Raw genomic sequence first — 57,671 nt, forward strand, 5'->3', positions numbered from 1 at the left:
AACTCTGCAACAATGCGGTCCGGTCCATGTCGGGCATGGACCGGTGCAGCTGCGCTCGCGGCTCCTCGATGTCTGCGGCGAAGGCGGCGTCCTGCTGCATCGCTGGCCCTGCGCGTCCGGTCATCGCGTCCCCCAGCTCAGCACCCAATAGGGCTGCTGCGGATTTTCCGTCAGGCGCACCGCGACCTCGCCTTCGACGACGCGCGACGCCTGGGAAAACTCGGTCCGGATCGTGAAGGCGCGCCCACGCAGCACCGTCATCGGGTTGCCTTCGGCGAGGCCAGACCTGGCACCGTCGCGCGCGGCCAGCGTCGCTTCGGCACTCTGCGCGGTCATGCCGGGCAGCGCGCGCAGCACCTCGCGCGGCGCCAATTGCGGATCGACGAACTGCCGTCCCGAATGGACCGTGAGCGCCGGCGCGATCCGCGCAAAGATCGCCGGAGTCATGTCCATCACCAGGAGCAGCTCATCGACGCTCTGGAACGGACCGTTGCGGGGATGATAGGCGGCGTTGCGCGACGCGTAGTCCCGGTCCTTGGCGCCGTTCAGATGCTTCAGGGACGTTGCGGTTCGCCAGTCCACGATCTTGTCGGTCAGGTCAGCGGCGGCCCGCGCGTCCAGCCCTGCTGATAGCAGCAGGCTGTTCAGCATTGCCTCATCGGTCTGGTTGAGGTCGACCCGTCCGAGCTCGTCCTGAATCCTGATGCCGATCCGCGTGCCGTTGAAATCGAGGGTGTAGAGACGGCCGTCGGCGCGCCAGCGGCGGTCCGCCCTGGCATCGAGCAGACCGTCGATGGCGGCGTTCACGCCGGCCTCGACGAGCGCACCGAGAGCAGCCTGATCGACGCCGTTACGGGCAAGGCCATAGGACACGCTGCTCGACCATGACAGCGACAGTGCAATCGCTGTCAGTAGCGCGAGCCCCCAGAGAACCGACAGCACCGGCATGTCGCCCCCTATCGCCCGCGACAGCGCATCGTGAGCGCATCGTAGACGCAGGCCACATCGGCCTGCACCCGCGGCGCGATCACGAGCTCCGGCCAGTGACGGGCATCGTCGGGACGCATCAGGACCCGCAGCCGGATCAGGCCGGGAGCCTCGCTCTGATCCTTCCAGCTTGTGCTCCAGGCCGCATTGGCGTCTCCCGTTGCTCTTGCCGCATAGCTGAGCTCGATCCGATCGATGTCGGACACCAGCAGCGTCCGCTCGGTGTCCTGCTTCACCGCCAGTTCGGGTCGGGACTGCAGAACGAGATCGACCCCGTCACGCCTGCGGTCGGCGAACAGCTTGAAGCGGAAGCGGCCGGCCCCACCGGACACGGCCGGCGCGTCGCTGAGGAACTCGAGGCTCTCGGCCTGGCCGTCGATATCGATGCGCCGCTGCGCCGCGCCTTCGCCCAGCATCATCGGATAGAGATTGCCGATCAGCCGCCGCAGCACGTCCTGCGCTACGAGCTCGCGCTGGAACGACTCCGCGCGGGCGCTGCCGCTGCGCCAGGCCTGCACGCCGAATTTGAGATTGTCGAACAGCAGAACGGCGAGCAGGCTGAACAGCGCCAGCGCAACGAGAACCTCGACCAGGGTGAAGCCTGCGTCGCGATCATCCATCCCGCTTGCTTTCGGCGACGTCATCGGCCTGGCTCACTGCGATCTGGAGGCTCTGGGCCCGAGGCGGAGCGTCGAGAGCGCATAGGAGCGCGGGTCCTGCCCTTCCTGCCAGCCGATCTCGACCGAGACCTGATACAGCTCGACCGGGCGTGCATCGCCGCCTTGCACCGGCCGATAGGGCTGCATCGCAAGGCGCCACCGATAGCCGTTCGCCGCGGCGCCATCGCGCGTCTCGGTGCGCAGCGGAATCGAATTGCCGACCTGGGCCATGAGCGACTGCGCCAGCGCAACGGCACCAGCCACGCGTTCGGCCATGCCCGTTCGTGACAGTCCGGTCGAGAACAGGCTCATCACCAAAGCGAGGCCGACCGACAGCATGGCCAGCGCAACGAGGACCTCCACCAGCGTGAAGCCGGCGTCGTCGCCGTCCGCGTGCTTCATCTCTGCCGTGGCGGGAGTCACGGCTGCCAGCTCGTCACATTGGCCGTGGCCGAGGTCTCGTCCTCGCGTCCGTCAGGCCCGAGCGAGACGATGTCGTAGGCGCCGTGCTGTCCCGGGAATCTGTAGACATAGGGCCGTCCCCACGGATCGTTCGGGACCAGGGTGCCGCTGAGATAGGGCCCGTTCCAGGTGGTCGCGGTGGCCGGCTTCTGCACCAGCGCACCGAGCCCTTCGGCTGCGGTCGGGTAGCGGCCGTTGTCGAGGTGATAGAGGTCGAGCGCCGAGGACAGGCTGCGGATCTGGATCCGCGCCGTCTTGAGTTTGGAGTCGGAGAGATAGCTCAGCACGCGCGGGCCGACGAGACCCATGATCAGGCCGATGATGGTGATGACGACAAGCATCTCGACCAAGGTGAAGCCGGCCTCGCCATCGCGGCCTCTGCGTAAACGAAGCCGGAATTGCCCGCGCCACGCGGCCACGCGCAGCTTCACGACATCACGACATTCCATCCATCCCAGCATGATCGTCCCCTCCCCTCAACACGTCGCGGCGGTCCGCACCGTCCCTGTCAGCCATTCGACACAGAGCCTGATATGATGCCCGTTCAACTCCAGGCTCAGATCGCCGCCGGTCGACGAGCCGTCCGGAAAGAACCGGAAGCCGCCCACGGCGGCGCCCACGCGCGTCGCGGCGGCATAGGTCAGCTTCGCCTGGATCTCCGGCGCAAAGGTGCGCAGCCGGACGACGTCCGAGCTGAAGGTCCGGCGGTCGACGTCAATGGTCAAGGTCATCACGCGGTTCTGCACGATCGCAGCCGAGCGCGTCGCGCGCAGCGCCGACGCAATCTCGCCTGTCGCCGCATCGAGGCTCACCGTGCCGGCGCCGCGTGATAGCAAAGGGACGGCGGCGGATACCGTCAGCGCCAGGATGACGAGCACGGCCAGCATCTCGACCAGCGTGAAGCCGGCGCTTGCCTCGTCCCGTCCCACTGCCGCCCGCGCGCTCATCGCCCCGCCAGATCATTGATGCTGAGGACGGCGTTCATCACCGGCATGATCAGCGCGCCGATGATCAATGCGATGCCGACCGTCATCGCCGGCGTCAACGCCGCCATGAAGCGATCGACGCTGGTCTGCAGCTGCTTCTCCAGCATCTGCGCCACGCGCAGCAGCATGCGGTCGAGCTTGCCCGCCTCCTCGCCGACCGCGATCATCTGCAGCGCCACGGCCGGCAAGGCGACCTCGTTGCGCAGCGCGCGGTGCAGCGCTGTGCCCTGCTGGATCCGCTCGATCGCCTGTTCCATGCCGGCGCGGAGATGACGGTTGTCGACGACGTCGCTCGCCGATTTCGTCGCCGCTATCAACGGCACGCCGGCCATCAGCATCGTGCCGAGCGTGCGGGCGAAGCGCGCGGTGTCCTGCTGCAGAAGGAAGCCGCCGAGCAGCGGCAGCTGCAGCGCGAGCCGGTCGAGACGCCGGCGGCGGCCGGGATCGGCCAGCACGAATGCGACGACCACCCCCCCAGCCACGATGGTGGCAACGCCGCCGACCACGATCTCGAGCCAATGCGCCTTCAAGGCCAGCATCAGCTGGATGGTCAATGGCAGCGGCTTGCCGCTCTGGGTGAAGATCGGGGCCATCGACGGGATCACGCCGCCAACGATGATCGCGAGCGTTGCGAGGCTCAGCACGATCAGCATCGCGGGATAGATCAGCGCCGACTGGATGCGCGCACGGATCTCCGCCCGCCGCTCCAGGAGCTCGGCGAGCTCGGTCAGCACCTGCGCCAGCCGCCCGCCGCTCTCGCCGGCTCTGATGACCGCGACATAGTCGGCCGGGAAGATGCGCGGCTGCGCCTGCATCGCCTCCGAGAGCGGCCGGCCATTGAGGATTTCGGCGAGCAGTGCCTCGACCAGGGTGCGCAACCGCACGGCCGAGGCCTGCGTCTGCACGATGCGCAAGGCGTCGTCCATTGGAATGTCGGCCGCGCAGAGCGTGGCGAACTCGCGCGTGAAGGCCAAGAGGTCCGCGCGCGCCGCGCCGTTGCCGAGCGTGATCTCGCGGTTCCACCATGCCGTGCCGGCGCTATCGGCGGCCTGCATCTGGAACGGCGACAACCCCTGCGCCCACAGCGTCGCGCTCGCCGCATCCGCGGACGCGGCCTCGATCGTCCCCTCCGCGAAGGAGCCGTCGGTGCCGTAGGCGCGGTAGCGGAAGCGCGGCATCAGTCGAGAATCCTGCGTCCGGTGTCCTCGACCCGCCGCCGCGCCGGCTGCCGGCGATGCGGACCCTCGATCGCCATGAAGTGGCGGTACTCCTCGGTCACGCTGCGCGCCTCGTCGAGGCTGCGCATCACGTGCGGCCGGATCAGGATGATCAGCTCGGTCTTGCCGATGACGTTGTCGCGGCTGCCGGCGAAATTGCCGATAAATGGGATGTCGCCAATGATCGGCAGCTGGCTGCGGCCGGTGGTGCGGCCCTCCTGGATCAGCCCGCCCAGCACCAGCGCGTCATTGTCGTTCACGACCACCGATGTCCTGATCTTGCGCTGCCGGATGGTCGGCGAATCGATGTTCGATGACGTGGTCGGCGCCACGCTCGACACCTCCTGCTCGATGTCGAGCAGCACCCGCCCGCTCTCATTGATGCGCGGGATGATCGACAGGATCACGCCCGTATCCTTGTAGCTCACCGAATTGACGATCGGCGCGCCGGGCGTCAGGGTGCCGGTCGCCGATTGCGTCGTGATCGGCACCTGGTCGCCGATCTGCAGCACCGCCGGCTTGTTGTCCATGACCGCCAGCGACGGCGAGGAGACGATGTTGACGTTGGTGATCTGGTTCAGGGTGTCGATCGTGGCAGCGATGTTGGCCGCTGTCAGCGCGTAGGAGAAGCCGGGAAACACCGAGCTGACGGCGCCGGAGACCGCCTCCGTCAAGGTGAATTTCGAGCTGTGCTTCTGCATGTACCATTGCACGCCGAACCGCAGCTCGTCGTTCAGGGTGACCTCGGCGATGGTCGCCTCGATCAACACCTGGTTCGGCATCTGGTCGAGCCGCTCGATCACCTGCAGCACGCGCTTGTAGTCGGCCTGCGCTGCCTCGATCAGGATCGCGTTCTTGGCCTCGTCGGCGACGATGCGCAGCCGCGGCCCGTCGGCATCGCCCTCGCGGCCGGTGGGTGCAGCCGGAGCCGCCGCCGGCATCACGCTGGGCGCCGCAGCCGCCGGCGCCGCATTGCGCATGCCGCCGAAGCCGCCACTGGATGCGCCGAGCCCGCCGGTGAAGGACGGCGACGACGATCCGGACAGTCCGCCGCCGGACGACGACGGCTGCGACTGCACGCTCGCCTCCTGGTAGTTCGGCGCCACCGTGCGCCGCGCCGTCGTCGCGGCCTGCGTATCGGTGGGGAACATCGACTGCAGCACGTCGACCAGCTCCTGGGCGCGGCGGTTCTGCACGGCATAGGTGAAGAGCTGCTTCTCGGACCCTTGCGCCTGCGCGTCGAGCTTGCGGATCCAGCTCTCGGCGCGGCGCAGATAGGCCAGCTGCGGCGAGATCACCAGGATCGAGCGCAGCCGCTTGTTGGGCACGAACTGCACCATGCCGGCCATCGGCCCGTCGCCGCGATCGGAGCCGAACACGCTTTTCAGCTCGGTTGCGATCGCGTCGGGCGCCGAGGTCTTGACCGGGATCAGCGCGAACGACATGCCCTTCATGGTGTCGACGTCGAACAGCGCGATCGCCTCCATCATCGCCGCGATCTCCTGGCGATTGCCGGACAGTGTGATCAGGTTGCGCGCATCGTCGACCCGCACCACCCCGCCGCGCGGCGCGATCGGCTCGACAACGCGCCGGATCTCTGAGGCCGAGACATATTTCAGCTGCACCACCTGCAGCCCATTGCCGACCATCTCGCCGCCCTCGGCCGGATCATCGGTGCGATACGCCGCCGACACCGCCGTCTGGTCCGCCGCCACGATACGATAGATGCCTCTGACGTTGACCACGGCCGCATTGTTGGCCCGCAGCGCCGCCTGGAACAGATCGATCACCGCCGCCCGCGCCACCGGCCGCGGCGTCTGGATCGTGACCCGCCCCTCGATCCCCGGATCGACCGTGTATTTGACTCCGAGAATATCCCCGAGCACCGTCTTCGCCGCCTGCGGCACGGGCACGCCAGCGAGATTGATGGTGACGCCATCAGCGACATCCTCCGCACCGCGCGGCACGGCCCCGGTCGGCGGCTCCCCGACGAAGCGGCCGGTGCCTTCGACCATGGTCGCAGGGCCGCCCTTGTTATCATCGAGCAGCGGCGAGCCCGAGATCCTGCCGGCCCGGCCATTCCCAGTTGGCGACCGCATCGCCGCCTGCGCCTGCGCCGTCAACCCGGCGTCTGCAGCACTCGTGCTCCAGGCGAACGACGACGTGCCCTCGTCCATGGTCTGACACGCCGACAGCGCCAGCACCATCGGAAGCGCCATCCACCCGCGCCTGTACCCCTCGCCCCGCACTGCCGTTTACCCCACCCCGAAGCAACCAAGGCTGCTCAACAACTAACAGGTGGAGTCTAGAGGGTTTTGGAAGCGAGAGATATTGCTCGCAGGCCACGCAAGCGAGTCATACACATGCTTTGATACACGAATTTGCGCCAAACATCGCAGACAACACTCACTGGTTGCATCGCCTCAAGGCGAGATAAATCACCTTCGGGAATTACGGCGACAGTGCACTAAACTCCATTGAGCCGCTTGTTTTGTGCACTGTCACCGTAATTCCACGCAACCTCATTTTTGCACTGCACTTAAGCCGAACGACAGTCCTTCGCAAAATATTCGAATACACGACTGGTCTACAACAAACGACTCCTCAACAGCGATTGAGCGCCATTTATAAGAGAATGTAAATGCTGGCTGCATGGCAGACGAAATTAGCCGGTCATTCACACCAATCGAAATCTCGATGCTTGCATCCACAGAGGTGATCTTCGAAAGATTGACCGAAATCGCCCGATAGTCGGCAAACCATTCTTGCAGTTGATCGCGGAGACAATCGATCCGATCTCTGCGAATTATCACTTTCGGAAACGACAAGCAGAACTGCGGCTCAGTTTCCCAGTCAGCTCGTCCGGCTTCTTTGTCAAACGGCGGCTGAGGCCAGAATTCTCCCAACAACGCAATGCGCGTTAAGAGAACATCTGGACCATCTGAGCTTCTTCCGCTTCGAATGAAAGAGCCGCAGAACCGTTCGCGACCACTCGAAGAAGGCAGAACCCACTGATACTCATCCATAATCGTTCCATCAATCATCTGCAATCATGCCTTAGAACCTAAAGCCACCCTTTGGCCGTCTCGAGTGCTCTTCGCCGGAATTCACATTTCGCTCTCCAGTTAGATGGGGAGTACGGCCGCGGGCTTCGTGCCCCCCCATATCCTCTCCGGGACCTTGATCCGGAATCGGCACATTGGGGTCGTTTGATGGAGCCCCGAGTTGCCGCCTCCATTCGCTTCTACGACCATCGGTCTTTTCCGGACTATACGGATCATCCGGAACGGACGGTGCTGGAGTATATCCTTCTTTCGGGCGAGCGCCATCGCTCGCAGGTTCTGAAGGCGAGTTATCCTTCGAGGTGAGGATATCCCAGGTTCTATGTATTCCCCAGGCAGCCGCTCCGGCAGAGCCGAAAAAGAAGACCCAACCCGCATAGCCTGCTGCGGGCAACACCATGAGAAAGCCGTTGGCCTCACGGAAGTTCTCTTCTGCAGTCCGTTGTCCGGCCGCTAGACTCCTAGTCGCCAAGTATTGAAACGCAGCGGTCACGGCGCCATTCCCGAATTTCCCGCCGCCGGCAACGGATGCCAGTCCGCCCACCGTGGCGCGCGCGATGGTACCACCGACAAGATCGTTCGGCAGTGCTGGCGACAGTGCCGCGCTCACGGCTGCGGATGCAGCACCTGACCCGCACGATCCACCGGAAGCAACGGACGAGACGCAACCGACGGCAGCATTGGCACCTATTCTTCCAATAAGGCCGATGTCTAGGCCAGGAATCTGGCTGTACGCAAAGGTTGTTAGCCCTGCGATGACTCCCGCTTTTAATACCTGCCCTAGATTTCCACCGAACATGCCGGTGGTCACAGCTGCGCCAACGAACGCAGCAAGTGGTGCAAATACTCCGGTAGAAACCAAAGCGGCCGTGATGGCGATCTGCACGAGCGACTGCAGGTTGTTGGTAATGAAGTTGCCGACGGCCCTCACGATGCCGCTGAAGAAGTTCCCGACGCTGCTGAAGAAGTTCGAGAACCAGTTGAAGCCGTTCGGATCCGTGAACGTCAGCGGGTCGTTGCCGACATACGAGTACCGGTTCCAGCCCTGCGGATTGAGCGGCTCGGTCACCGTTGGATCGGCGCTCGTGAACCGCGCCAGCAGCGGATCGTAGACTCGGCCGTTCAAATGCACGAGGCCGGCAACCGAGAGCTCCTCCTGGCCGGTGAAGCCACGCGTGGTCTGGCTGGTGGTGCTGCCGGCGACGTCGTCGGTGCCGTCGACGTTGCGGCGCTTGCCCCAGGCGTCGTAGGACAGGCGCTGCTGCAGCAGGCCGTTCTCGTCAGTGAGCGCCACGATCGAGCCGAGATGGTCGGTGTGGAAGTAGCGCATCGTCAGCGTGGTGCCGCTGGCCGCCGTCTGAGCCACGCGCATGCCGACCTTGGCATTGCCGACCGAGAGATAGTCGGTCCATTTCTGCGTGGTCGTGCCGGGATTCTGCACCTCGGCCATCACGCCGAAGCCGGCGATGTACAAGGTCGTGCCTTCCGGCGTCACCTGCTTGAAGCGCTGGTGCTCGGTGTCGTCGACGAAGGAGATCGTCCGCGACCCTTGCGTGATGCTCGCCGGCTTGTTGTACGAGGTGTAGACGATGCTGCGGCCGAGACCCGAGGTCTGGTTGCCGTTGGCGTCATAGGTAAACGTGGCATTGATGCTGCCGCCGGCGACGCTCATCACGGCGTGCGGCAGCGGCGCCCCGGCCGCCGGATAGACGTAGGTGCCGACGTCCGACTTCGACAGGATGTTGCCGATCGCGCTGTAGGAATATGTCTTCACCAGCGGCGTCGGGTTGAGGCTGGTCGTCGACGTCGTCAGCCGGTTCAGGCCGTCATAGCTGAAGCTTTCGCTGACACTCGTGTTGGCGTCGCCGCGCGAGGTCAGGTTGCCGAGCCGGTCGTAGCCGAAGCTCAGATTTTGCACGGCGCTGCCGGTCCCGGTGGCGACGCTGGTCAGCCGCCCCGTCAGCGGATCGAACCCGCGGGTGGTGACCAGGCCATTGCCGGCGGTCTGCTGCGTCAGATGCCCGTCGGCATCCATCGCATTCGCCGTCCAGAAGGCCTGGCTGGTGGCGTCGTCCTGCAGCTGGTTGGCGAAGCCGAGGCTGTTGTAGCCGTAGCGCGCGGTGAAACCGGAGGGGTAGCTGACCTTGATTAGCCGGCTGTTGGCGTCATAGGTCGCGCCCATGGTGTAGGTGGCGCCATCGATCGTGGTCGCGACCTGCAGCGGACGGCCGAGGCCGTCATAGCTGAAGCTGCGGGCGAAGCCGTTGCCCGAGCCGGAGGTGATGCTGCTCGAGGCCAGCTTGCCGATGCCGTTGGCCGCGGTGTCATAGACCCAGACCGATGTCATGTCCGGCTCGACCCGCTGCACCATCCGGCCCAGCCGGTCGTAGCTCAGGCTGACCGCCTGCCCCTTGGCGTCGGTCTGCGTGACCAGCTGTCCCAGGGTGTTGTAGCTGTAGGTCCAGTTGCCAAGATCGGGATCGCTGCTCGCGATCTTGCGGCCCCTGAGGTCATAGGTCGCGCTGACGACGTTGCCGAGCGCATCGGTGGTCTGCACCAGGTTGCCGACCGCGTCATAGGCATAGGTCATGGTCTTGCCGAGCGTATCGGTGACCGAGACCACTTGGCCCTGGCTGTTCTTGGTGACCGTGCGCGTCTGGTTCAGCGCGTTGGTCTCGACGACGGTCAGGCCGTGATAGGCAGTCTGCGCCACGCTGCCGTCCGGCTGGGTCGAAGAGACAACCCGTCCCAGGACGTCGTAGCTCAACGTCGTGTATTGCGGCGTGCCGCCGTTCAGAAAGTATGGCCGGCTGGTCTGCGCGACGCGCCCGAGCGCATCATAGCTCTTGGTCGCCTGCACCGTGCTGCCGTCGAAGCCCTGGGTGCGGCGGCCGAGCTCGCGCTCCAGCGTGTCGAAGAACACGGTCGTGACGGGGCCGTTCACGGTGGCGCCGTCGGCGGCGTAAGGCGTTTCCTGCACGAGATAGCTCGCGCCAGACAGACAGCTGGCGCTGCCGCCGTTCACGCCGCTGCAGAACTGGTAACTCCAGCGGGTCTGGGTGCCGTCCGAGCGCGTCTCCTGCGTCTTGCGGCCAAACTCGTCATAGCTCCAGACCGTCGTCAGGCTGTTCGGGCCGGTGTGGCTGGTCGGCTGGCCGAAGCGCGCGTCATATTGCAGCGTCTCGCTCTGCCCCAGCGCGTTGCTGTTGGACGTTGGGAACTGCCCGCGCGCGTCATAGCTGGTCGTGCTCGAACGCGAGACGACGTCGGCGCCGCTGACGGTGACCGACTGCTTCTGCCCGAACGCATTGTAGACATAGTCGGTCTGAAGGCGCAGCGCCGGAGTATCCGGCTCGACGACCTCCTGGGTCAGCAGGCCCGAGGCGGAATCGTAGGCAAACGAGGACGACCGTGTGATGCTGGTGGCCGAGTTGATAGGGGGCGTCGAGACCGACACCGGCGTGTAAGTGATGACGACAATGCCAGGCGCACCGGCGCCGCCGACATTTCCTGCAAATGTCGATGAACCTGCGCCACCGCCACCACCGCCATATGAACCGCCGGCACCGCCCGCGCCAGACACCGTCGTGTAGGCCGCACCGCCGCCGCCACCGCCACCGCCGGCGCCCACGCCGCTCCACTCGACGCCGGCGCCGCCCGCCCCGCCGGAACCGGTCACCGAATTTGAGAGACCGCCACCGCCGCCGCCACCACCACCGCTCGATCCGGCTGCGCCTCCGCCATTCACGCCCGTCGCGCTAAGAACGCCGACCGTGCCGCCGGCGCCGCCGCCCGTTCCGGACGAGTTGTTACCGCCGGTCGCACCCGTGCCGCTCGACGGTACGTTACCGCCCGGAGCGCCCCCATTGGCCGCGCCGCCGCCGGCCGCACCAGGGCCTGCGCCCGCGCTGCTGCCACCCGCTGCACCCGCGCCGTTGCGACCGCCAGCGCCGCCGCCCCCAGCACCGGCACCAGCCGTCAGGCTCGAACGCGCGCCGCCAGCGCCGCCGTTGAAACTGGTCGTGCCGCCGATCCCACCTGTTCCGCCCGCTGCGGCCCCTGCCGTCGCAGTACCGGACGCCGCTCCGCCCTGCCCGGGATTCGCCACCAGGGTCGAGCCGTTGAATCGCGTCGCGGTGCCTGCCGTGCCGACCGATGGCGCCGTTGTGCCGCCAGCGCCGCCCGCTCCGATCACAACCGGAATCGACGCGCCGGGCGTCAGCGTCAGGTTTAGGAGCTTGCGGTACTCGCCCCCGCCTCCTCCACCTGCACCCTGCTGCCCAGCTACCGAACCGCCTCCACCGCCACCACCTCCGATCGCCTCGATCGAGTTGTCAGCGTTGTTCCAATCGTTTGGAACCACCCATGTCGCGCTGCTCGTAATCACGATCTGCGCGGCATCGGCAGCCGCGGGAAGACCGCAGCCAATCAGGAGAGACAACGCCGCGATCTTGAATCGGGCCAACCCATTCGGACGCAAGGCATGCGAAGTCACGGCATTGAACATGGTCAATTCCTCAACCAACCAAAGCAGCAAAGTGTGTGAGATTTGATGAAAGCGGCCGGCTACTGCGGCCGCTGGCTCGTCACGGTCGCGCGCGTCAAACGACCGAGGTACCAATACGAGGTGTCGTTGGCGTAGACGTTGGACGTGATCTTGCTGAAGCCGTCAGAGGTCGACACCACGACCTGGGTGGCGTTGCCAAACAAGTCATACTGATTCGACGTTGTCACGGTCGGCGCCGGGGACCCATCAAGATCTATGCTGCTCGACACGCTTTGCGCCAGCGACACGCGATAGGGAGCACTGGACGGCGAGATCGTCGTCGAACCACTCGCATTGATGAACTGATAAACGTTCGTCAATTGTCCAAGAGTCTGCGTACCGAGGGTACGCGTCGTCGACGCCACCATGCCTATATAGGGAAAATCCTGCCGGAAGGTTGTGGTCTCGGCGATACCAGTTTGAATGTCCCTGACGGTCACTTGGCGGAACCCGAGCATTCCTCTGCCCGTCAAATCAATCTTTGCGCCAGCATAGGTACGGCTCGAGCTGTAGGTTCCGCCGACGCCATTTGAGGAGTCAACCTGGGAGGCCACAAGAAATGGAGTCTGCAGATCCTGAATCGGGTAGCTACTGCTGGAGTCGCGGGTGTAGACGGATGAGTTCGTCAAAGGAGCGTAGCTGACAGTGATAGTCGCTCCGAGGCCAGAAACGATCGTTCCGATAACGTCTCCGACTGCCGCATCGGCTAGGCACGTGTAGATGTACGTGCCAGACAGCATCGCAAACTCGACTTTTCCGTCGCCGTTGAAGTCCCCCAACTGCATCCAGTAGTCCTTCGTCGGCGGCGCCCCGAAATTCCATCCGTTCGGCATGCCAAGCGTACGATACGTGAACGAACCATCTCCACTGCTAACGAATTGATACATGTAAGGACTGTTGCCGCCGATAATGGTAAAGTCGGTTCTTCCATCGGCATTGATGTCACTTGAGAACGAAGTGAAGCTCGCCCCGGGCTGGGCTCCGAAATTCCAACCGTTTGAAATTTGAATTGGAAGATAATCAAAGCTGCCATCGCCCCGGCTCTGCATCTCATAGAGTTGCGGCCCCTGAAGCATGATCAGATCCGTCTTTCCATCGCCGTTGAAATCGCCCGTGATGGGAAGAAAGCTCGTCGTGCTTGTTGAAGCAAAATTCCAGCCGCTCGGCAACTGCCACGAGTTAAACGCGAATGTGCCGTCGCCATTACCGAGGAACGAGTAAGCGACCTTGCCGACGGTACTAGATCCTGAGCCGGGACCGGTCACGGCCGAACCTCCGACGATCAAGAAGTCTGTCTTTCCGTCTCCGTTGAAATCACCTGAAACTGGGGTGTAGCCAGCAGTTGTCGGAACGCCAAAATCCCAGCCAGGGGTCTGGATCGCGCGTCCACTAAAAGTGCCGTCGCCATTGCTCAAGAACACGTAGAGGTATTGGCCGCTGATCAGCAGAAAATCCGCCCGGCCATCAGAATTGAAATCACCGGCGATCGGGATAAAATAATCGCCCGGCGTTGTCCCGAAATTCCAACCATTCGGGAATGGGAACGTCACTCCGGTGAATTGACCACTTCCGTTACTCAGAAACACATACAGATTGGTCCCATTCAACATGGCAAAATCGCTCTTGCCGTCCCCGTTGAAATCGCCAGGAATGTTCAGATAGCCCGAAGACGCACCGAAGCTCCAGCCATTTGGCGCTGCGGAATTAATCGCCTGGAACGTCCCATCCGACTTGCCGAAGAACCCATACACCGTGGAGCCGACCAGCATTATGAAATCATTCCGGCCATCGCCGTTGAAATCACTTGAGACCGGCGTAGTCAGCCTGCTCAGAGCAGATCCCGGGCCCGCACTGCTCGGCGTATTGAAATTCTCGCCGTTCGGGAGCACGCTGACGGACCCAGAAAACGCCCCACCTCCGCCGTTCTGCCACTGGAACGTCGTGGGAGGCAGACAAGCACCAGACCCACCACAAACCTTGACCGATGAGATTTCGGACACATTGCTCGTGGGACTCTGCTGATATGAGAGCTGATAATCGGAAACCAACGTATTTCCCGAAAAGGTCCTGATGTTTGTCAGCCGCACGGCTGTCCGCACCAAAGAGCCCGCCTGGTAATGCTGAATGACATCGGGACGCGAGGCGTAGACAAATCCAACTGAATTGTATGGAGCAACGTTTTCCGCCGTGTTGCCCGTATAAGTGATCCAGCTTGGAACTGACTGCCCCGCGGTCGCATCGGTTGCATAAGCGACCGAGAAGTAATTGCCTTTCGTGTCGCTCACCTTGTTCACACCCCAAGCACGCACGCTCGGCTTGCCTTGCGCGAGCACCTGAGAATCCGCGGTACGACCGAACTCCATGATCTGACCGGCCTTCGTACGCACCTCGAACCACGCCGGCCCACTGCCCGCCACGCCGTGTGAAACGATCTTGGAATAGGCATCGATTTCGGTACGATATTCGGCATTGTCAGCACCATAGGACCCACTCACCAGGATCAGACGCTGCCCTTCGAGGCAGAACCGATCATTGCCGTCAAAATTAACGGCACCGAGCACACCATCCTGCGCCACAGTTCGCTGGCAACGGCCGATCGAAGGCAAGCCCCCCAAGGACCACCCCATACCCACCACGCCATTGCCGCCCTGACTGCTGTATTCGAGCGTCAGCGCCGGGACGACGCCGGCGGTCCCCGGAGGAACCGCGACCGGAATCGAGTAGGTCGCAGCGCCCATCTGACCAACGGAGAACTGACCAGGAAGCGACATTGTGCCAGCGCTACTTAAAGTAGAAATCGAGATACAAAAAAAAGCGGCACTCAGTCCGACGCGCGCTGCTCGCCCCATCAACGCACGCGCGCAATTTTCTCGACTGGCCCGAGTCGAATTCCCAAACATCCCTGCCCCCGCAGCATCTGCACAACTCGAAACATATCAGATGCCATTTCGCGTCTGACGATCAACCGGCATTGGAACTTATTCACAACATAAGGTGATGATATTCGACAAATACAACCAACTCCAGCGGCTCCACCAAACTTCGCCTGCCGCGTGCATTGAGCGGTTACCTCGGGTGCGAAGAGGAATTTCGGCTGCTTTTCGTCGTTCGTTGGTTTCTGTAGAGAGGCTGTGTGACAGTTTGGCTTGAGATTCTGCGGAGGTCATTTCACACATCCCAGGTCAAAGATGGGAATGCCGCTGCGCGCGCAGCAATTGATGCAATTGATCGTAACCGCCGATCATCTTGCCCAGATGATCGGCGTCGCCAACCCGCCATTGATGTTGATGGAGGTCGCAGGACTGACCAGAGCCATTTATGGCGAGAAGAGCGCCGTGCGGCTGGCACACCAGAACGGCTGTCGCGACCGGACTTGGGAGACGCGAGCCAGTGCGGTCGAACTGCATATCTCCAAGTTCGCACGCGCGAAGCCCCAAGTCGTGGTCCTGGCGGCCGCCAAGGTCGGCGGCATTGTCGCCAACAACACGCTGCGCGCGGTGTTCATCTACGACAACATCGCCATCGCCACCAATGTCATTCACGCTGCCCACGTGAACGGCGCCGAGAAGCTGATCTTTCTGGGCTCATCCTGCATCTATCCGAAGCTTGCTCCTCAGCCGCTGCACGAGAACGCGATGCTGACAGGGCCACTGGAGCCGACCAACGAGCCTTATGCGATCGCCACGATCGCCGGCATCAAGATGGTCGAGGCCTATCGCAGCCAATATGGCGCCGACTTCATCAACGTCATGCCGACCAATCTCTATGGTCCGGGCGACAACTATCATCCCGAATACAGCCACGTCGTCGCGGCGCTGATCCGCCGCTTCCATGAGGCCAAGCTCGCGGATGCGCCGGAGGTCGTCGTCTGGGGCACCGGCACGCCGCGGCGCGAGTTCCTCTATGTCGACGACATGGCGGATGCCTGCGTGCACCTGATGAAGACCTATTCAGACACCGCGCTGGTCAACATCGGCACTGGCAAGGATATCACCATTGCCGACTTCGCCCGCGTGGTTGCCGCCGTAGTAGGCTTCAAGGGCAGCATCAGCTTTGACCGGTCACGGCCGGATGGCACACCACGCAAGCTTCTCGACGTCTCCCGCCTGACGGAGCTTGACTGGCGCGCGACGACTTCCCTGGAAGTGGGAGTCGGGCTCGCCTATCAGGCATTTCTGCGCGAAGCGGCGACGCAGTCGTTAGTCATCATTGGCAAGGGCGAGTCCACCAAAGGCCATTCGGCGCTGGATCTCGTCGAAGCTGCCGGAAGCCTCGATCTCAGCGACGATATCAAGATCCCAATAGTGCCGCGAATAATCCGGCTTCTCGGCCTCGATGAAGTGCTCGGCTGCCATGAGAGCCTCACACTCCGCCGCCCGGCGGTTGTTGTTGATAACGGCGAGCACCCCGTTCTGCGACAAGACGCGGCGCGCTTTACGAGAAAGCGCGGCCTATCAGTGAAATGCCTGCGCCACCGTGGCTAGGCCTACGGAGTTTGGCTCGATCGGCAGAGCCTCAGCGGGCGCGATTGTGACTTCGAGCCCCGCCGCCCCCGCACGTGCAGCTATGTGGGGGTTGGCCTCGGCGGTCTGCACGGTCCAGTCAGACAGGGCATCAATGAGTGCACGGATCGAAATTCTGCTACCTGCGCCGACATCGAAGCAGCGATGGCGGACCATCACCTGCGGCGACAGCATAGGCGACGGCAACGAGAACGTCAGGCGGATAAGTCGGCCAGCTAGCGTCGCAAAGGTCGGCGAGACCGTCAAAACTTTCGCATATGGTTCTGCATTGTGGACAAAGCTCCTCGAATTTGCCTGTGGCAGGATCAATAGACGGCGCTTTCAACAACCTTGTTTCAGGCAGACTCCAGGCTTCCCCTCCGTTGGCGGTCCGCGAACACGATCTTGCAATTCAATCTATGGTTGATCGTCGAGCGGCGGCCGCAAGGCTCGTGGTCGTGAATGCACCGCGGAGACCCGGCCGCTATCGACACGCCCGGCACAGAAGGCGGTAGCCTTCCAGAACTGCCCCGTCGACTGTCGCAGCGACCGCGCTGTCTGATGACACTTCCTCCGCGCTCTGCGCATCTGCGCGACATGCATATCTGATACGTGTGCTTTGCAAGTCGCGAGCGCCGCCAGCTCATTCTCAGCGGGTCGAACTGATTCAGCGCAATCGCGCGGCCGACTCGCCGGCCATAATTGATGATGATCAACTACTTTCGACAATTTTCGGTCGCAGTTTATGATGACTATCGCCTCACGTGCATTTAACTCGTGCAACCTCGGCGAGCTTTTGCCTTGCTCGTGCGGATGATCGTTCGTATGATTCGAATGTGATCGGATCGTGAGAAAAGTTCACTGCCGGCACACATTCCTTCAACGCTCGTGAGACCCGGCCAGTGTTACAGCGACGTAGTTTTCTCGGGCTTCCGTTGTTGGCGTTGTGTGGCTCGGCGAGGTCGGCCTGGGCGGGCAATTCCGTCGAGACGTCCAAAGTCAGAGTGACGATCGGCGGGAAGGCATTCCTACAATACGCACCGGTCACACTTGCCGAGCGCCTTGGCTTTTTCAGGGACGCGGGTCTCGACCCAGAGCTTCTTGACGTGAGCGGCGGATCCAAAGCGCTCCAGGCTCTGGTGGCAGGAAGTGCCGAACTCACCGCTGGCGCTTTCGACCACACGATTCAGATGCATGCCAAGGGACAAAAGATCGCCGGGGTTGTGTTGTTTGGCAGGCATCCGACATTCGCATTGGCCCTGCGAAAGGAGAAGGCTGCGGACTATCGCGACCCAAGCAGCCTGAGAGGCATGAAGATCGGGGTCACTGCATTGGGATCCCAAACGCAGTTCATGGTGGAGTACATCGCTTTACGAGCTGGCGTCTCTCCGGCCGACATTTCCTTCGTCAGTGTCGGAGGTGGCACAGGTGCCGTAGCGGCGATTCGCAACGGCGCTGTGGATGCGGTCGTCACGGGTGAGCCGGCGCTTACGACGCTGACCGCCGCAGGTGACGTCAAACTGGTCGCGGACACTCGCACCAACGAAGGCACAATCGGCGTTTATGGTGGTCTCTATCCCTCAGGGACCATCTACGCGCGGTCAGACTTCATCGAGCGTAATCCCGATACACTCCAGGCCTTTGTTCTCGCGATGGTGCGCGCGCTGCAGTGGATTGATCACGCATCCGTCGACGAGATCGCCGATGCGCTCCCAGAGGAATGGGCCAAGCCCGATCGAAACATCTTTCTCGCCTCCATCCGGGGCACACGAGACATGTTTTCGCCCGATGGCCGGTTCAGCGCCGAGGGCGCGGGGATCGCATTTCAGGTGTTGTCGACCGTCGACCCACAATTGCGTGGCGTGAAGGTCGATCTCGCGGAGACATTTACGAACAGATTCGTCGAAAAGGCGCTCCAGACGCTAGCGTCGAAATAGCATCGTGGAGAGTTCGAGCCGATGAACATGCCCGCGGCACTGTGGGATCGAGGCTAGGTGGTGGCGCCGCGAGCTCCGCAGCATTCGAACGCTTCTGCTTCGGCCGTCAAGAAAACGGCGCGGAAGACGCGTCCGACAGATAAGCCCAAGCGCCCAAAAGGACGGCCCGCGATCCTTGCAAGACGGCGGCGCGACATACCGCTTCATCATCAGGTGTTCTTGGTCCTGCAGGACGAAATTGCAGAACGCCGCTATGCACCAGGAGAAGTCTTGCCGGCGGAGGCGGATCTGGCTGTGCTCTTCGGCGTCTCGCGCGTGACGATCCGGGCAGCTTTGGACACTCTCGATGAGCTCGGACTGATCGAACGCCGCCAGGGTATCGGCACGTTCGTACGGGAGCTCTCGAAGCCGGAGCCTCTCACCGTGCCGATGATGGACCTCGCTGCGCGAAACAGGGAGATCGTGCGCACGACGCGAGCTCACGTGGTCGAATTCGAATTCAAGATGGCTCCTCGTCACGTTCGCGAGCACTTCCAAGCCCAGTCAGACGACCTTTTCCAACGAACAGTTCGCATCCGTTACATGAATGACTGGCCAATCATGCAGGTTACGACCTACATTCCGGAATCGATCGGACGGCAATTTGGTCCTGAAGACATGGAAGGAGGATCGCTCTATGCGATTCTGCAGCGCTTCGGCATCACATTCGCATCGGGCGAGCAGATCGTGACGGCAGCTGCGGCCGATCCCGTCGTCGCAGCACGCCTCAACGTCGCGATCGGCGCGCCGCTCTTGAAGGTGGTGCGCATTCATTTCGACAGTTCCGGACGTCCGATTCAGCACTTCGAGCTGCTGGCACCACCTGCAACCTACGAGCTTCGTATGCCATTGAAAGACTTCTAGCCCGCCTGCAGGTGCGCCAAGTTCCAAGCACGGCCCGTCCGAACTGGCAGTTCGGTGGGCGCGCGAAGGAGAAGCGCTCTCGATCTCATGGGGCCCCGCCGTGAGCGGACCGGCCCACACCGGAAGGCATCACAAGACATGAGCCTCTGCACGGCGGCCGAACGACACAGATGACGTCCGAACCAGCGTCTCCTTCATTCCCTCGCTTTCAATCGACGGTCCCTCACTACGTGGCCGGGCGACCGAACTACGCACCCGCGCTCATCCAACTCGTGGCGGATCACCTTCGTCTGACCAAGAACCACCGATTGATGGATCTCGGGTGTGGACCAGGGTGGCTCGGCATCGCATTTGCGCCCCTGGTCGGCAAGGTCATCGGAATAGATCCGGAGCCTGCCATGCTAGAGGCTGCTCAGGCGATCGCCAACGCGGCGGCCGTTGAGATCGAACTGATCGAAGGCAGCTCGTTCGACCTCAGCCCGCAGCTCGGCCGCTTTCGCGCCGTGGCGATTGGACGCGCCTTTCATTGGATGGATCGCGCCGATACGCTGCGAAAGCTAGACCCATTGATCGAGGAGGACGGCGCAGTCATGCTGTTCAATGACGTACGTCCCGATGTCCCACAGAACGCCTGGTACAAGCGTTACTCGGATGTCGTCGATCGTTTCACCAACAAGAGTGTCGGTTTCGCACCCGAGCGCTTACGTCACGAACCGATCCTGCTGGAGTCGCGCTTCGGTCAGCTCACCAGAATTGGTGTCATTGAGCAGCGTCTCGTGCCTGTCGCTCGTCTGATCGACCGCGCACTATCGATGTCGACCTCCTCGCCTGAACAGCTGGGCGTTCTCGAAGGTCAGCTCGCGCAGGAATTGACGATGGAGATGTCGCCATTCGCAACCGCCGGCGGCGTCGTAGAAGTCATTGAATCGCAGGTCCTCATTGCGCAGCGCCGCTGAGGCTCACAAGCTTCGCTGCTCAATCGACCTATTTGGCCGCCCCATATAGGGGCGAAAGCGCCGGCACACGCCAGTACGCCACGTGCCATCGCATCGCTCCATGACGAAGACGGCCCGCAGCAAAGACCTTAGCTCAGCTCTACACCGGCAACTGAACAAGCGGATTCGATCAGGTGCCGCACGGTCCGGGCATCCCAGTCGAGCCTCTCGGGGACGTCCGCCCAGTAATTTGAGAGCACATGCGCAGCATGTCGCGCCTTTACCCCCAGACCGACGACCGTTCTGGCCGGAATCGCCATGATGGCGCGCTCAATCGGGTCAAGCGAGCTCAAGACCGCTTCGATGCGCTCTACACCGGGCACCACCACGGCGGAGATCTGAGATTTTGCATCGAAGGTGGCGGCAGCTGATTGCGCATCCTGCTGCTGGAGAGTTGCGAGTTCCGCGGAGAGCGCTTCAAAACTGCGCCCGAGGGCAACCAGCACGGCGTCGGGATTGCTTTCGATGGCTTGCTCATCGAGCGTCAGACCACCTGGCTCGACGGTTGCCAAAATCCGCAGGGTTTCATCAAGAGACATCACCGAACTCCAGGCCGAAAACGGTCGGTGGAAGGTCGCCGACAGCCGATCGGTTGCAAGGGATCGACGTGCACCCAGCGGACGAAGTCCGCCTCTCCTTCTCGACGTGAGACGATATCGCCCAGTCGTATCAACATCAATACAATATCTGTTTCAGGCCGTCATCAATAGGTCCCAGACTGCCAGGGTCCCGTCACGACGCAATGCGGAGAGCTCGCATCGCGACGCAGGAAACGGCGTTGTCTTTGACGCCGGCTCATTTCACGCGAAGTGCCGAGACGAAAGAGGTTGCGCTCGGCCAGCTTGGCTACTCATGCCACGCAAGCCTGCGCTTGGCGAGCTACCGAAATTGGTGGTCCTGCACCAGCGGCGGAGTCACTGGCCAGAAAGCTCGTCCGGCGTCCGCAGTGCGGCCTATTGCTGCGTTGCCACTATCATCGCTACCCGTCTTACGCGAGTAGCCAACGCCTGTTCGCCTTACTTGGCACAGCGCTGAACGCCTCCGTCCTATCATGGGACGGCGCAATCAAAGGCTCCGGTTGAGCAGACGGCTGCGACATGTCGCGCCTGAATTGAGCCAAGCCATGCCGCGCCGCGTTGCTGCGGACCCAAGCACGAGCTGCCAGGTTTCAAGGCAATTGACGCATTGCAAGCGGGCCGCTCAACAGCCGGAAAGCTCGCAAGACGGCCCTCAGCCACTCGCCATCAGGGGTGCATCAATCATCCTCGTACTGCATCGCGCAGCTATCAAGGGGTTGATGCAACGTTCTCGACAAGCGACGCACCGACAAGCCGAGCTGGTCTGGAGCCAGTCGAACCGCAGGGAAGGATGAGGCGCCTGTAGTGCACCCGCAACCTGTCGTTTCGGTGCGGGCGCCGGATGACGGCATCAACGTCGTCGAAGAGCGGCTTGCCTGTATTGAGCACATGGTCGTAAACGCCACGGACCCATTGGCCGTAATGATAGTCCGGCTGCTCCTCGAGCGGCAATCCCGGCGCATGCTGTTGCCAGGTTCTGCCGAAGCTTTCAAACCCCGAGCCGATGTCAGCGAAAATAAGCCGGCCGTCGACAGGCTCGATGATGACGAAGCGCTGCAGCGAGTGCAGATCGAGGAGGCCCTTCAGTTCGGTATTGTCGCGGCCCTGATCACATTCGAGCCATCGCATGAACAGGACCGCAAGAGGCTCTGCCTCTTTGGCAAGCGCAGTGATGGGCAACTCACGGCTTCTGAACACCGGCGACAGATGCAGGCGGGCTCGCGCGACCTCATCCCCGATATAGGTCATCGCCTGGCTGACCCTCGGGAACATTCGCTCGACAACTTCATCGCCCGTTTTCACAACGACGATTCGCTCCACGGCCCTATCCGCGATGAAGTATAGCGCCGAAGCGATGCTGATCCCGCAGGCGGTCCTCGGCCGGAGCCGGATCCGGGCCGATCGGCTGTCGATCATGGTGACAGCGACGAATCCCAGATTGTCGACCACATAGGACGAGAAATCAAAATCTGACACCGGGCATTGCAGGAATCTCCGCAAAACAGGCGAATGAGCATCCCAAGCCCGCCCATGATCGTCCAGAAGGATGGTTGTCATTGGATCCACGCCATCTTGAATACGAACGCGGCAGCGCGCCAGCGTCTCTGGCGCCCATTGATGTATCGTCATCGGATCAGATCCGCCAAACGGCTGATCCGGATGCCGAACGAAGCAACCAGTTGAACGCATAACGGTCCGCGCGGCTACTACAAGCTTAGGTAGCGGCCGGCCATCGCCCTCCCTCCAGGCACGCGACTTCCCCCGCCGGCGCAAGCGGACGCGGGAGGGCCGCGGTCCCCCGTGCCAGGACGAACCGGGCCTGCTCGCCATCTCCCCGCCGGAACCTATGCGCTGGTGTGACTACCAGAGTTAGTAATTGATCCCAGCATCGCAAAACTGTCAACTGGTGGTTGATGAGAGACCCGCACGGGGAAGGGAGACCTTGCATGCTCACGCGACCGCAATCGATTCGTCATGCTGCAGATAATCGTCCGGAACTCGCCACTCGCGCCGCAGTGCTCCGCGAGCAGATCTGCTGCAATCGAGATCTGAGCTTTCTGATGGAGGCCCATGATGGGCTCTCAAGCGCCGTCGCCGAGCGCTCCGGCTTCAAGGGCCTATGGGCATCCGGCCTGTCGATCGCCTGCTCTCTCGGCTATCGCGATGCAAGTGAGGCGTCCTGGACCCAGCTCATCGACGTCGTCGAACGCATGGTCGATTCGACTGATCTCCCGGTTCTCGTGGACGGTGACAGCGGCTTCGGCAATTTCAACAACGCGCGCATTCTGGCCCACAAGCTCCGTCAGCGAGGCGCCGCCGGTGTGGCCTTGGAAGACAAGCAGTTTCCGAAGATGAACTCGTTCGTCGGCGATCGTCATCCGCTCGCCGATGCCGGCGAATTCTCCGGGCGTCTGCGTGCCGTGAAGGATGCGGTTGGAGACGAACTCGTCCTCGTCGCCCGCATCGAGGCCTTGATCGCCGGCCATGGCATGGACGAGGCCCTTCACCGCGCTCACGCCTATGCGGACGCCGGAGCGGACGCCATTCTCATTCATTCCCGGAAGAGCACGGCGGACGAGATCTTCGCCTTCGCCAATGGTTGGCAGAACCGCCTCCCTGTCGTGATCGTCCCAACGAAATACTATCGGACCCCCGCGTCCGCTTTTCGTGCTGCCGGCATCTCGACCGTGATCTGGGCCAATCATTCGATGCGCGCCGCGACAAGCGCGATGCGCAATGTCTGCGAGCGCATCATCACTGAGCAGAGCATCGCCGGGATCGAGGCTGAGGTCGCGACCCTCGATGATGTCTTCTCGCTGTTTCACTACGACGAGCTCGCGCGCGCCGAGGCCCGATACCTGCCCGTGAATGCCGCGCCAAGCCAGCCAGACTAACCGAACAACTCATGCCGTTCTCGTAAAGGATCAGACCCATGACCCCGACCGCACTCGCATCTCGCATCGACACGCTGACCGATGTCTCACAGGTCAACCGCCCCGACATTGCCCAGATCATCAAGTGGCGGGACAGCTCATACGCCGCCGACCTCTACATTGCAGCGGTGTCCTGGCTCGACCTGTTCACCTATCTGGACGGTCATCCCGTCTCTGAAGACGAACTGCGGGAGCATTTCTCGCTTCGTGACCGGCCGACACGTACAATGATCAGGCTCTTCGAATCCTGGGGCCTGATTGCCCGCCAGGGCGGAAAACTTCACGCCACCATCGAAGCCGTCCAATATCTCAGCAGCCGATCCGACGAGAATGTCGCCTCCTACATCGCCACAATGAAGTACAAGTCGTCGGTTCGCGAGCTGTACGACGTCCTGCGGAACGACGGCTCCGACACCTGGCATGTCGCGCGCGGCGACACGACCAGCTGGGACGATCTGATGCAGACGGATGAGTTCGCGGACCTCAACACGCGCGGCATGGAGGAGCGCGGCCGGATCTTTGCCCCGCATCTCGCTACCCTGCTCGATTGCAGCGGCGATACGTCCATGCTCGACATCGGCGGCGGCTCCGGCGTCTATTCCGCTCATCTGCTGATGCGCTATCCTCGGCTATCCGCGACCATCTTCGAGCGCCCCCCGGTCGACGAGCTCGCGCGATCCTGTCTGATCGCGCGGGGTCTCTATCCCGACCGCGTCCGTATCGTCGCTGGCGACATGTTTGTCGACCCGCTGCCACGCGATGCAAGCCTTCATCTCTATTCCCACGTTCTTCACAATTGGGGGCCCGAGAAGGTCCGCCTGCTGATGCGCAAGTCCCACGGCAGCCTCCAGTCCGGTGGCCGCATTGCTGTCTACAGCTGCCATCCCGACGATCGCGGCGGGCGTCCGGCCCCGACCGCCGAAGCTGAATATTCGGTGCTCCTGACCACGGGCTACGAAGGCTGCTGCTACAGCTTTGAAGATATGCGCGGGATGCTCGAACAGGCCGGCTTCGGGCAGGTCGAGTACCACAGATCGCTCTGCAACCGCAGCCTGATCGTGGCGAAGAAACTCAGTTGAGGTCACAGGACGTCGATTCATTGGGGGCGGCAGAGCCGCTCCCAATGCCCTTGTGCAGGAGCAGAGACATGTCCGTGCCGACGAGCGTTCTCCTATCGAGATTGAGTACAGCAGGCTACACGTTCTTCTCGGGCGTTCCGTGCTCGCACTTCGCTGACCTGTTTGAGAGGGCGGCCGAAAGCAGCGCGTTGACCGACGTACCCGCGGCCAACGAGGGCAGCGCGGTGGCGCTCGCCGCTGGCGCTGCGCTGTCCGGCCAGCGAGCCGTCGTCGCGCTGCAGAACTCCGGTCTTGGTCACGTCGTCAATCCACTCACCTCGTTGTTGATGGTCAACAGGATCCCGGTCCTGTTGCTGATCTCGGTGCGAGGGCATCCCGACGAGAGCGCAGATGAGCCGCAGCACATCTTCATGGGTGCCGCGACCAAGGCGATCCTCGATCAGCTCGCCATCGACTGGGACGAGTTCGACGGAACGACGGGCGGACTGGATCGGCTTCTCATCCGCGCCGCTGAAGCGCATCGGCAGGAGGCAGCTTTTGCTGTGCTGTTGCGAAAGGGCCAGCTCACGCCGAGCGCCGCGGGAGCGACGCCTGACGCACCGCTCGATTACCCGCTCAGCGCGGGAGAGGCGATCGAACTGATCTGCGAGCGGCTCGATCCGACCACGTCGATCGTCTCGACGACCGGATTTATCACGAGAGAGCTCTTCCGGGTCAACGATCGTCCCGAGAATTTCTACATGCAGGGCTCGCTCGGGCACTGCAGCGCATTGGCGGCAGGCCTCGCCATCGCTATGCCCAACCGTCCCGTGCTCGCACTGGATGGCGACGGCGGCGCGCTGATGCACATGGGCGTCATGTCCACGATTGGCCACACCAAACCCCAGAACCTCATCCATGTCGTGCTCGACAATGAAAGTTATGCGTCCACCGGTGGCCAGGCCTCGACGTCACGAAGCTCGTCCCTGGATCTTGTCGCATCCGCCTGCGGCTATCGCTCGTCGGTGCGTTGTGCCGAAGCCGGGCATATCCTGACAGCAATGGAGCACTGTGCGACGACGCGGGGCCCGCATTTCCTGCTTTGCAAGATCAATCGTTCCCATCCCGCAACGCTTCCGCGCGTGACCACCCGCCATACGCCTGTCGGGAACAAGCGCCGATTCCAGGACGCCATGGGGCGCTACGTTCTTGAACCCTCAGCTGCCGGCTAAAGGGGAAACGATGTGATGGTCCGCAAGACGTCTGCTTCGGCAGCCCTCTGCCTGATCTTCGTGATCCTGATCTGGGGTATGAACTGGCTCGTCATAAAGGACGCGCTGCAGATCGCGCCGCCCCTGTTCTTTACAGGACTGCGTCTTCTCGGCGGCGCGGTGGCGATCGCGGTGGCGCGCCTTGCCTTGGGGTATCAGCTCCGCATCGGCGATCGCGGACGGCTCAACCTGCTTGCCGTGGGCATGCTGCAGATGGCCTGCGGGCTGGGCCTGAGCCTCGTTGGGCTCCAATATCTGGACGTCGGCCGAAGTGCTCTCATTTTCTATACGATGCCGCTCTGGCTTGCGATCATTGAGTGGGTTTTGGAAGGAAGGCGGCAGACCGGCTTCGAGCTTGCAGCGATCGGGAGCGGGCTTGGTGGCATCATGTTGTTGAGCGCCAATGGTCTCGGGCCAACGGCTGCGCCAATGACTTTCGGCAACGCGGAAGGGATTGCCCTGCTGCTGATTGCGGCCATCTGCTGGGCCTTGGGAACGTGGCTCGCCAACCGAGCTCACAGCGATATCGACGTCTGGAGCCGGACCACATACCAGCTCGCAGCGGCAGGGATGGCGGTCATGATGGCCTCAGCCGTCCTCGAGCCGCATTTCGAGGTCAAGCGCCTTTCAGCTCTCGCCTTCCCGATCGCGTTCAACTGTATCGTCGCGACCGGCCTCGCATTCGTTGCCTGGTACTATGCGTTGGCTTCAATTCCGGCGCGGATCGCATCTCAGAGCCTCGTTCTCATTCCCGTCGTCGCGCTGATCTCAGCTCTCGTCCTGCGGGGGGAGGAGCTCGCGTTGCGCACGGTTCTTGCCTGCCTGCTGATCATCATGGGCGTCACGATCGTGATCTGGCAGCGCGAAGAGCAGCCTTCGCGCAACAAGCCGGCCAGAGCGCCTTTCAGCCAGATCGACGAGGCCGACAAGCCCCAAGCAAGCGTCAGCCGGCGCAGTCTTTGAGCTGAGGAGCCATACATGGACGCAGTTGAGCCGATCTACCAGCCGATGCTCCTGGCTGGAACACCAGCAGACGCGGATCGCGTCATTGAAGTCATGAATCCCTTCTCCGGCGCGCTTGTCGGGACGGTCCCGCAGGCAGAGCCACGTCAAATACGGGCTGCATTCGCGGCAGCCGCGCGCTTCCGCCCAAAGCTGAGCCGCCGCGAAAGGTCCGATATCCTGCTTGGCGCTGCGCGTGCGATCGCAAGAGATCAGGACCGGCTCGCACAGCTCATAACCGCCGAGACCGGTCTCTGTCTGAGGGACTCCCTGCATGAAACCAGGCGCGCCTGCGACGTCTGGTCGTTTGCCGCCCATGCGCTGATTCAAAATGATGGCGAGATCTACCCTGGAGACATCGGCGGAAACCCTCATCAGCGGCGCATTTCTTCAATGCGTACGCCGCTCGCGGGGGTCATCGCGGCCATCACCCCCTTCAATCATCCGCTGAACCTGGTCAGCCACAAGCTGGCGCCGGCAATTGCGACCAACAACCGCGTGGTGCTCAAGCCGTCGGAGCAGACGCCCCTGACGGCACTTGCGCTGGGCAGGATCCTCCGCGAACAAGGCTTGCCAGAGGGCATGCTCTCGATCGTGACCGGAACGCCGCGCGATCTTGGAGATTGCGTGTTCACCGATGAGGACGCCGAGCTCGTGACATTCACGGGGTCGGTTCGCGTCGGGCACCAGATCGCGGAACGGGCAGGTTACCGGCGGCTTGTCCTCGAACTGGGTGGGAACGATCCGTTCATCGTCCTTTCGGATGCGGACGTCGATCGGGCCGCGCATCTGGCCGTGCAGGGCGCAGTCAGACATTCCGGTCAACGCTGTACGGCCGTGAAGCGGGCGCTCGTCGTGGAGGAGCTTGCCGATCACTTCGCCGAGCGGGCCCTGCACCACATGCAGCAGCTCTCAACAGGCGACCCCAGCGACCCTTGCGTTGATCTCGGCACCGTCATCAGCGAAGACGCAGCCCAGCTGATTGCCAGACGCGTGGCCGGTGCGGTCGCGGCAGGTGCCAGGCTTCTGCTCGGCGGCGAACCTCGCGGCGCCTTTTATCCTCCCACGCTGCTCGATCATGTCTCGCCCGCTTGCGAGCTCGTTGCCGAGGAGACGTTCGGCCCGGTTCTGCCGATCATCCGATGCAACAATGATATCGACGAGATCATCAGGATTGCGAACGCCACCAAGTTCGGACTTTCCGCCGCCGTCTGCTCCAACCGCCTCGATCACGTCACGAGGCTCATCGAGGGCCTCGCGGTCGGCTCCGTCAATGTGTGGGAAGTTCCCGGCTATCGCACCGAACTCACTCCGTTCGGCGGCATCAAGCAGTCCGGCCTCGGTCACAAGGAGGGCATCCTGGAAGCGATGCGCAGCTTCACGCAGGTGAAAACCTACTCTCTGCCCTGGCCGGTCTAGGGCCCTCGACCTGCTCGCCGGTTGCCACCGAGCGAGTCATCAAAGCGGTCGAGCCGCCGCGCCAGGAACGAAGCGGCTGCGCACGCAATGCGCACCTAGTCGATCAGCAGCTTCTCTGCCGCATTTTCGTCAGTCACGAGAACATGACAGAGCCCGGCCAGCAGCGCGGCGCGAATGATCGCGACCTTCTGCAGTCCTCCCGCTGCCAGAACCCGGTGCTTGATCCGATGAATATGGTCCCAAGGCGGATTGATGGTCCGCCGCGACAGCGGATGATCCACTCGCTTGCCACTGCGATCGAGGTAGTGGCCGCAAATGTCTCCGACTGCGCCGGCCGCTCGCAGCGATGTCCAGGTCTTGCGCGAGATGACGTTGTATTCGAGCACCTTTGACTGCTCGGAAAGATCGATCGCGCTCAAGAGGGCCATGTCGAGACTTGGCACCATGGCCAGCACGGAGCGAACCGGCTCGCTGTCCACGATGAGGTCTCGGAAGGCCGCGTCGTCGACGAACATGGGCGCTGTGAGATAATAACAGCGGGCTCCGAGCGCGCGAGCGATCATCGCAGCGTTGTCGTACGGATTGATCGGCGCGCTTTCCGCCAATCCGCCGCAGAGCAGGACGACCTTGGTGTTCTGCCCCTGACGCGGCCTCAGGTTCTGGGCGGCTGCGTTGATCGTCCCTCCCCAGGTAATTCCAAGCGAGCCGTCCGCGGGGAGCCGTTCAGCGACGTAGTTGGCAGCTGCCGCTCCCAGAAACGACCTGACGTCCGGGTCGGTCATAGGGGTTGGGACCACGATGGCTTGCGTCAAGCCGTATCGTGCAGCGAGCTCCGCCTCGAGTTTCGTTCTCTGCCCGGCGGGATCGGTGATCGTGATCTGTACGAAGCCGCTTTCCCGCGCGAGCCCGAGGATCCGATTGACGCGCTTCCGCGTCATGTTCAGCCGCTGCGATATCGCTTCCTGGGTCTGCCCTTCCTTGAAATAGTACCAGCATATTCTGGCAACCAGGACCCGGTCTTCCAGGATCGTATCGGCGTTGTCGGTCTCGCCGTCGCGCAGTTTCAGGTTTGAGGTGGTCACGTCACAGCCTGAGTCGGGTTTGGGTCAGGACCCATGTGTGCCCCGTCGCGGTCGCTACGACAACTGCCATCCCGAATAGCCCAATTGTACCGCATCCGTCACAAATGTGTCAGCGAACCCGGCTAAGCACCCCCTGCCAATAATGATAGGGGGCTGACCATGCGAAGCATTCTGCTGTCGGTTGCATTTTTCTCCGTCTCGATGAGTGCCGCATTGGCGGAATTCTCGGACGGCAAGGTCGTGATCGGCGTCATGGGAGATCAGAGCGGCGTGGTCGCTGACGTTGGTGGTCCTGGCTCGATCGTCGCGGCCCGGATGGCCGTTGCCGATTTCGGGGGAACCGTCGACGGCACCCCGATCGAGATCATCACGGCAGATCATCAGAACAAGCCGGACATCGCCTCCAGCATCGCCCGCGAATGGTTTGACCGGCGCGGCGTCGACGCCATCGTCGATCTGCCGCATTCGGGCGTGGTTTTCGGATTGATCCCGCTCGCAACCGATAAGAAGCGCTCGCTTCTGATATCCGGCGCAGCCTCCACCGACATCACGGGCCGCTATTGTTCGCCCTATGTCACGCACTGGACGGATGATACCTATGCGCTGGCCCGCGGCACTGCGGCGTCGCTGCTCGACCAGGGCTTGAAGAGCTGGTTCTTCCTCACCGCGGATTATTCCTTCGGCCATGATCTGGAGGGAGTAGCCCAACAGGTCGTGGACGAGCGCGGCGGCAAAGTGACCGGCAGCGCTCGCCATCCGCTCGGCACCGCCGACTTCTCCACCCTCCTGGTGAGGGCGCGCAGTTCCTCCGCCGAGGTGATCGCGCTTGCCAGCGCCGGCGCCGACACTGTCAACGCCATCAAGCAAGCCGGCCAGTTCGGGATAGGGCGGGCCGGGCAGAAGCTGGCCGCGCTGCATGCCTTCGTGACGGATATCAACAGTATCGGTCTGGAGACGGCGCAGAACCTGATCATCAGCACCGGCTTCTACTGGAACGACAATGATGCGACGCGCGCATTCGCCCAGCGGTTCTTTGCCACCCACGGACGCATGCCCACACGTGAGCAGGCCGGCGTCTATGTCAGCGTGCTGCACTATTTGAAGGCGGCGCGGGCCGCGCACAGCGACGACGCCGCTTCTGTCAACGACCAGATGCGGCAGCTGCCGGTCGACCGCTTCGGCCGCGAAGCGCACATTCAGGCGAATGGACGGGTGACCTATGAGATCGGCGTCTATCGCGTGAAGGCGCCCGCCGAAAGCAAGGAGCCGTGGGACTTCTACGCCCGCACGGCCACGGTTCCTGCCAGCGCGGCATTCCGTCCCGCGTCGGCATCCGGCTGCAGCTCGCAGGCGGCCAAGGCGCAATAAACATGGTCGCCAGCGCCTCGCTCCAGGCTTTCGAAGATCCGAGAGCTGTCTCTGCCCCGCTGCCGACCAATCCCGTGCTGAAGGTTCGTGCTCTGACGGTTCAGTTCAAGGACTTCGTCGCCTTGAACGAGGTGTCGCTCGACCTTCGGGAAGGCTGCATTCACGCGGTGATCGGTCCCAACGGAGCAGGCAAATCCACCCTGTTCAACGCGATCAGCGGCTTCATCAAGCCCACCCGCGGCCAGATCGAACTGTTTGGACGCGACGTCACGGCCTGGCCTGCCAATCGGCTGGCCAGGCTCGGGCTGGCCCGATCTTTCCAGATCTGCGCGGTATTTCCCGAATTGTCGGTCGAGGAGAACATGTTGGTGGCGCAGGCCCATGCCAGCCCACCGCTCCGGCTGTTGCGCCGCCGCGTCAGCGGCGATCTCGCCCCTCACAACGAGACTCTGCTCGCACGAGCTGGCCTGACCTCCGACCGACGCAGGCAGGCGCGTGAACTCTCCTATGGCCGGCGGCGCCTGCTCGAAATTGCAACCACGCTCGCCCTCAAACCTCGCCTCCTGCTTCTCGACGAGCCGACGTCGGGGCTCGGCCGGGAAGACATCGGTCCAGTCGTCGAGATGATTGCCGACGCAGCGCAGGATTGCTGCGTCCTGCTGGTTGAACACAATCTCAAGGTCGTCGAACGGCTCGCGGACCACGTCACCGTCCTGGCGAACGGCGCCGTTCTGAGCGACGGATCCTATCAAGACGTTGCGCGCGACCACCGCGTCCGCGCCGCCTATCTGGGTGCAGCCGCTGATGCTTGATCCGGAACGAAGCGAGGCAAGCCTTCCCCTTGCGATATCCAACCTCAAGGCCTGGTATGGCGAGGTCCAGGCGCTGTTCGGGATCGACTTCACCGTATCGGAGGGTGAGGTCGTCGTGCTGCTGGGCCGCAACGGCGCCGGCAAGAGCACCATCCTGCGCGCCATCATGGGCCTGTTGCAGCGGCAGTCGGGGCATGTGCTGGTGCAGGGGCGAGAGGTGCGTTCGCTGCGTCCATCGGAGCGCGCGCATCTTGGTCTCGGTTACTGTCCGGAAGAGCGAGGGATCTTCTCCAGCCTCACCGTGGCCGAGAACATGGCGCTATCGCCCACGCTGGGCGGCTCCGGCATGAGTGATGATGAGATCTTCGAACTGTTTCCGAATCTCAGGTCGCGGACCCGCCATCTCGGCGGGCAGCTGAGCGGCGGCGAACAACAGATGCTGGCGATCGGGCGGATCCTGCGATCCGGTGCCCGAACTCTGCTGCTGGACGAGCCGACGGAGGGGCTGGCCCCCATCATCATCCGCCAGATCGAACAGGCGATCACCGCCCTCAAGCAGCGCGGCTACACCATCCTGCTGGTCGAACAGAACCTCGCTTTCGTGCTGGGCGTCGCTGACCGGGTTGTTGCAATCGAGAACGGACTGGTTGTCGACAATTGCCCGACCTGCGAGGCCGAGCGCATCGAAGCGCGCCTCTCCAAATACGTTGCCGTGTGAATCTGCATGTCAAACCTCGTTCTCTCCTATCTCACCATCGGTCTGGTCAATGGATCGTTCTATGCCCTGCTCTGCCTCGGCCTCGCATTGATCTTCGGGCTCTTGAACATCCTCAACATGGCCCACGGCGCGCTCTACATGATGGGTGCATTTGCCGCCTGGGCGGCCGTTGCGCGCCTTGGTCTTCCCTATCTCGTGGGCCTGTGTGCGGCTGCCGTTCTGGTTGGATCGACCGGGATGGTGCTGGAGCGACTCTTGTTGCGGCGGACCTACAGTCTCGATCCGCTCTATGGATTCATGCTGAGCTTCGGGCTCGCAACCGCGATCCAGGGCGGATTTCAGGTCATCTTCGGCTCTACGGGACTGCCCTTCACGACGCCCGCCTGGCTGTCGGACGTGGTCGATCTCGGCTTTGCAGTATTCCCCGTCTACCGGCTGTGGGTTGTCATGGTCGCCTTTATTGTTTGCCTTGTGGTGTGGATCGCGATCGCACGAACCAAGGCTGGAGCGACGCTTCGGGCGGCTTCCGAAAACGCCACGATGGCCGAAGCGCTGGGCGTCCCGATTCCCGCGGTGATGACGGCAACCTTTGGGCTGGGCGCGGCGCTTGCGGGCCTCGCCGGCGCTCTTGCGGCGCCGATCTATCAGGTGAGTCCGTTGATGGGGTCCGACGTCCTGCTTGTTGTCTTCGCCATCATTGTGATCGGCGGGATGGGCTCCCTCGGAGGGACAATCCTGGCGGCCTACTGCCTGGCATTGCTCGAGAGCGCGACACTGGCGGTGTTCCCGCAAGCGGCCAATGTCATGATCTTCGCTTTCATGTGCATCGTCCTGTCGGTCCGGCCACAGGGCCTGTTCGGCATCGAGGTGCTGCGTCATCATTCCTTTGCCGGCATTCCTCCCCCGGTCACGGCCACGCCGGATGTACGCGCGGACAAGAAATACGAGCGCATCCTGATCGTCGTCATCATCGCAGCTGCACTCGCTGTCCTGCCGGCACTGCTCTACCCGATCTTCCTGGTCAAGATCTTCTGCTTTGCGATTCTTGCCGCGTCGTTCAACTTCCTGCTGGGGTTCGCCGGGGTCATGTCGTTCGGACAGGCGGCTCTCTACGGGACGGCCGCCTATGTCACCGCGCATGCGCTGAAGCACTGGGCGATGTCCCCGGAGCTGGCCATGCTGGCGGGGATCACTGCCGCTATTCTGCTCGGCATCGTCATGGGAGCGCTGGCGATCCGGCGGCGTGGCATCTATCAAGCCATGATCACGCTTGCCGTCGCCCAGATGGTCTACTTCGTGTTCGTGCAGTCGAGCTTCACGCATGGCGAGGACGGACTGCAGGCGGTGCCACGCGGCCTCCTGTTCGGTCTGATCGATCTGCGCAACGACCTCGCCGTCTATGCACTTGCCGTCGCAGCCTTCTGCTCCGTCCATTTCGGCATCAAGCGGCTGCTGTCGTCTCAGCTTGGGATGATGCTTGTCGCGGTCCGCGACGACGAGCGGCGCGCCTTGTCCCTTGGTCAGAATGCCCGGGGCCTCAAGCTGTTCGCCTTTGCGATCGCCGCCAGCTGTGCCGGCCTCGCCGGGTCACTGAGTGCGGTTGCCTTTCAACTCGCGACTTTGTCCGGCGCACACTGGCACCTCTCCGGAGAGGCTGTTCTGATGTGCCTCATCGGCGGCCTCGGCACATTGAGCGGACCCTTGGTCGGCGCCGCGGTCCTGGTCACGATGCAGCACTTTCTCGCTCCCTATGGGGCCTGGGTGCAGGTGCTCCAGGGCGTCGTCTTCGCATCATGCGTCCTGACCTTTCGTGACGGGATGATGCCTCGACACGCGTTCGCCTGGCCTTCACGGCTCCGCGGGACCAGCGCCAGCTCATTCGCACCTGCCGAGACCCTCGAGGAGACGGGCCGATCATGACCATCGCGATCCCACACAGTCGACGTCAGCTTTGCGAGATGGATGGCGATCCTTCGCAGCTGACAGCCACGGCTGCAGCTTCGGCCATACGCGAACGACGCCTGTCGGCGGCCGCACTGCTCGAGGCCTGCCTCGCTCGCATCGCGGCACGCGACGGCGAGGTCCACGCCTTCACTCATGTCGCGGCGGACGCGGCGCGCGAGCAGGCGTTCCTCGCCGACAAGGCGCAATCGGAAGGCCGGCTCGCCGGACCGCTCCACGGCCTGCCCGTCGGCGTCAAGGATGTCTTCGATACGATCGACATGCCATCAGAATATGGCAGCAGCCTGCTGCGCGACCGTCGCCCGGCAGCGGACGCCGCGGCGGTCGCGATCCTCAGGCGATCCGGCGCCATCATCATCGGCAAGACGACGACGTCGGAGTTCGGCATGTATCATCCGAGCGCTGCCCGCAATCCCAATGATCTTGGGCGCTCACCGGGTGTGTCTTCGGCCGGCTCGGCGGCAGCTGTGGTTGACCGAATGGTCCCTCTTGCACTCGGGACTCAGCACACCGCCTCGACGGTGCTGCCGGCATCGTTCTGCGGAGCGTATGCGTTCAAGCCGTCGTTAGGGTTTGCAAGCATGGAAGGCTCCAACATCCTGGTGCCGCGGCTTGCGCAGATTGGCTATCTCGCGAGATCCGTCCAGGATCTCTGCTTGTTTGCCGGCGCATTTGATCCCGTTGTCGACAGCGCCGCCGATCGGATCGGACGCCCTCCGAGGCTCGCTGTAGTGCGCGGACCGGGATTCGAGCAGGTCGTTCCGGACGCGGGCGAAGCTTTGACGGCCTTCATCGGTGCGTTGCCGGTTGCAGTCCACGAGCTGGATCTTCCGAGCGAGTTCGGCGGTGCGATCGAGGTGGCTCTTGGCCTTTTGAACGCTCATCTGGCGGCTCGCTTCGGCGATCTACCCCAGCATCTGTCTGCCAAGCTGTGTCCACCGCTGCAGGATGGAATTGCCGCAGGCATTGCGCTCGGCGCAAAACGTTACATCGAGTTGAACGCGTCGGCCGATCGCTTGATCGGACTGACGTCGAAGCTGTTCGCGCAGCACGATGTGCTTGTGACCCTTTCGGCGCCGGGAGAGGCGACAAGGCTCGATGAAGGTCCGGGCTCGGGGAGTCTTGCCATGCCCTGGAGCCTGTGCGGTCTGCCTGTCGTCTCACTGCCGCTGCTCTGCGGCGCGCACGGCTTGCCGATCGGTCTCCAGCTCATTGGGCGTCATGGCTCTGACCGTGAGCTGCTTCAGAGCGCCGCCTGGGTTGCTCACACCTGCCGCCTGCCAACACGGGTTGATCATTGATGCGATATTCATCCGCCACCGAGTCGACAACGGGTTCCGACACGCAGATCGAAGTGAACGGACGGGTCTACAATTGGCCGCGCGTTTCCACTGTCATCATCTGCTTCGACGGCTGCGATCCCGACTATATCGCAGCGGCGAGCAGCGCGGGCATCGTCCCTGCCCTCGATCGCATGCGACGCGACGGCTTTGCGACCACGGCGCTCGCGGCCATGCCGACCTTCACCAATCCAAACAACGTTTCGATCGTCACCGGGGTCGCGCCCGCGCACCACGGGGTGTCGGGCAACTTCTACATCGATTCCGCGAGCGGAGAGGAGGTGATGATGGTGGACGCATCGCCGATGCGAGCGCCGACGATCCTTTCCGCCTTCTCCCGTGCCGGGGCCAAGGTGGCCGCCGTGACGGCCAAGGACAAGCTCCGCAAGGCGCTTGGCAAGGACCTCAAGGGAATCGTGTTCTCTGCCGATAAGGCGGATTGCTGCAGCGAAGCCGAGAATGGCATTGCAGACGTGCCCGCGCGGATCGGCCGCTCCGTCCCTCATCAGTATTCGGCGGACCTGTCCCTGTTCGTCCTGGACGCCGGTCTCAGGCTCTTGGCGGATCATCGTCCTGATCTGATCTATTTGTCGCTGTCCGACTATGTCCAGCACGCCTACGCACCGCACGAGCCGGAAGCCCTGGCGTTCATGGCCGAGGTGGACCGGAGGCTCGGCGCACTGCTCGCCGAGGGCGCGCTCGTCGGGATCGTCGCCGATCACGGTATGAGTGATATGGCGCACGCCGATGGTTCGCCCAATGTCATGTATCTCGGCGATCAGCTCGACGCAGTCTTCGGCCTCGGGCGGACGCGGGTGATCTGCCCCATCACCGACCCGTTCGTCCGCCATCACGGCGCGCTCGGCGGCTTCGTCCGGGTTCACCTCCTCGATCCAGTCCTGCGCGCCTCAGACGTCGTTTCGTTTCTCGCGGGGCTTCCGGGCGTCGGTCTCGCCTTGACCGGAGACGATGCGGCCGCCCGCTTCGAGCTGCCGCGCGACCGCGAGGGCGACGTCTGCATGATCGCAGCAAAGGGAATCGCCCTGGGCGCCCGGGCGTGCGACCACGAGCTTTCCAACCTGGCGGGCGCAAGGCTGCGCTCGCATGGCGGTCTCGCCGAGCAGCGCGTCCCCTTCATCCTGTCTCATCGGCTTCGCGCGAGCCCGGGCGCGCCCGACGGGCGCACTTTGCGCAATTTCGATATTTTCAGTGTCGCACTCAATGAGGTGGACCTTTGACCATGAAGCGTGTTGTCATCATGATCCTCGACGGACTTCGACAGGACCTCATTTCGCCTGCGACCACGCCCCATCTCGCAGATTTCGCCGCGCGCGCCGAATGGTTCGAGGACTACCGGACCGTCTTTCCTTCGTGCACACGCGTCGTGTCGGCGAGTGTTGCAACCGGATGCACTCCGGCAAGACATGGACTGCAAGGCAATTCCGTTGCCCTGATCGAATCCGGCAGGTTGGTGCTGCGCGACGCCGGAGATCCGCAGTTTCTGCAACACAAGCGCCGAGTCACGGGATCCTCACTGCAAGTGCCGACCCTGGCGGAACGCGTCAAGACCGTGGGTGGCCAGATCGTCTTCAGCAACGTGTCCCCCGGGGCTGCCTATGCCCATGATCCCGACGGGCATGGATTTGTCTATCACCGGGCCGGCTCATTCGGACCTGGCCGCATCGAAGTGGCGGCCGGCGATCGATTGGACGTCACGCTGGACAGCGGCGGTGACGCCAGGATGACAGCCCGCTTCATCGACGACGTGGTGGTGAAGCGTCGCCCGGCGGTCGGCATTTTGTGGCTTGGCGAACCGGACCACATTCAACACAACGCACCGCTCGGTTCTCCGGACCATCTTGCCGTGCTGGCGGAGGCGGATCGTCGGGCGGCCGAGGTGATCGCAGCCGTCGAAAGACAGCGCGACCAGGGCGAGGACGTCCTGCTTCTGATCGGATCCGATCATGGTCATCAGACGGTCGAGGACATCGTCGACATCGATGCAGCGCTGATCACCGCGGGTCTCAAAGCCAACCCCATGTCCGACGAGATTCTGGCCATCTCGAACGGGACCTCGGCCTTGATCTATGTCGATTCCCAGCGCGGCCCCTCGCTGCAGAACGTGCGATCGCTTCTGGAACGCAGTGATTGGGCCGGGCAGGTCTTCGGGCCAGACGAGCTCGACCGCGTTGGACAAGCTCACACCGGCGGCCTTGCCTTTGCTGTGTCCATGCGGTCCAGCGACGTCCCCAACCGCTTCGGAATCCGCGGTTCGAGCCTCGCGGCCAAGCCTGCCCTCGGCAAGCCCGACCGACTTGGATGCGGACAGCATGGAGGACTCGGGACCTACGAGCAGGCTCCGTTCCTGATGGCATGGGGCGAAGGCTTCAGTCCGGGTCGGATCCGCAAGTCACCCGCGCGCGTCATCGACATCGCGCCGACAGTGCTGTCCCATCTCGGGCTGCCCCGCACAGGGATGGACGGCGAGGCCTTGCAGGCGGTAGCCTGGCGTTCCGAGACGCGCGCCATGACGGCCTGACGCCCGCGCTGTACACGCATTGGCCCAAACGATGTCCAACCAAGCATCTGTGGCCAATGCCTGCCGGCTGCACCGCAGCCCCCCATCCTGTCGATGTCCCCTGGGGCGAGCAGTTGTTCACTGGTGCCGAGAGCGCGTGGCCACTGCGCTGATCAGAGCGCCGGACTGTCGAAGAACGTCCGCCGCAGGCCGATGCGGCCACCGCTGAGATGATAGACATCGGCAAATCTGGCCTTCAAGGGACGCCCATTCTTGTCCTGGCCCGCAAAGCTGCCCCAGCAGGCGATCTGTTCGCCATTGCTCAGCACCTGCTCAAGCAGGTGCTCTCCCGAGGCCACGATGCGCTCGTGGCGATAGAACTGCATGATGGCCAACTTGCCGACAAAGGGCTCATATCCTGGACGCTCATAGACGGCACCGTCGTCCAGCAGGCTGGACAAGCCTGCCCAGTCGTGAGCGTCGATACACGCGAACAGGTGCCTGACATATGCCTCGGCTTCCCGGTGACCCAGCGATCCCTGCATGCTTTCCCCCGCCATTGAGAGCCGGCTCTGCTCACATCGCCGCTGCGCGCGGATCGGATTCCTCGCGCCAGCTTACACCCATGGCGGCCTCCAGATCGGCCAGCATCTCCTGCACCGGCATCCAGACAAGACCACAGCGCATCGATCCGAGCGGAGATACGACCAGTTCGACGCTCGACCGCTCGATCCGCGTGTAGCCGGTGCGATCCGCCATGCCGCCGGCAATTACAGCGTCGGCCATCAGGCTGATCGTGAAATCCGTATTCCAGCGCGCATGAGCATAGGCACGCGAAATCCGGGGCAGGATTCGCGCCAACCCTCTGCCGCGAAAATCGCGCCGGTACCAGCCGGCGCCGGAAAACACGACCCTGCCCGCAATCGTCGACGCCACCGGGGTCGCAATCAGACAACCGTCGCCGCGCGCCAAGGCGGCTGCCGGATCTGCGTAGAACATTCGAAGCGAGATGGCTTCATCGAACAGCGTCGTGGCTGTCCAGTCGTAGTACCGACCCGCCTGCGTCGCGACGACCTCACCGTCCTTGTCTTTTCCGACCATGACGAAGGTGTTCTCAGCTGTCGCGCCGCCGAGGTCGGGCTGGAAGATCGGCACTAGCGGTCGCCAGCTGTCGGAATTTGCGCTGTTGATGTCGAGCAAATCCTGTAGGCTCGCAAAATAGACGCTGACGCCGCGCTCTTGGGCGGCGGTGTCAGCGGCGAGGAAGAAGCGTCCCAGGAGGCTGATCGGACCATGATCGATCTTCAGATTGGAAGGCACGCGGCCAGATTGAGGACAGCAATCCTGCATCGACATTCCTTGCCCTTTGCTACGTCACGCACATCAAACCGTGGCTGGCGACGATTGCATTTGATCTATCCTTTGTAGTTGTAGCGCGAATGACATAATTCTGGTTGATTGTTTCAAGCTGAGATTGATGCTTCATGGACGAACATCTTGGATACGGCATGAGGTAAGCGGACGTGGCGACTTCCAAACAGCTCCCTGACGGCCGCCCCGCTGTGTCCCGAAACCAAGGCAAGCGGCTCAGGAGGTCATCCAAGAAGCCCAATCATGTCGATCAGCATGTGGGAACGCGCTTGCGCCTGCGACGGAACCTGCTCGATCTCAGCCAGGATGACCTGGCAAGACGCCTCGGCGTGACAGCTCAGCTCATTCAGAAGTATGAAGCGGGCGAGACCCGGATCAGCGCATCTCGGCTGTACGAAATCGCAAACCAGCTCGCTGTTCCGATCACGTGGTTCTTTGACGAGATTGACGTCAAGGCAGGCGCCGCTGTGCCAGAGGCGTCTCATGAGCAGACGGCGGACTTCAGTGAGCTTGTGACCAAACGCGAATCTCGCCAACTGCTCGAGCTCTATTTCGGCATATCCGACGAGCGGCTTCGCCGAAAGGTGCTGCAGATGGCTGAACTTCTCCGCTCGCGCGACGACGAGTAGTGCGCTCAGGACATCGGCCAAGCCGAATGACTGAGTTTTCGCATCCGGCATGCCCAGCCAGTCCTCGCCCAGAGGGTCGGCTTCCGCGGCGGCTGCGAGACGGACCAGCGCGCCGATCATGCTGATCGCCGTTGGCTACGCAGCAGATTTCGATAGCCGCCTCGGATCAGGGTCTGACCTGTTTGAACCAGCCGGATCGTCCGGCTGCGCAGGTCGTGCGTCTTCCATCCCCGATCTTCAACTCGCTCGGACCCGAACAGAACCGTGGCGATCGCCCGATAATTCTGGCCCTCGAGGCGGCCATCCAAGGCGCGCAGCGCAAGAACGAGGCGCCGGCGCTGCTGAAGGGGCCCGGTGTGAGCCGGCAGCCGGACCGGACCGCGTCTCAGCGCCGTCCAAAGCCGATAGGCCGCGCGCGTCTGCAAATCGAAATCACGGTCGAGCGGCAGTTCGACAGCCACGGCCGTCCCCTTCGCCGGAAGCCGGGAGAGCATCAGCCGGTGCGTGGCGCCGCCCAACTGCAGCACCGCGTACCAGCCGTCGGACGCCCGTCTCAGCTCGGCGCCGGGCGATCCGCGAAGGTCGAGATGAGAGAATGGCGCAAGCGAGCCGTGCGAGGTCGGAGCAAGGCGAAGCACAGTCGGCAGCACTTCCGGCGCCCAGAATATGGCCTGAGCATCAAACCGGCGCATTGGGTCAGCCGCGAAAAGAAAGCCCCCATCGCTGCCGGAATTCAGGATCGGTCGGGCCGTCTTTGTCTTGTGCAAGCAGATCGCTGTAATCTCGCCGATAGTCTGGATTACGACGTAGACATTCCCAGGCAAAGTCGGCCGCATCGGCTGTTTCGAGCTTCTGGTAAGACTCGGACGACCGCCAGTTGAACTCGCTCATTACACACTCGTCCCTGCCATTTCCGCTCTCTCACCAACGTTTGCAGAGGCTAGCAACGAGGGCTCCCGCACGGGGCTATCAATCTGCGGAGTTGACACCGGTCGAGCGCAACACAGTGGATTTTGCGTATTCCTGGGACTTTCGGTTTCACTCAAATCCCGCCGGCCGCGCTACTGTGTGCGGCGCCAAGCTTGCCTCGGGTCGACTTGCTAAAGATTTCAGCAGATGACCGAGAAGGCAGCTGCTTACACTTGAGGCTCACGCGAGCTTCTCCACTAGTGCTCACGCACGTTTGACGAGCGCTTCCCGTCGGCCCGACCAATCTCGGTCAAGCGACCTCGCCCATGCCATATCGCCTAAGTCAACGCGCTCCGCTCAATCCGCAGGATCGAGCTGATGTTCCAGGCATTGCGCCGCGCGATCGGAGATCAGCTCCGGATGAAGTCCCGCTGCGCCGGCGCTCTCGTGCGGCGCTCTATCGTAAGCCATTCGCCGCGCGCCCGTGCCCACCCCGCGGCAGGATCGATGGCCAAGAGCGGCGCAGCCAAGCTGCCCTGGAATAATGGAAGACGCCACACCGTTCCCTCAAGCACGCATATGTCGTCGCGAACGACGACAGTCCAGTGCTCAAAAATCCGGACCATTCGAGCGCAGATGGCGGCTGTGACGGACCCTGTGCGCAAACAGCCGAGCAGCTTCGCCGCGAACACAAGGTTCGACTTTGATACCCGCCGGTTCGCCTCGCAATCCGCCCGACAGGAACGGGGCATTCTGGCAGTATCCGCTCCTGCACGTGAGGGAGGATCCGTTGCGACGCTCGGCCCGGTCTCTTGGCTATGGTCGATTCGATTGACGTGTGACTCTTTTTCGATGGCGATCGTAGCGCCGTATTCACTGCACTGACGATCTTCCCATTCTCGTGACAGCCATACGACCGCATTCCGGACCACTACCTTTACAGGCAGTGCTGCTTCAAAGTGATTTTCATATCAGGAGGCCAATTGACACCGCATGGCAAGGAAGATGCTGGACCGCTGCAGAAGCCAGATCGCCGGCGCCTCCTCGCCGGCTTCGCGCGCGCGCTCCTTTCCAGGGGGTGGGACAAAGCGATCTGCGTAGACCTATTGGCAGGAGGAATTTCTTGCCGCCGTCTCATCGCTCGCTGGGCCTACTTGGCGACCTCAAGCCGCTCGACAGGCGACGCGTCATTCGAGCTGGCGAACAGCCTTGCTTCCAGCATCGATTGCAACGGCGCAACATCTCCGCTTCGCAACGCGCCAATCGCATGTGGAATCCCAGCCGCGACACGAGCATCGGCGCAACCAGCTGCAATGGCCTGGAACTTCGACCCGATGTCGTCCCAACTCATCGGATTCGTAGGCTCTCCTTTCGGCGCCAACACGGTCCGCTCAAAGGAGCCCGACGCCGTGGTGATGCGAACCCGCCCGGGAACCGCGGCCGGGAACATGAGGTCAAATTCGGGATTGACGGTCATGTGGACGCGTCCAGCGATCTCGATGGCTCGTTGGTCTGTCAGCGACTCGTTGCTCAAGGGGAGCAACGCTGGTGCGCCGCTGGTCGCGGCGACACCGAGGCAGAACGGAAGGCTGTACTGCGCTCCTTCCAGCGTACGGGGCTCCACCTCGTTGCTCAGGGTCAACGACCTCCCAAAGGTCTCCACATCGATGCTGATGATGGCTCCCGGATGAATGTCATGATCGCTCAGCAATGTGATCAGCGCGTCAATCGGCGCGTGAATCCAACGGCAGCAACTATAGGGCTTGAAATAGGTGCTGTTGATGAGCCAACTCGTTCCGAGCCCGTCGAGAAGCCGCGCGCGATCGTAACGTTCTGAACTGTCCAGAATGTCGATCGGTCCGGTGAAGCCCTGCTTGGCCAGATCGGCCGCCAGGATGCCATTGGCGGCTCCCCATGGGATGCCCTCCTTGACGCTGTTGCCTCTGAACCGGGTGTATGGAGTAGCCGACTGGCTCGGTGCCGTTGTCCCAGCGATTGAGATCGCGTGTGCGATCTGGCCCCGAGACAGCCCTCTCAGCCAACCCACCGCTGCCGCAACGGCTTGACCGCTCCAGAGGCCGCTGTTCACCGTCGGGACGCTTCGCAGATCCCGCGCAGCAGACATGCGAACGCCGATCTCATATCCTATGGCAATGGCAGCAAGCGCCCGTTGCCCATCCAAGGACGGACTGCCGAGCAGTGACAATACCCCCGGAATGATCGCTGCGCCGGGGTGCCCCGAAGCGGCGCGGTGGCCATCATCCAGATCGAGCGAGCATGCACAGGCCGCATTGACGAAGGTTGCGCCCGCCGCGGTCGACTGCTCTCCCGAGAACCACATCGCTGCTGGTCCATGGCCCCAAGTCGCGTTCGCAATTCGGCGCACGGCCACCGCATTTGGCGTCTCATGGCCGGCTATCGCGGCAGTCATCAAATCGAGCACGCATTTCGCCGCGCTGATCCGGGCTTCTTCTGGAACTTTGCTCGCGCTGACCCATTCGGCCAACAGCTCGGCAGCGGTGTATCTCATGCGGGCCTCCAGGGATCTTCAACATGTGCTGGATCGGACGAGGTGAGGTAGCGCAGCCGTCCACGTCGGCAAATCATGGCGCGCAGACAAATCGATGCGCGGTAATCCTCGAAACCGCCACATCTCTCTAAGCGAGCTCCCGCTCAAGTCCGCCTCAATCCAGGGAAGCATCAGGCAACCGGATCACGATGAGGTCAAGCTCGCCAATGAATTCCTTCGGCGCTTCAATTCATCGCGCTCCGATGCGCAGGCTCCCCACGCGACATCGCTTGTTTCCGGGAAGTAACAAGCTCGGGATCGGTCGTCTCCCGATGTTTCCAGCTGCGGATTTTCGACGGAACATAGACCTTCCGCTCGCGCGCAACGCGGATGAAAGCCACAGCCCGGAGGCGGATTGGCTGCAGAAGGAACCTCTCCCACGATCGGGATCAGAGGCCGGCGGGCCCTCGGATCCGGTACGGGATAGCTGTCGCGCAGAAGCCTCGTATAAGGATGCAACGGACGATCAAGAACATCCACCGTCGGCCCCTCTTCGACGATGCGCCCAAGATACATGACGCAGACCCGATCGCAGAAATGCCGGACCACCCCGAGGTCATGCGAAACGAACAAGAACGACAGGCCCCGGCGTTCGCGCAGCCCCTCCAGCAGTCGAAGAATTTGCGCCTGGACCGACACATCGAGGGCAGAAACGGCCTCGTCTGCGACGATCAGTTCGGGATCCAAGACCAGCGCCCGTGCAATGCCAATCCGTTGCCGCTGCCCGCCGGAGAACTCGTGCGGATAGCGTTCCAGCGCTTCTCGCGGCAACCCGACCTCGACCATGGCGGCTTCCGCCTGCTCACGGATGTCCTTGGACGAGAGTCGCAGATGAACACGAAGGGGTTCTTCCAGAGTCTGCCGGATTGTTCGGCGCGGGTTGAGCGAAGAATAGGGATCCTGAAAGACGATCTGCATCCGGCGCCGCAACGCGCGCAAGGTGGCACCCTTGGCGGCCCGGACATCGATGCCGTCGAATAAGATTGATCCGCTATCGGGCTCAATCAGCCGAAGGATGGTACGCGCGACCGTTGACTTGCCACAACCGGACTCGCCCACGAGGCCAAGGGAAGCCCCCTTTTGAATGCGGAAGGACACATCGTCGACCGCCCGAACGTGTCTGGCGCCTGAACCTCCGTGTCTCACGAAGGCCTTCGAAAGATGACGTACAACAAAGTCGCCGCTTCCCAGGGACGTCGTCATCAATGCACTCCTCCGACCGGTCTGACGGGACAGCGCACCAAATGTCCGGGATCACCTGATGATACGAGCTCTGGGTGCAGTTCGGTACAGCTGCGGTCCTTGAACGGGCAGCGGGGGGCATAGGCGCAGCCTGCTGGAACAGCAGACAGGGCCGGAACGCTGCCGGGGATCGGCTCCAGACTCTCGCTGGCCCGGTCAGCTCGCGGCATGGCACGCAGCAGCGCCGCCGTATAAGGATGCATGGGCTTTGCGAACAGCGCGTCGACGGTCGCAAGCTCGACAATCTCGCCCGCATACATCACGGCAACGCGGTCGGCGATCTGCGCAACCACGCCAAGATTGTGCGTGATGAACAGCATCGACATTCCGTAGGCCTGTTTGAGCTCTTCGAGTTGAGTCAGCACCTGCGCCTGGATCGTCACATCGAGTGCCGTCGTCGGCTCGTCGGCCAGAAGAACCCTCGGATGGCAGGCAAGTGCCATGGCAATCATGACGCGTTGGCGCATCCCTCCCGAAAATTGATGCGGATACTCATCCAGACGGCTCTTCGCCGATGGAATCTTGACTTCCGCCAAGAGCCGAAGCGCCTCAGCCTTGGCCTCCATGCGCGACCCACCGCGATGAATGAGGATCGCCTCCGCGATCTGGTCTCCCACGGTCATGGTCGGATTGAGACTCGTCATCGGCTCCTGGAAGATCATCGCAATCGAATTGCCCCGGATGGTGCTCATGTCCCGCTCGGACAAGGTCACCAGATCTTGACCCTCGAACAACACCTCTCCGCCTTGGATGCGAGCACCGGCATGCGGAAGCAGCCGCAGGATCGACAGGGCCATGACACTCTTGCCACTGCCCGACTCGCCGACCACCGCGAGCGTCTCATTCGGCATCAGTGATACCGAGACGTTGCGTACGGCCGGGTACCAGTGGTCGCCGATTCGAAACTCGGTCCGCAGATTGCGCAGGTCGAGAGCTGGCCTAGGAAACGATGTCATACCTGCTATTCCCCCCGCAGCTTTGGGTCGATTGCGTCTCGCAGAGCGTCTCCCAGGAGATTGAGGGCGAGCACGGTCACCAAGATCGCAAGGCTCGGGAAGACCGCGAGCCACCAGGCGTCGAGGATGTTGTCGAACCCTTCCCGGATCATGCTGCCCCAGGTCGGGGTCGGTGGCGGAACTCCTAAACCGATGAAGCTCAGGGATGCTTCCGTGCGAATCGCGGAAGCCATCCACAACGAGCTCATCACCACGACATCCGAGATGATATTGGGGAGAATATGAACCCCCATGATCCGAACAGGTCCGAACCCAAGCGCTCGACCGGCGATCACGAAGTCCTGCTGCTTCAAGGCAATCGTTGGCGCCCGGGCAACTCGCGCAAACGGCGCGATCTCCGTGATTGCGATTGCAATGATCAGGTTCTGAAGGCTGGCGCCGAGCATCGCCGCAATCATGAGGCCGAGCAGGAGAGCTGGAAACGAGAGCAGCACGTCGAGCACTCCCATCACGAGCTGATCCAGCGCTCCTCCGACATAACCCGCAACGATTCCGATCGTGCAGCCGATCGTCATCGCAATCAGGATGGCGACGAAACCGACCATTAGGGAGATGCGGGCTCCATAGATCAGACGGGACAGGACATCTCGGCCGTAATTGTCCGTTCCGAACAGAAACTCCGCCGACGGCGGCTCGAGCCTGGCCACGATGTTCTGCTCCAGCGGGTCATGAGGCGCGATCAGCGGCGCGAGCACCGCCACGACAATGATGAGCGCAAGAAGCAGCGCACCCAGCCAGAAGAGAGGATTTCTGGAGAAGGCCAGCCACAATCGACTAGGCTGCGACACTGCAACCGATGCAACCCCGATCGTCATTTGTATTTCACCCGCGGATCGATAAGCCCATAGGTAATGTCCGTCAGCGTATTCACGACGATGACGCAGATGGCAAAGATGATCATCAGCCCCTCGAGCAGCGTATAGTCGCGAGCGTTGAGTGCCCCGAAGATCAGCTTGCCGAGGCCGGGTCGGTTGAAGATGATCTCCGTGAGCACCGAATTTCCGATCAACGTACCGAAGTAGAGGCCAACAACGGTAACCACCGGAATGAGGCCATTGCGCAGAGCGTGTCGCATGACGAGGCGCGTGGGAGTCACTCCCTTCGCGCGCGCTGTGCGGATGTAATCCTCGCCAAGGACTCCCAGCATGGATGACCGCGTGACACGCACCACATAGGCCATCAGGATCAAGCCGAGATTCAGCGCAGGCAAGGCAAGGCTTCGTAACCGTTCGATCGGATCCGTGCTATCGGACGCGAGAACGGGGAACCATCCCAGCTGGATCGCGAATACGATGAGCAACAGAATGCCTGACACAAACGCTGGGAACGATAGCCCGACCAACGAGACCAGCCGCGAGACGTAGTCGATCCAGCTGTTGCGGCCGAGCGCTGCGAGGATTCCGAGCGGCAGACCCAGGACGATTCCGATCACGATGGCCGCCAAGGTGAGTTGGATCGTCGAGGGCAACACCAGCAGGACCTCCTGCACGACAGTCCGGCCGCTGCTCAGCGATTGCCCGAGATTTCCGGTGAGCACCTCACCGAGAAAGTGAAGATATTGGACCTGGATCGGCTGATCGAGCCCGAGCCGGGCGCGCATCGCGCGAAGCGAGGCTTCGGTTGCCTGGTCGCCGAGGATGACGGATGCCGCATCACCCGGAACGAGACGCACCAGCACGAAGATTGCTGTCAGCATCACCAGCAAGGTGGGGATGGCCAGCAGCAGCCGCTTGAAGGCAAAGCTGATCATTGGATCACCCAGCACATTCGCGAACAGAAACCAGAATGTTCGGACTGAACTCTTCTCTCCAGACAAGGAAAGTGCCTCACAACACCTCCTCCTTTTGATCGAGTGTGGCCAGCTCTCCAAGCGTCACGGGCTTGAGCGGGGGCCTGACTCGATAGAAGCCGATCTCCCCTGCAGGACAATCCTGGATTTCCGCGAGGATGCGGGTGACGGTATAACCGCATTGCCGCCCCTGGCAGGGGCCCATCCCTGCACGCGTGAAGGCCTTGATCTGGTTCGGGCCGGAGCCGCCGATCTGCGCCATCGCCCGGATCTCTCCTGCCGTGACCTCCTCGCAGCGGCATATGACAGTCTCATCGGACGGACTAAAAACCCTGCCGTGGGGTCTGAACATGGTGTCAAGAAAGGGCCGCAAGGCAAGTTCGCGAGCCAAACTCTTTTGAACGCGCAACGCTTCCTTGAGCACGATCTGCTCGTCCGCATAGCCGAGCTTGACTGCCAGCCTGTGTGCTGCGAGCGCCCCACGAAATTGCGCGGCCTTCGCACCAGCAATGCCCGCGCCATCCCCGGCAATGAAGATACCGGCTTTGGTCGTTTCACCCCATTGATCGAGAACCGGAACGTAGCAATCCTGCTCGTCACGCCATTCAACCGCGCAGCCCAGCCCCAGCGGTGCATGGACGTTCGGCACGACACCATCATGCACAAACAGATTATCCGCGGAAACGGTCTTCTCTTGTGCATCGGCCGTTCGATAGCTGATGGATTCGATCCGGTCCGATCCGTGCGCCACGAGGTCGATGACATGACGGACGACGGGCACACGCCGGTGTCGAAGGACGGCCGTCCACGCGAGCCCTTTGAGGAGCGCCCCACTGGCACGCAGGGCCTTCGGCAGATGTTGGAGCGCCGCCCAATGACTCCCGGCCGGTGTCGTGTCCAGATAGCCGGCGATCTGACCTCCGGCGTTGAGCAACTGAACGAGGTAGAGCAGCGGCAACGGGCCACAACCAGCGACCCAGACTGGCTTGAAGGGGATCTGCCCGGCGGTCTTCAACAGGACCTGAGCGGCACCCACCGTGAGGACTCCCGGCAGTGTCCAGCCTGGGAAGGGAGCAGGCCGCTCCTGGGCGCCGGTTGCGAGGATGATGGCGCGCGCCTCGATCGTCCGGGCCTTGCCATCATGGGTCACGAAGGCACGAAAACCAGGTTCGACCTGCCAAAGCTGTGTACGAGGCTCGTACCGCGCGCCGCTGGCGCGGAATGCATCGGTCGCAGCCTTTCCGTCCTGATAAGTCCTTCCAAGGATGGCTCCCCTCGGGGTCGCCGCTTGGGTTTCGACCGAGCGCCAGATCTGCCCGCCAGGCGAACTTTGATCGTCCAGAACCAGGACGTCAATTCCATAGCGGCGGGCTGTGATGGCCGCTGTCATGCCAGCAGGGCCAGCCCCTACGATGAGAAGATCGGTGGTGCTCATGACGGCAAGCACCGCTTACGCTGCTGGCGCTCAACCTTCATGCCCTCCTGAACCGGGGTCATGCAGGTCTGAACCGAGGCGATTCCATCCACCTGAGCGAGACAGTCGAAGCAGACGCCGATCATACAATAGGGAGCTCGCCCGCTCCCTTTAACCGGCGTGGGGCGTGACCAGACGGCAGCCTGCCGGAGCAGCACAGCTGCCAGGCTTTCGCCCGGCTCCGCCGTGACAGGTTTGCCTTCGACATAGACAGTCACGGTCTCAACGGGCTCATGCAGCTTTCGAAACATCAAAGCGACTCTGATGAAAGATATCGAGCGAATCCGGCAACTGGCCGGCCGAGATGGCATCGGCCAAGACGGTGGAATGCAGAGCTGCAAGCGTGACGCCTGAATGGCACAACGCCACGAAGGCTCCCCGGTGCTTCTGGGACTGGGCGTAGACGGGACACCCATCAGGCGTCATGATGCGCAACCCAGCCCACTGCCGAACCAATTTTGCCTCAGCAAGCCCCGGCACGATGCGAAGCGTCCGCCGACTGAGATCTGCTGCCGCGATCGCGGTCGCGGAGCTATCGAAACCGGTCTCCTCATGGGTAGCACCGATCATCACGGTGCCTTCCCGGGTTTGACGCAAGCCACTCGTCGGCAGAGGCAGAAATGGTTCAAGGCGCTCGGTCACCAGGATCTGCCCGCGTTGAGGCCGCAGCGGGATTTCAAGACCCACTTGCCGCGCCAGCGCCTGAGACCCGAGACCCGCAGCGATCAGCACGCGCGGCGCACTGACGGTCTCGTTTCCGAACGTCACCGTAAAGCCCGCCTCGCTGGGCACGATCTGCCGCACCGCAGCGTTTCGGCGCAGATCTCCACCCAGACGCAGGATTCCGGCATGAAGAGCCGCAAGGAGCTGAAGCGGATTGGCATGCCCGTCCCGCTGGCCGAAGCTGGCGCCGGCCACATCAGGCCCCAATCGAACCTTCGGAAGCAGTTTGGCCAGTTCAGCGCGATCGAGCATCCGCCAATCCGCCTCCGCTCCGCCGAGCTGGTTCTGCAGCCGCTGAAGGTCCAAGCGGCGCTTCTCGAACGCGTCATCTCCGAGGCAGAACGCCAAACCGCCATTCTGCTCATAGTGAAGATCCAACGCGGCCAGATCAGTGAGTTCCGACGCAAAGTCGGACCACATGTCGACGCTACGGCGTGACAGCTGCTGATAGGCGGGCATGTTCTGGCCTTTGCCCTGTAGCCAAACAAGGCCGAAATTGGCCCGCGCCGCACGATGGTCGCGATCGTCACCGTCGAGCACGAGCACTCGGCGTTGTCTTCGCGCAAGCCCATAAGCGATCGCAGCACCAACCGTGCCCGCACCGATAACTATTATCTCAGGATGCATCAGATTTCCTCTTGCCCAATATGACGACAAAAAGAGATATTTGGTCAAAGTCGAAAATCTCTGGCTGTATTCTTCAGGGTTATGGGATGGCTCGTCAGATCAATCTCAGACAGGTTGAGGCGTTCAAAGCGGTGATCGAGAGCGGCTCGATCAGCCGAGCCGCTTTGATCCTCAACATCTCCCAGCCCGCGATGAGCAAACTGATCGCTCATCTCGAAGAGGATACCGGGCTCAGCCTGTTCGATCGCGTCAAGGGCCGCCTTGCTCCGACAGAGCGCGGCATGCGGCTTTACAAGGAGATTGATCGGATTTTTTCAGGTGTCCGCCAGGTGGAGAATGCCGTCGAGGCCATCCGCCGCGAGGAGCAGGGGCAGCTTCTTGTCGGAGTCATGCCGGCTTTGTCGCGTTCGTTCATCCAGCAGGCGACGATGGGCTTCCTGCAGCAGCATCCCAACGTGTTCTGCTCGGTCAAGTCACGCAGCTCGGAATGGATCGTGGACTGGCTGGTCACACGCAAGCTCGATGTCGGCCTTGTCAGCTCGCGGATCGACAATCCCTACGTGATCGCCGAACCGCTGACCCAGCACCCGCTCGTCTGCATCATGCCGACCGATCATCCCCTCGCCATGAAGAACGTTGTGGAGCCGGATGATCTCGACAACATTCCCTTCGTGTCTTTCGATCCTGAGAGCCAGGCCGGTCAGTGCATTGCGACGATGTTCGACGCCTACAACGTCAGACCCAACACCGTGCTCGTTGCCAATGTCTCGCCGACCCTGTGCGAATTCGTGGCAGCCGGCCTCGGCGTCGCGCTGGTGCACCCTTTGATGTTCAGCGGGCTTCAGGACCGTCTGGCCATCAGACGCTTCGAGCCCGCTTTGTCCTACGACTTCCAGCTCTGTCGAATGCGCGACAGCCGCAATGCAAGTCTGGTCGACGCCTTCCTCCAGCAGGCGCGCACGACGGCCGCACGGCTCTCCCAGGAGTCGCTCAGCGCGGCATAAGCGTCGTCGCCTCGGTGATCGGCGGAGCGAGGTTCATGGCTCCTTTGAGCTCATAGCCGTAGTTGACACGCTTGCTGTGCCCCCAGACCTGCTGAAGCTCAAACAGCGGAACAGAACAGACGGCGTCGTGGATCTTGCGCTGAGCCTCCTTCCACAGCTCCTGCTGCCGCTCCACACTGCCTTCCACCCGCGCCGCCTGTATGTCGGCGTCCGCAACGTCGCAATGGGAGAAATTGGCAACCGCCGTCGGCTTTCCAATGCTCGAGCTCGAGTGATAGAACTCGGTCAGGTACGTGTCGGCGACCGGAAATCTGGCGGCGCCATAAAACACCAGAGCGCTGGCATTGCCACGAATTTGGCTCTGATACGTGGCGTGATCGACAACGCTCATATCCAGCTTGATACCGGCCTTTGCGAGCTGGCGCTGAATGATTTCCATTGTCGGCAGGATAGCCGAGATATTGGACACCACGACCTTGAGCGTCAGGCCATTTGGGTAGCCCGCTTCGGCCAGAAGCGCCTTGGCCTTCACCGGATCGTAAGCATAAGCCCCAGATGAACAGTCCTCTCCGATATAGCCCGGGGGCACGACCGAGCAGCCTCTCAGACTGACGGTCTTACCGACAAACTGCACGAGATCGTCGAGATTGACCGCAGCGGCGATTGCCTGTCGGACCTTCAGCTCATCGAGCGGCGGAATACTGCTGTTGATGTGAAGCGTTCGAAACTCTCCTGGACGGAAGACATCAACGACCATGTTGCCGCGCTGGCGGGTCATATCGACCCAGCGTTGCTCGCGCCGGCCTTGGATGACGTCGAGCTCTCCGGACGCAAAGGCGAGCTCGCGGGCGCTGTCGGAGGGGATCGTACGGTACATGATATTGCTGATCTGCGGCCGGCCGCGGAAATAAACCTCGTTTGCGACCAGCTTCACATGCCGCTGCGTTTCATGCTCTGAAAACGCAAACGGACCCGTGCCGACGGGGTTGGAGGCAAACTTGTCGCCGAGCTCCTCCACCGCTCTTTTGCAGACGATGTTTCCGCCGTGATAGTTGGACAAGCGGCCGAGGAAATTCGGATCTGGATACTTCAGGGCAATACGAACGGTGGACCCGTCCACCTTGGCGATGCTCTCCATCGCGGGGAAGTCTGCAGCGAAGCTCGATCGGCTGGGGTCTGCGGCGCGTGTCAGCGAGTAGACGACATCATCTGCGGTGAGGCTGCCCCAGTCTCCGTGAAACTTGACGCCCTTTCGGATGAAGAAGGTCCAGATTCGTCCGTCTGTGGACGTTTCCCAGCGCTCGGCGAGATCGGGTTCGAGATCCTTAGGATCGGCGCTCCCTGGCTTGAACCGAACCAGACCGTTGAACATCAGGCCGATCAGCGGCTTGTCGGTGCTGGTCGTTGCACGATGGGGGTCAAGCGTAGTGATGTCTGATCCGCCGGCCCCGATCTGCAGGGTGGCCCCTGGCAGGACCTCCGCCGCAGACACATCACCGGCCGCGTTCGCCGTGACGGCGATGCAGAAAGCCAATATATAGACGTACTTCATATAGACGTACTTCATCCGGTGCCTCGCCCGTTGCCCACGCATCAGGCTGGAAGAGTCCTGCATCTCTGTCAAAGTCCGAAATCGAGGGGACCTATTCTTATGCGTTATGGGCTGGCGGTGGAGCTCAACCGCGGCGCGACAGTTTGGGTCCCAGGACCCAGGTGCCAGCGACTGCCATCAGAGCATGCGCGTCGGCCGCGCCGAATGCCACGCCTGCCTACAAAGCTCCTGGATAGACAGATACAGCCGGGAAGCGGTAGCGGCCTCACTCTCAGGTTCCACCTTTCTCTTGCGACACCCAACGGCATCACAGTCGTATTAACATCAGTATAGTATCTGCTTCAGGAGGAGCGCGCGTCATCATCGGACACCCGGCCATTCGTAGCCCTGGTGCCCAAGCAACAAATCGTCATCAGCCGACGTGCACCGCTCATGCCACGCAGGCGTTCTCTTGACGAGCTACCGAGACTGGTGGTCCTACGCCAAGACACGACCACAAGATGCCGGCTAAGGTGTACAGCACACCCGCCTCACCTCGCATCCGCGGGCCGCACCAAAAGCTCGCAGCAGATTGCACCGCTGGCAGCTGAGATAATGGAGCGGATCCAGGCACGCGCGAGCTTCCGATCTGACGAACGAGACGAGGACTGCGCTTGGGACCGCCGGCACAACCGCGCCGTCAATATGATCGCTCCCTCGAACTTAACGACGGTCCGGCAATTCAGCTATCGGTGTCGTTCCTCTTCTTCCTGGCGATCGCGGCGCTCTCACCCGAGTTGAAGACGTTCCATCATCGTAAAGGACATGCGACTGCATCCAAGACCATCACCTTTCCTGGTAGCTAGGCCGACTGTGAACTTCATATTAGAATGCCGTTGGGGCCGGCATGGATGGATGCGAAAGCTGATGGGCGCCCGTTGGAGCGAGTTGACGCTGGGCTGAACAGCGGTCGTTTGGCGCAGGCACGGCCGTCTGCTCTCCGAAGGCACCAGATTATGGCTTGCGGTGACCCAGACTGGTCACAACCTGCGCACCACGTACTTCACGTCGGCTCGAGGTGCAGAGACAGACCGGGAGATTACGGATGCAAGGTCATCCTGGAAGAACGGACGTCTTGATGCTGAGCCTTCGTGGTACATCCGCAGTCGCAGCAATCGCAGCTACGGTCGCGAGCTGCGCCAACGGCGCTCAACTCGCCGTGACGCGCCTGATCGTCCAGCGTCATGATCCGCTGGCCATCGCCTTTCTTCGCTGTGCGATTGCGGCTGCGTGCCTCGCACCGCTTCTCAGGAAATCGCAACGTCCGCCAGCCCAGGATTGTGCGACCATCCTCGCTCTTGGTGGTGTCGTCGCAGGGCTCTGTCCGTGGCTTTTGACAATTGCCATGCAATACACCACTGCCTCGCGGGGAGCGCTAGTGATCTGCACCAGCCCGCTGCTGACCCTGACATTCGCCGCCATGCTCGGACAGGAAAAATGCACCCTGCGCCGGGTCGCCGGCTGTTGCTGCGCGCTCATCGGAGTTGCCGTCGGACTTTCCGGTCAGCTCGCCACTGGCGCGCCAATGACCATCAATCGTGGCGATGCGGTCGTGCTCCTCACCACCGTGTTGTTGGCACTGTTCAACGTCTGCGCTGCTCGCATGTTGACGCGCTATCCCGCCCACACGATCGCTCCGATCGCCTGTTTCGGCGGCCTTGTGATCTTGTTCGCCTTCACCCTCGCGGATGGCGCGCTCGGCGGCCTACCGTTGCTTGCCGCCAAGGATTGGCTCGCGGTGTTGTTCTGCGGGACGGTTGGGGGCGCCGGCGTATTGTTACTATGGTCCTGGGCTATCGAACAAGCTTCGGCGGCCAGGATTGCGATCTTCGTGACGGCAGCACCGATTTCGGCGGCCGCCGCCGGCGTGATCCTGTTGGCTGAGACCGTGTCGCCTCAACTCACCGCTGGAATCGGCCTCATCCTCGCCGGGATCTACCTCGTCTACCGGGTCGAACCGTTTGCTACGAGCCAAGTGTGACGCATGGCGGCCATCGCTTCAGTTCCGAGGGACCGCGCCCACGCTCAAGCGGCTTCTCTCCAACCCGGAGATCGGCGCCGGCTCGCCGCCGAATTCGATCCGGGGAATCGCGTCGAGAAGCGCCTTGGTATATGCGTGTTGCGGTCTGCTGAACAGGTCTGCGACCGTGGCCTGCTCGACAATGCGCCCCCCCTTCATGACCATGACGCGATCGCACATCAGCCTGACGATGTTGAGATCATGACTGACGAACAAATAGGACAGGCCCAGCGCCCGCTTCAGCTTGTCCAGCTGGTTGAGCACGACGGCCTGCACGGAGACGTCCAAGGCCGAGGTCGGCTCGTCGAGCACAACGAGCGCCGGGTTAACCGAAATCGCCCGACCAATGCCGACGCGGGCCTTTTGTCCGCCGGAAAGTTGATGTGGGTACCTGCTGAGTAGCCCTTTCGGAAACTCGACAAGGTCGCAGATGTTGTGGATGCGCTGTTCGAGGTCATCCGATCTTTTCAGCCGTTCCAGACGGATCAGCGGATCGGCAATCGCCTCGAATGCGGTCCGCCGCGGATCCAGGCTGGAGGCGGGATCCTGAAACACGATCTGAATCAGCCGCCGCTTGGCCGACCTTGCAAAGGACCGTGGGTCGGCATCGGCGATCTCTTCACCATGAAGTCTGATCGATCCAGCCGAGGGCTTGACCAGTTTGGCAATCAGCCGCGACGTTGTCGTCTTGCCCGACCCCGACTCGCCGACAAGTCCGACGCATTCGCCCTGGTGCACCTCGAAGTTGAGATCGTCAACCGCCCGAAACGACGAGGGTGTGGCCTCGGGGCGGCTGCGCCAAGGCGCCATGAACCTCGACATAGTGCGAGGCGACTTCTGCAGCACATAATCGTGCGTCAGACCCTGGACGCTGAGGACTGGCGATTTTGCAGGCTCGCGCGTTCGAGCCCTTTCCGAGAGATGCCGGATCGGACCAGAGGCCTGCAGCTCAGAAGCGGGTATCAGGTCCGTCAGTTTGTCATGCCCCTGCGGGGTCGCGCTCAACAGCTTTCGCGTATAGACGTGTTGCGGATGACTGAAGATCTGTGCTGTCGGACCGTGTTCAACGACCCTTCCCCGTTCCATGATGATGACGCGGTCACAATATTGCGCCGCCAGACCGAGATCATGGGTGATGAACATGGTGGACATGCCGCGAGAGCGATTCAACTCCACCAGCAGCTCCATGATGGCCTTCTGGGTGGTGACGTCCAAGCCGGTGGTCGGCTCGTCAGCCAGCAGCAGCCGCGGCGTACACGCAAGCGCCATGGCAATCACGCTGCGCTGACACATTCCGCCGGACATCTCGAACGGATAGGCATGGACACGACGCTCGGGGGCTTGAATGTGAACCGCATGCAGGGCCTCGATAGCTCTCTTGTCGGCGTCACCGCCCCTCAGCGGGCTGTGCGCCCTCAGGACGTCGCTGATCTGCGCTCCGACCGGCCTGATCGGATTGAGAGCCGTTTGCGGGCTCTGAAATACCATCGATATCTCACTTCCGCGAATGGCCTTCAGCTCCGACTCCCGCAGGCCGAGCAGTGACCGGCCGAGATAGGTGATCGAGCCCGATTGAACCCGAGCCTGGCGCGGAAGCAGCCCCAGGATCGAGTAGGCTGTGACGGATTTTCCGGAGCCGCTTTCTCCGACGATGCCAACGATCTCGGCCGCCCCGATGTCGAACGACACGTGATCGAGCGCTCGCACGGGTCCATGCGGGGTATCGAAGTCGACAGCCAGGCCATCAATGCTCAGCAGCGGGGGATTGGATCTTTTCAACATGACCTGCTCATTAGGACTTCTATCGGCTACGAACGTCGAGGATGTCCCTCAAGGCATCGCCCAGCAGATTGAACGCGAACACTGCCAAGGCGAGCGCTACGCCAGGAAAGACGACGAGCCACCAATTGCCGCCCATCGCCTGAGCCGCGCCATCAGCGACCATGATCCCCCATTCCGCCGTGGGCGGCCGAATGCCGAGACCGATGAAGGACAGGCTTGCGGCATTGAGGATCGCCCAGCCGAGATTGACGGACAGCTGAATCATGAGGTTGGGCATCACGTTCGGGAGTAGAACGCGCGCTATGATCCGCCCGTCACCATTGCCGGCGACGCGCGCTGCCTCGACAAACAGCTGGCTGCTCAACACGCCAACCTCCACGCGCGCCAGCCGCACATAGAACGGGAGATTCACGATCGCGGTGGCAAGGATCACGTTGCGCAGATCGTTGCCGAGAGCGGCAACCAGCGCCATGGCCAGAACGAACAGCGGAAAGACCTGGAGCATCTCAGCGATGCGGCTGGTCCAGAGATCGAAGGCGCCGCCCAGATAGCCCGACAGTCCACCGATGCTGACACCTATGGCGAAGGATGCCGTCACCGCACACACG

At 62.4% G+C, this 57,671-nt stretch carries 47 protein-coding genes and 2 pseudogenes (2 of these 49 cut by a window edge); 20 read left to right on the plus strand and 29 right to left on the minus strand.

Going from position 1 to position 57,671, the window contains the following annotated elements; translation table 11 throughout:
- The 11 genes from QW887_RS28275 to QW887_RS28325 all read right to left on the minus strand — a co-directional run.
- Positions 1-100: the beginning of a GspE/PulE family protein gene (locus QW887_RS28275; RefSeq protein WP_315759584.1), read on the minus strand. 1,667 nt of this gene lie to the left of the window's left edge; the window shows 100 of its 1,767 coding nt (coding positions 1-100); the start codon lies at positions 98-100; the stop codon falls past the left edge of the window.
- Positions 101-120: 20 nt separating this feature from the next.
- Positions 121-948, minus strand: a complete 828-nt coding sequence (locus QW887_RS28280) for a type II secretion system protein GspK (protein WP_316176020.1) — start codon at positions 946-948, stop codon at positions 121-123.
- Between the two features lie 8 nt (positions 949-956).
- Positions 957-1,631, minus strand: coding sequence for a prepilin-type N-terminal cleavage/methylation domain-containing protein (locus tag QW887_RS28285; RefSeq protein WP_316176021.1), 675 nt, complete (start codon positions 1,629-1,631; stop codon positions 957-959).
- Positions 1,632-1,640: 9 nt separating this feature from the next.
- On the minus strand, positions 1,641-2,069 hold the full coding sequence (locus tag QW887_RS28290) for a type II secretion system protein (protein ID WP_316176022.1): 429 nt from the start codon (positions 2,067-2,069) through the stop codon (positions 1,641-1,643).
- On the minus strand, positions 2,066-2,569 hold the full coding sequence (gene gspG, locus QW887_RS28295; protein WP_316195551.1) for a type II secretion system major pseudopilin GspG: 504 nt from the start codon (positions 2,567-2,569) through the stop codon (positions 2,066-2,068). The genes QW887_RS28290 and gspG overlap by 4 nt, the downstream gene beginning before the upstream one ends.
- Before the next feature lie 15 nt (positions 2,570-2,584).
- The gene (locus QW887_RS28300; protein ID WP_316176024.1) at positions 2,585-3,055 is read right to left on the minus strand and encodes a GspH/FimT family pseudopilin; all 471 of its coding nucleotides are present in this window, start codon (positions 3,053-3,055) and stop codon (positions 2,585-2,587) included.
- Complete coding sequence (locus QW887_RS28305) at positions 3,052-4,272, minus strand: type II secretion system F family protein (RefSeq protein ID WP_316176025.1); 1,221 nt, start codon at positions 4,270-4,272, stop codon at positions 3,052-3,054. The genes QW887_RS28300 and QW887_RS28305 overlap by 4 nt, the downstream gene beginning before the upstream one ends.
- Positions 4,272-6,530: a type II secretion system secretin GspD gene (gene gspD / locus QW887_RS28310; protein ID WP_316176026.1), complete on the minus strand. Its 2,259-nt coding sequence runs from the start codon at positions 6,528-6,530 to the stop codon at positions 4,272-4,274. Before gspD ends, QW887_RS28305 begins: the two co-directional genes overlap by 1 nt.
- A gap of 303 nt (positions 6,531-6,833) precedes the next feature.
- Positions 6,834-7,355 carry a hypothetical protein gene (locus QW887_RS28315; RefSeq protein WP_316176027.1) on the minus strand — a complete coding sequence of 174 codons (522 nt, stop codon included), beginning with the start codon at positions 7,353-7,355 and terminating at the stop codon, positions 6,834-6,836.
- Positions 7,356-7,368: 13 nt separating this feature from the next.
- Positions 7,369-11,880 (minus strand): RHS repeat-associated core domain-containing protein, encoded by a 4,512-nt coding sequence (locus tag QW887_RS28320; protein WP_316195553.1) that lies wholly within the window; start codon positions 11,878-11,880, stop codon positions 7,369-7,371.
- 59 nt (positions 11,881-11,939) lie between these two features.
- On the minus strand, positions 11,940-14,690 hold the full coding sequence (locus tag QW887_RS28325) for an FG-GAP-like repeat-containing protein (RefSeq protein ID WP_316176029.1): 2,751 nt from the start codon (positions 14,688-14,690) through the stop codon (positions 11,940-11,942).
- A 483-nt stretch (positions 14,691-15,173) separates the two neighbouring features.
- Here QW887_RS28325 and QW887_RS28330 point away from each other — a divergent pair.
- The 4 genes and pseudogenes from QW887_RS28330 to QW887_RS28345 form a co-directional block, all read left to right on the plus strand.
- Positions 15,174-16,103, plus strand: a pseudogene (locus QW887_RS28330) (GDP-L-fucose synthase family protein); the annotation flags it as partial.
- A 1,322-nt stretch (positions 16,104-17,425) separates the two neighbouring features.
- Complete coding sequence (locus QW887_RS28335; protein WP_316176030.1) at positions 17,426-18,358, plus strand: ABC transporter substrate-binding protein; 933 nt, start codon at positions 17,426-17,428, stop codon at positions 18,356-18,358.
- Between the two features lie 213 nt (positions 18,359-18,571).
- Positions 18,572-19,261 (plus strand): GntR family transcriptional regulator, encoded by a 690-nt coding sequence (locus QW887_RS28340; protein WP_316176083.1) that lies wholly within the window; start codon positions 18,572-18,574, stop codon positions 19,259-19,261.
- Between the two features lie 170 nt (positions 19,262-19,431).
- Positions 19,432-20,217, plus strand: a complete 786-nt coding sequence (locus tag QW887_RS28345) for a class I SAM-dependent methyltransferase (RefSeq protein WP_316176031.1) — start codon at positions 19,432-19,434, stop codon at positions 20,215-20,217.
- Positions 20,218-20,345: 128 nt separating this feature from the next.
- On the opposite strand, the gene QW887_RS28350 is transcribed toward QW887_RS28345, so the two are convergent.
- Both QW887_RS28350 and QW887_RS28355 read right to left on the minus strand, forming a co-directional pair.
- Entirely contained in the window at positions 20,346-20,795 is a 450-nt protein-coding gene (locus QW887_RS28350; protein WP_316176032.1) for a hypothetical protein, read from the minus strand.
- Positions 20,796-21,542: 747 nt separating this feature from the next.
- Positions 21,543-22,463: a hypothetical protein gene (locus QW887_RS28355; protein ID WP_316176033.1), complete on the minus strand. Its 921-nt coding sequence runs from the start codon at positions 22,461-22,463 to the stop codon at positions 21,543-21,545.
- 386 nt (positions 22,464-22,849) lie between these two features.
- Between QW887_RS28355 and aepX the strand changes: the two genes are divergently transcribed.
- The 5 genes from aepX (at position 22,850) to phnY (ending at position 28,517) form a co-directional block, all read left to right on the plus strand.
- Complete coding sequence (aepX, locus tag QW887_RS28360; protein ID WP_316176084.1) at positions 22,850-23,728, plus strand: phosphoenolpyruvate mutase; 879 nt, start codon at positions 22,850-22,852, stop codon at positions 23,726-23,728.
- A gap of 38 nt (positions 23,729-23,766) precedes the next feature.
- Positions 23,767-24,846: a methyltransferase gene (locus QW887_RS28365; RefSeq protein ID WP_316176034.1), complete on the plus strand. Its 1,080-nt coding sequence runs from the start codon at positions 23,767-23,769 to the stop codon at positions 24,844-24,846.
- Between the two features lie 68 nt (positions 24,847-24,914).
- Positions 24,915-26,057 (plus strand): phosphonopyruvate decarboxylase, encoded by a 1,143-nt coding sequence (gene aepY, locus QW887_RS28370; RefSeq protein ID WP_316176035.1) that lies wholly within the window; start codon positions 24,915-24,917, stop codon positions 26,055-26,057.
- A gap of 15 nt (positions 26,058-26,072) precedes the next feature.
- A complete protein-coding gene (locus tag QW887_RS28375) occupies positions 26,073-27,059 on the plus strand; it encodes a DMT family transporter (RefSeq protein WP_316176036.1) in 987 nt (328 codons plus the stop codon).
- Positions 27,060-27,074: 15 nt separating this feature from the next.
- A complete protein-coding gene (gene phnY, locus QW887_RS28380; RefSeq protein ID WP_316195557.1) occupies positions 27,075-28,517 on the plus strand; it encodes a phosphonoacetaldehyde dehydrogenase in 1,443 nt (480 codons plus the stop codon).
- Positions 28,518-28,612: 95 nt separating this feature from the next.
- On the opposite strand, the gene QW887_RS28385 is transcribed toward phnY, so the two are convergent.
- Complete coding sequence (locus QW887_RS28385) at positions 28,613-29,599, minus strand: sugar-binding transcriptional regulator (protein ID WP_316176038.1); 987 nt, start codon at positions 29,597-29,599, stop codon at positions 28,613-28,615.
- A 159-nt stretch (positions 29,600-29,758) separates the two neighbouring features.
- Here QW887_RS28385 and QW887_RS28390 point away from each other — a divergent pair, with 159 nt between their 5' ends.
- The 8 genes and pseudogenes from QW887_RS28390 (at position 29,759) to QW887_RS28425 (ending at position 38,338) form a co-directional block, all read left to right on the plus strand.
- Positions 29,759-30,967: an ABC transporter substrate-binding protein gene (locus QW887_RS28390; RefSeq protein WP_316176039.1), complete on the plus strand. Its 1,209-nt coding sequence runs from the start codon at positions 29,759-29,761 to the stop codon at positions 30,965-30,967.
- Between the two features lie 2 nt (positions 30,968-30,969).
- Complete coding sequence (locus QW887_RS28395; protein ID WP_315716406.1) at positions 30,970-31,779, plus strand: ABC transporter ATP-binding protein; 810 nt, start codon at positions 30,970-30,972, stop codon at positions 31,777-31,779.
- Positions 31,772-32,497: an ABC transporter ATP-binding protein gene (locus QW887_RS28400; RefSeq protein ID WP_410052628.1), complete on the plus strand. Its 726-nt coding sequence runs from the start codon at positions 31,772-31,774 to the stop codon at positions 32,495-32,497. Before QW887_RS28395 ends, QW887_RS28400 begins: the two co-directional genes overlap by 8 nt.
- A 6-nt stretch (positions 32,498-32,503) precedes the next feature.
- Positions 32,504-33,358, plus strand: a pseudogene (locus QW887_RS28405) (branched-chain amino acid ABC transporter permease); the annotation flags it as partial.
- Between the two features lie 6 nt (positions 33,359-33,364).
- A complete protein-coding gene (locus QW887_RS28410) occupies positions 33,365-34,417 on the plus strand; it encodes a branched-chain amino acid ABC transporter permease (protein WP_315716465.1) in 1,053 nt (350 codons plus the stop codon).
- The gene (locus QW887_RS28415) at positions 34,414-35,760 is read left to right on the plus strand and encodes an amidase (RefSeq protein ID WP_316176041.1); all 1,347 of its coding nucleotides are present in this window, start codon (positions 34,414-34,416) and stop codon (positions 35,758-35,760) included. The genes QW887_RS28410 and QW887_RS28415 overlap by 4 nt, the downstream gene beginning before the upstream one ends.
- The gene (gene phnA / locus QW887_RS28420) at positions 35,760-37,037 is read left to right on the plus strand and encodes a phosphonoacetate hydrolase (RefSeq protein WP_410052627.1); all 1,278 of its coding nucleotides are present in this window, start codon (positions 35,760-35,762) and stop codon (positions 37,035-37,037) included. Before QW887_RS28415 ends, phnA begins: the two co-directional genes overlap by 1 nt.
- A 2-nt stretch (positions 37,038-37,039) precedes the next feature.
- On the plus strand, positions 37,040-38,338 hold the full coding sequence (locus QW887_RS28425; RefSeq protein ID WP_316176043.1) for an alkaline phosphatase family protein: 1,299 nt from the start codon (positions 37,040-37,042) through the stop codon (positions 38,336-38,338).
- A gap of 152 nt (positions 38,339-38,490) precedes the next feature.
- On the opposite strand, the gene QW887_RS28430 is transcribed toward QW887_RS28425, so the two are convergent.
- Both QW887_RS28430 and QW887_RS28435 read right to left on the minus strand, forming a co-directional pair.
- The gene (locus tag QW887_RS28430) at positions 38,491-38,862 is read right to left on the minus strand and encodes a nuclear transport factor 2 family protein (protein WP_316176044.1); all 372 of its coding nucleotides are present in this window, start codon (positions 38,860-38,862) and stop codon (positions 38,491-38,493) included.
- A 31-nt stretch (positions 38,863-38,893) separates the two neighbouring features.
- A complete protein-coding gene (locus tag QW887_RS28435) occupies positions 38,894-39,637 on the minus strand; it encodes a hypothetical protein (RefSeq protein WP_316176045.1) in 744 nt (247 codons plus the stop codon).
- Positions 39,638-39,945: 308 nt separating this feature from the next.
- On the opposite strand from QW887_RS28435, the gene QW887_RS28440 reads away from it, so the two are divergent.
- Complete coding sequence (locus QW887_RS28440; RefSeq protein ID WP_316176085.1) at positions 39,946-40,317, plus strand: helix-turn-helix domain-containing protein; 372 nt, start codon at positions 39,946-39,948, stop codon at positions 40,315-40,317.
- A gap of 116 nt (positions 40,318-40,433) precedes the next feature.
- Here QW887_RS28440 and QW887_RS28445 read toward each other — a convergent pair whose 3' ends face one another.
- The 10 genes from QW887_RS28445 to QW887_RS28490 form a co-directional block, all read right to left on the minus strand.
- Positions 40,434-41,009 carry a DUF2285 domain-containing protein gene (locus QW887_RS28445; protein WP_316176046.1) on the minus strand — a complete coding sequence of 192 codons (576 nt, stop codon included), beginning with the start codon at positions 41,007-41,009 and terminating at the stop codon, positions 40,434-40,436.
- 4 nt (positions 41,010-41,013) lie between these two features.
- A complete protein-coding gene (locus QW887_RS28450; RefSeq protein ID WP_316176047.1) occupies positions 41,014-41,208 on the minus strand; it encodes a transcriptional regulator domain-containing protein in 195 nt (64 codons plus the stop codon).
- Between the two features lie 1,168 nt (positions 41,209-42,376).
- The gene (locus tag QW887_RS28455) at positions 42,377-43,756 is read right to left on the minus strand and encodes an MmgE/PrpD family protein (RefSeq protein ID WP_316176048.1); all 1,380 of its coding nucleotides are present in this window, start codon (positions 43,754-43,756) and stop codon (positions 42,377-42,379) included.
- A 183-nt stretch (positions 43,757-43,939) separates the two neighbouring features.
- Positions 43,940-44,998, minus strand: a complete 1,059-nt coding sequence (locus QW887_RS28460; RefSeq protein WP_316176049.1) for an oligopeptide/dipeptide ABC transporter ATP-binding protein — start codon at positions 44,996-44,998, stop codon at positions 43,940-43,942.
- Positions 44,998-45,993: an ABC transporter ATP-binding protein gene (locus QW887_RS28465; protein WP_316176050.1), complete on the minus strand. Its 996-nt coding sequence runs from the start codon at positions 45,991-45,993 to the stop codon at positions 44,998-45,000. The genes QW887_RS28460 and QW887_RS28465 overlap by 1 nt, the downstream gene beginning before the upstream one ends.
- 5 nt (positions 45,994-45,998) lie before the next feature.
- A complete protein-coding gene (locus QW887_RS28470) occupies positions 45,999-46,868 on the minus strand; it encodes an ABC transporter permease (protein WP_316176051.1) in 870 nt (289 codons plus the stop codon).
- On the minus strand, positions 46,865-47,803 hold the full coding sequence (locus QW887_RS28475; protein ID WP_315754288.1) for an ABC transporter permease: 939 nt from the start codon (positions 47,801-47,803) through the stop codon (positions 46,865-46,867). Before QW887_RS28475 ends, QW887_RS28470 begins: the two co-directional genes overlap by 4 nt.
- 76 nt (positions 47,804-47,879) lie before the next feature.
- Complete coding sequence (locus QW887_RS28480) at positions 47,880-49,277, minus strand: FAD-dependent oxidoreductase (protein ID WP_316176052.1); 1,398 nt, start codon at positions 49,275-49,277, stop codon at positions 47,880-47,882.
- Positions 49,274-49,627, minus strand: coding sequence for a (2Fe-2S)-binding protein (locus tag QW887_RS28485; protein ID WP_316176053.1), 354 nt, complete (start codon positions 49,625-49,627; stop codon positions 49,274-49,276). Before QW887_RS28485 ends, QW887_RS28480 begins: the two co-directional genes overlap by 4 nt.
- On the minus strand, positions 49,548-50,666 hold the full coding sequence (locus tag QW887_RS28490; RefSeq protein ID WP_316161050.1) for an FAD-dependent oxidoreductase: 1,119 nt from the start codon (positions 50,664-50,666) through the stop codon (positions 49,548-49,550). Before QW887_RS28490 ends, QW887_RS28485 begins: the two co-directional genes overlap by 80 nt.
- A gap of 20 nt (positions 50,667-50,686) precedes the next feature.
- Between QW887_RS28490 and QW887_RS28495 the strand changes: the two genes are divergently transcribed.
- On the plus strand, positions 50,687-51,670 hold the full coding sequence (locus QW887_RS28495; RefSeq protein WP_315754364.1) for a LysR substrate-binding domain-containing protein: 984 nt from the start codon (positions 50,687-50,689) through the stop codon (positions 51,668-51,670).
- Here the strand turns inward: QW887_RS28495 and QW887_RS28500 are convergent.
- Complete coding sequence (locus QW887_RS28500; RefSeq protein WP_316176054.1) at positions 51,657-53,237, minus strand: ABC transporter substrate-binding protein; 1,581 nt, start codon at positions 53,235-53,237, stop codon at positions 51,657-51,659. The two genes, QW887_RS28495 and QW887_RS28500, sit on opposite strands and share 14 nt — an antisense overlap.
- A gap of 1,102 nt (positions 53,238-54,339) precedes the next feature.
- On the opposite strand from QW887_RS28500, the gene QW887_RS28505 reads away from it, so the two are divergent.
- Positions 54,340-55,242 (plus strand): DMT family transporter, encoded by a 903-nt coding sequence (locus tag QW887_RS28505; RefSeq protein ID WP_316176055.1) that lies wholly within the window; start codon positions 54,340-54,342, stop codon positions 55,240-55,242.
- Between the two features lie 18 nt (positions 55,243-55,260).
- On the opposite strand, the gene QW887_RS28510 is transcribed toward QW887_RS28505, so the two are convergent.
- Complete coding sequence (locus tag QW887_RS28510; RefSeq protein ID WP_316176056.1) at positions 55,261-57,063, minus strand: ABC transporter ATP-binding protein; 1,803 nt, start codon at positions 57,061-57,063, stop codon at positions 55,261-55,263.
- Between the two features lie 19 nt (positions 57,064-57,082).
- Positions 57,083-57,671 carry the 3' portion of an ABC transporter permease gene (locus QW887_RS28515; protein WP_316176057.1) on the minus strand. 263 nt of this gene lie beyond the right edge of the window, so 589 of the gene's 852 nt are visible here — the last part of the coding sequence; the start codon falls outside the window, past its right edge — the gene reads right to left on this strand; it ends in the stop codon at positions 57,083-57,085.

Source organism: Bradyrhizobium sp. SZCCHNRI3052 (assembly GCF_032484895.1).
Taxonomy (GTDB): Bacteria; Pseudomonadota; Alphaproteobacteria; order Rhizobiales; family Xanthobacteraceae; genus Bradyrhizobium.

Excerpts from the sequence above, each read along its gene's own strand:
- QW887_RS28465 (WP_316176050.1), bottom strand. The coding sequence starts at position 45,993 with ATGACATCGTTTCCTAGGCCAGCTCTCGACCTGCGCAATCTGCGGACC.
- gspG (WP_316195551.1), bottom strand. The coding sequence starts at position 2,569 with ATGCTGGGATGGATGGAATGTCGTGATGTCGTGAAGCTGCGCGTGGCC.
- gspD (WP_316176026.1), bottom strand. The coding sequence starts at position 6,530 with ATGGCGCTTCCGATGGTGCTGGCGCTGTCGGCGTGTCAGACCATGGAC.
- QW887_RS28325 (WP_316176029.1), bottom strand. The coding sequence starts at position 14,690 with ATGTCGCTTCCTGGTCAGTTCTCCGTTGGTCAGATGGGCGCTGCGACC.
- QW887_RS28345 (WP_316176031.1), top strand. The coding sequence starts at position 19,432 with ATGACGTCCGAACCAGCGTCTCCTTCATTCCCTCGCTTTCAATCGACG.
- QW887_RS28315 (WP_316176027.1), bottom strand. The coding sequence starts at position 7,355 with ATGATTGATGGAACGATTATGGATGAGTATCAGTGGGTTCTGCCTTCT.
- QW887_RS28480 (WP_316176052.1), bottom strand. The coding sequence starts at position 49,277 with ATGAGCACCACCGATCTTCTCATCGTAGGGGCTGGCCCTGCTGGCATG.
- QW887_RS28355 (WP_316176033.1), bottom strand. The coding sequence starts at position 22,463 with ATGACGATACATCAATGGGCGCCAGAGACGCTGGCGCGCTGCCGCGTT.
- QW887_RS28500 (WP_316176054.1), bottom strand. The coding sequence starts at position 53,237 with ATGAAGTACGTCTATATGAAGTACGTCTATATATTGGCTTTCTGCATC.
- QW887_RS28285 (WP_316176021.1), bottom strand. The coding sequence starts at position 1,631 with ATGACGTCGCCGAAAGCAAGCGGGATGGATGATCGCGACGCAGGCTTC.
- phnA (WP_410052627.1), top strand. The coding sequence starts at position 35,760 with ATGCGATATTCATCCGCCACCGAGTCGACAACGGGTTCCGACACGCAG.
- QW887_RS28495 (WP_315754364.1), top strand. The coding sequence starts at position 50,687 with ATGACGACAAAAAGAGATATTTGGTCAAAGTCGAAAATCTCTGGCTGT.
- QW887_RS28430 (WP_316176044.1), bottom strand. The coding sequence starts at position 38,862 with ATGCAGGGATCGCTGGGTCACCGGGAAGCCGAGGCATATGTCAGGCAC.
- aepY (WP_316176035.1), top strand. The coding sequence starts at position 24,915 with ATGTCCGTGCCGACGAGCGTTCTCCTATCGAGATTGAGTACAGCAGGC.
- QW887_RS28425 (WP_316176043.1), top strand. The coding sequence starts at position 37,040 with ATGAAGCGTGTTGTCATCATGATCCTCGACGGACTTCGACAGGACCTC.
- phnY (WP_316195557.1), top strand. The coding sequence starts at position 27,075 with ATGGACGCAGTTGAGCCGATCTACCAGCCGATGCTCCTGGCTGGAACA.
- QW887_RS28395 (WP_315716406.1), top strand. The coding sequence starts at position 30,970 with ATGGTCGCCAGCGCCTCGCTCCAGGCTTTCGAAGATCCGAGAGCTGTC.
- QW887_RS28445 (WP_316176046.1), bottom strand. The coding sequence starts at position 41,009 with ATGCGCCGGTTTGATGCTCAGGCCATATTCTGGGCGCCGGAAGTGCTG.
- QW887_RS28510 (WP_316176056.1), bottom strand. The coding sequence starts at position 57,063 with ATGTTGAAAAGATCCAATCCCCCGCTGCTGAGCATTGATGGCCTGGCT.
- QW887_RS28375 (WP_316176036.1), top strand. The coding sequence starts at position 26,073 with ATGGTCCGCAAGACGTCTGCTTCGGCAGCCCTCTGCCTGATCTTCGTG.
- QW887_RS28415 (WP_316176041.1), top strand. The coding sequence starts at position 34,414 with ATGACCATCGCGATCCCACACAGTCGACGTCAGCTTTGCGAGATGGAT.
- QW887_RS28450 (WP_316176047.1), bottom strand. The coding sequence starts at position 41,208 with ATGAGCGAGTTCAACTGGCGGTCGTCCGAGTCTTACCAGAAGCTCGAA.
- QW887_RS28390 (WP_316176039.1), top strand. The coding sequence starts at position 29,759 with ATGCGAAGCATTCTGCTGTCGGTTGCATTTTTCTCCGTCTCGATGAGT.
- QW887_RS28455 (WP_316176048.1), bottom strand. The coding sequence starts at position 43,756 with ATGAGATACACCGCTGCCGAGCTGTTGGCCGAATGGGTCAGCGCGAGC.
- QW887_RS28280 (WP_316176020.1), bottom strand. The coding sequence starts at position 948 with ATGCCGGTGCTGTCGGTTCTCTGGGGGCTCGCGCTACTGACAGCGATT.
- QW887_RS28475 (WP_315754288.1), bottom strand. The coding sequence starts at position 47,803 with ATGATCAGCTTTGCCTTCAAGCGGCTGCTGCTGGCCATCCCCACCTTG.
- QW887_RS28485 (WP_316176053.1), bottom strand. The coding sequence starts at position 49,627 with ATGCCATCTCGGCCGGCCAGTTGCCGGATTCGCTCGATATCTTTCATC.
- QW887_RS28365 (WP_316176034.1), top strand. The coding sequence starts at position 23,767 with ATGACCCCGACCGCACTCGCATCTCGCATCGACACGCTGACCGATGTC.
- QW887_RS28400 (WP_410052628.1), top strand. The coding sequence starts at position 31,772 with ATGCTTGATCCGGAACGAAGCGAGGCAAGCCTTCCCCTTGCGATATCC.
- QW887_RS28350 (WP_316176032.1), bottom strand. The coding sequence starts at position 20,795 with ATGTCTCTTGATGAAACCCTGCGGATTTTGGCAACCGTCGAGCCAGGT.
- QW887_RS28505 (WP_316176055.1), top strand. The coding sequence starts at position 54,340 with ATGCTGAGCCTTCGTGGTACATCCGCAGTCGCAGCAATCGCAGCTACG.
- QW887_RS28320 (WP_316195553.1), bottom strand. The coding sequence starts at position 11,880 with ATGTTCAATGCCGTGACTTCGCATGCCTTGCGTCCGAATGGGTTGGCC.
- QW887_RS28305 (WP_316176025.1), bottom strand. The coding sequence starts at position 4,272 with ATGCCGCGCTTCCGCTACCGCGCCTACGGCACCGACGGCTCCTTCGCG.
- QW887_RS28460 (WP_316176049.1), bottom strand. The coding sequence starts at position 44,998 with ATGACGACGTCCCTGGGAAGCGGCGACTTTGTTGTACGTCATCTTTCG.
- QW887_RS28300 (WP_316176024.1), bottom strand. The coding sequence starts at position 3,055 with ATGAGCGCGCGGGCGGCAGTGGGACGGGACGAGGCAAGCGCCGGCTTC.
- QW887_RS28470 (WP_316176051.1), bottom strand. The coding sequence starts at position 46,868 with ATGACGATCGGGGTTGCATCGGTTGCAGTGTCGCAGCCTAGTCGATTG.
- QW887_RS28490 (WP_316161050.1), bottom strand. The coding sequence starts at position 50,666 with ATGCATCCTGAGATAATAGTTATCGGTGCGGGCACGGTTGGTGCTGCG.